The following is a 57671-nucleotide window of genomic DNA, read 5'->3' on the forward strand; positions in this document are numbered from 1 at the left end:
TTCCAGACATCGCTATTCTTAAAGAAACATTTCCTGTTATAAGTTCAGTATGCTTGTGCGTTCCTGCAAAAAATGCTGAATAAAATAAATCGTTGCTTGTGTCAGCTTTAAAAATACCTCCTATTTTTGCTAACTTTCTCCATTGTGTTGTCACATTCCAATTTGTAGGCAAATCAAATTGAACACGGATATTCGTGGTTGGCTTACCTCCAATGAACAAAGCTCTTCCCGCCCACATAACTCCATCATTATTTGCATAAGCAGCTCCATTATCTCCGCCTTTAATTGCTGGAACAAGTAAATCGTGTTTAAGATTTACCTGATAAGAAAGGTTTACAATACCTTCTTTATAATCTGGTAACTCCCACTGACTATTCTCTTTTGCTATAACTTTAAGAGAACGTCCATGGCTATCGCTTACCTGAACATTTTCAACAAAAGTGGCCCAACCATTCTCTAAACCATGTTCATTAAATTCGTTCATTTTAATTAGATTTCCATCTGGATGCAATTTAGCTCTAACTTTTGCTACTCGAGGTTGGTCTTTACTTATAGTTATAACATATGCATTGTTTATGGAATCTTCTTTATTTTGAAGTTGTTTGATGTCAGTTTTGTATCCAATAATAAATAAAGGAAACAGTAAATTGATTAATATTAGTTTTTTCATTTTTAAAAAGGTTATCTATGGAAGATAGCTGCCTTAATATTACAGCTCATTTAAATAAATAGTTTGTGAGAATACTCTTACTTGTTTTAAATCTAGTTAGTACTGTTTATCTTGTAGGTAACGGTTAGTATAAGATCAGTAGCGTGTTTAAACACTAAAGTTAACAATTAGATGACTGTTAGTAAGCTCGCAATAACTTTTTGAAAGTAGACTTATACCAGCAATTAATTATATACAGTATGAGCTTTTCTTATTGCTATGTGTAGGGTGTTCCGATTACGTGAAATACTAAATCAAAAGCAATATGTGATATAATAGCTACCAATAATCCACGCTTCCAAAATATCCACCCAAATGTTGCCCCTGTTATTAAGTTTCCAATCATGGTTACACCAATTGTAAAAGGCGTTAACTCCACAAAGTTTTTAGATAACGGGAGATGCATAATCCCAAAGCATATTGCAGAAATTATAATGCCAGTCCAAATTGTTTTATTCGACGGGTTTTCTACTTTTTTCCAATATTGAATCCCTGCAATAATCAAGGACATTAATCCTAATCTGAACATTATTTCTTCGCTAATACCCGCAGAGAATGATACTAGGGCATAAAATGATTTGGATGGTCTTGAAATTTTACCTGAAATAGGATAAAATTCACTTTGCAGCTCAAAAAGACCTAATAAAAACAGAGCCACTAAAATTGCTAGAAGAATACTTGATATGATTGACGTACCGTTTATTAATTTACTAATTGGTTTTTTTGAAAACATTCTAGCAATCACAGGAGCTCCCAAATTGGCTTTTGAAGAAACCCACACACCAATAAAAACCAATATCAAGCCTAAAATTAAACTGCTTATTAAAACAGGAATTAGGTCGTTAATCGTTGATTCATTCAACTTAATGGAAGTATTTCCCGCCGCGATATTTAATCGCTTTACTTCTCTACTGAAAGGGATATTTAGCAATGAACCAAAAATGAAGATAACCAAAACACTTATGCTGACTTGCCAGCGATATTTTTTCTTTTCTTCTTTGTCTTGTACGACTGATGATGTAAATAATTTTTTCACTTTCTTATTGGTTTTTGTTTGAGCCATTTAATGACTATTATTTGTTGTGTTTTTTTTATAAAAAGATAAAATTCAAAGGAAAACCGGTTGTTAATTTTTAGCCTTATCAAGCTCTGTTAATCTTTTTGTAAGTTCAACGGAATTGGGGTAGAAATGGATGCCAGCTTTCACCGCTATTATTGCAGAGCCTAAGTCATTCAACTTTTCTTTGGCAAACCAACTAAATCCGATTAAATGCTTTTTTCTTGGTTTTATATTATAATTCAATTTTTGAGAAAGAGATTGATAATGAATGATATAATCATTTACACGATACCTTTGCATTTTCGATTCACTAATGTACCAATCTTTATAAACCCAAGCTAAACCATCATAAATGCCTTTATATGCTGATAGTAGATGATCTGTATTATCTAAATAAGAGACTTTCCAGCTTAAGCTATTTGGAGCATTCTTCTGTAAAGATTGAGAGAGATTATTAAACCCTTTTTGGATAATTGAATGCTCATTTTCACCTATCGAAAGAAATAAAAGATTATTTAATTCTTTATGTGTTGATAAAAATTCTGTTAATTCTATTGCTATTGTAGGAGCATAATGAGCAGAGGGACTAAGTACAATATAGGAAGAAAACGATTTTGGGTGTAGCATGAATAATTTTAAAACAAACAACCCAGAAAGTGAATGTCCAATGATAAATCGTCCTCCGTTAGTTCGATAGTTATCTTGAATATAAGTAAGAGCTTCTTCTCTGATAAACTTTGAATATTTTAGAGCTTGTGGGTTTAATCCGCTATTATTATCATTATATGGAAAATTATCTTCTTCATACTTACCCGTATGTGGAAGCCCTACAACAATCATGTCTTCTATGCCAAATCTAGAAGATTGAATGTCAACTATATTACAAGCAAAATAAAAATTGTCATTATCATTCAAGGTAACTAAAATGGGATAGCTTTTCAATATATTTTTAAAGTAGCCTTTAGGAAGGCGAATCATTACATTTCTCGTTTCATTCAATGCTTTTGACTCTAGTTTAATAGTCTTGATATCTTGGATTGCGAATACTTTCAAATTGATAAGTACAAATAGGGTCACAATGAAATTTTTCATCATAATCAATTTTCTTTTAATTCTAACAGGGCTGTTAATTATTTATTTTTCAATATTCGGATTCTGTTCCTATAGGAGTCTTTACCACTTAATTCATACGCTTTTGTTACATATTTAATAGCTTTAGTAAAGTCTCCTTGTGCTTCATAGTAATCAGCCATAGAATCATAAGCATTGGCGCTTTTAGGATAATATTTAGTAGCAAGTTCAAAGTACATTTTTGCTTTTTCAGGTTGTTTCATGTCCATACTCATATAACCTGACACATTTAAAAGTTCTTCTGGATAAGGAGGTTCTGCATATCCAAAATGCTCTTTGAGCTTCTGTTCTCGATGTTTTATTATACTCAAAAGCTCTTGTCTTGGTGTGTCAAATGAATTTATTTTATCCGTATTTTCCATTTGATACCATTTAAAAAGTGAAATTAAACCGTCCATGAGAGAAGGAAGAGGTATTGTACCATGTATTTCTTTGGGATAAAATTTCCATTCAAAAGCTAATTCATTATTAGCATTTTGTTTTACTATGGTTGAAAAGGTAATGTTCGAACGAGCGAATACAGTGAAGTCTGTTGTATCTTGCATTACATTGTCTATTTTTATTTGCGAGTTTTGCATATGTAATTGTCCATTCAATGACATAAATAGAGCTTTGTTTTTATAGTTTTGATTAGCAAGTGTTTTTTCTGCCTTTTTCAATAGTTTTTGGTCGTCCCAATCTAGGCTTGGGTCAATGGCCAAGTAATTTTTAAATAAGTTGGGTTGATTAATTAGCGTTGCAATAGTAAATAAACCTCCATAGGAATGACCAATCAGTGTTCTGTAATTGGTAACTGGATATTTGTTTTCTATATAAGGAATAAGTTCTGTATCAATGAACTTCCTAAAATTATTAGCCTCTCCATTTTTTTCATTAAAAGGCATTCCATATTTAGTGGTAATTGTTGAAATAGTTAGGTCTCTTATTCTATTTTTATTATTTGAGATACCAACTAATACCATTTCGGGGGTATAACCACCACTATAATAATTTTGCACATTATGTACAGTAGGAAGTAAAATCTCTCCATCTAAAATATAAGCTACAGGGTACTTTTGATTTCTTCCAGAACTATAATTGGTAGGTAATTGCACATAAATCTTTCTTGATTCCTTTAGTATTTTGGAGTAGAGACTATCTAAAACGCCTACTTTTTGTAAAAAATACTGATTTTGAATTTCCTGAGCACTTATACATTGTTGAAAGAAAACAATGAGTCCCATTGTTATTATAATTTTTAACTTTTCGGCCATTTTATTATCTTTAATCGTTTGTATTTGGTTTTACTCCCAGTTATTTATGAATACGTTTCTTGTTTCTGTTCACTACTTTTAACTTTCCATCCTTTTAATAGTAGCCAAAATATTAGGACTACCTCTCCAATAAATGTATATAGCGTTATCTTAATCTTATAACCTGAAGAAAGTACCTGTCCAAAACCATCGACTATATATCCAATCGACGCAATTAATAATAAAACGCCTAAAATCTTTTTCATATACCTAGCTTTTAAAAACAGGTATCCAATTAATAGCAAATGAAAGCCAAAAAGAATCATAGCAACATCCCATGATAAAAAGAAATTATTTAATGATAGGGCAACCTGTGATTGTATATATTTTACTTCTAGGTTACCATCAATTATTAGTGGTAATGTATGTATTAAATAAAATAAAGACACAACAAAAAGTATTGAATACACTATTCTGAACCATGCAGCTAGTAGTGCTAAGCTTTTATTTATAGGGCATAGAAAAATAAATAATGCCCACGCAACAATTATGTCAAGAATCACAATTATAAGATTTAGAACAATACTTAGTCGGAGTTGGTTTTCTGAAGCTAATATATTTTCAGGGTTTTTTGATAGGGTATCCGATTTTATCATTTCTTCCAAAATAAAAAAATTTACAATTGGTGCTATGATGGCCATTATTAAAATACCAGCTCCGGCAATGATTGCTGATGTACTCCTCGATAGGCGATTTAATGTTCTTTCTCTAGTATTCAATATTTTAATTTTAGCTTCACGAATAAATTTGGTTGCTACAAATTTAAAGTACCATCAGAACTAGATTCGTTGACTTAAGTTAAGAAAACCCTGTTTTATGTAAAAGCTATTTAAAAATCCGTTTACGTATTCGGCTTAAAGATTCAGGTGTTATGCCTAAACAGCTTGCTATTAAATGCTGTGGTACACGTTGTAATAATTTAGGCCTGTTTTGTAACAAGTCTAAATACCTTTGTTCAGGAGTTAATGTTATAAATTTAGAGAAGGCTTGTAAATTTTCGCCCATCATCACTTCCATTTGAATTCGGGAAAGCTCTTCAAACCGCGGAAACTTTTTATAGTATTCTTCCTCTTTTTTGGAATTGATTATAGCAATTTTAGAATCTTCAAAGCAAACTAGATAATATTTTGATGGAGATTGTTGCGACATGCTCTCAAACTCAACAGCAACTTGCTCTTCTGTGTAAAAGGCTATGGTTTTTTCCGTACCATCTACGATACAATATTTTCTAATACACCCTGATAATACAAGAAAAGAATCTTGTGCAATTTGTCCCTCTTGTAATAATACCTCCCCTTTTTTGTATAATCTAACAGGGTAAAAGTCAATCATTGTTTGGGCTTCCTTTTCAGTAAGTTTTGTAAATTGGGACATAAATTTTATCAACTCATTTTTCATAATGTTCTTTATATAAGAAAGACGAATGGTTTGTATAGGCGTTGTTACTAATCGTAAAGATAGCAATTGGTCGACATCTATAGTTTAGCCGAAAAGACTTTCCGTTGGAAAATGTCTGAAGCGACGATACACAGTATTGGCTGTAGCTTTCAATTTCTTTTCTATTCTTTATAAAAAAATACAAAAGTATTCAGAGAATAAATTCCAATTATTATAACCCACCCTAACAAAATACAACAAACAAACAGCCAAGAAAAAGTACCATTAAGTGCAATTACAATTGGTATAACCATACTTAAGATAGCGATGCATAAAAGCATATAAAAAAAACGTACTTTTTGCATATAAGCTCTTTTTTTTCTACCCTGTTCTGATTCTTCTGTTTTATTTGAATCTTCAATGTTTGTTTCAAAAACTGTGGCTAGAGCCTTTAAAGATTCTAATCCGGCATTTTCTCCATTTTCAATTCTTTGAATGGTTCGTATGCTTAATCCACTCAAATCTGACAGTTGTTCTTGAGACCAATGTCGATCTAATCTCCATTTTTTTATATCTCTTAAATTCATTGTATTTGAATTCATTTATTAATGATTTTTTAATCTTGGCACTAAAGTAAGAGTTGAAAACATATTGGTATTGACAGTAACCTGACAGAAATGTGACAGTAAGATGACCTAGAGTCTAATTTCCTTTATAAAATAAGGTTTCAGCCTTTTTAAAGTTTAGGAATTACATTGGTACGTTTACCTTCTAAAAGAATATATGCATCTTACTAATTGTTGTGTAGGTCGAATTTTTAATACTCAGTTCCATTTTTTGAAGAAATAACACCCATCTTACAGCTAAAATAAGGAGCTTTTTATAGAACGTATAAAAAATAAAAGGCAATACTTAATTTTTTCTAGAAAGAAGAATAAATCTAAGCTACATAACTATAAGGTATATCTATTAATTTTTTCTAAAACATAACTATTTCAAATATAGTTTTGCTAAAAATCAATTAATAATTTAAAAATGAAAAAAATAATTTTAAGTGTAGCAGTAGCTTCTTTACTTTTTTCTTGTAGTGGTAAACAAAACCATGGAGAAGAAAAAGAAAAGGGAGGATGTCCTTTTGGTTTTGATAAGGGGCACAAAAAAGAACAGTTAACAGAAACTAAGTCAAACAAAGACTGGTGGCCTAATAAGTTAGATTTAGATGTACTTGCACAAAACTCGGAATTATCCAATCCGATGGGGGAAAATTTTAAGTATGCTGAAGAGTTTAATAAGCTAGATTATGCAGCGTTAAAGGCAGACCTCACAAAATTAATGACAGAGTCCCAAGATTGGTGGCCTGCTGATTATGGACACTACGGACCTTTATTTATTCGTATGGCGTGGCATAGTGCAGGAACTTATCGTACTGGAGATGGTAGAGGAGGAACTCGTATGGGAATTCAACGTTTTGCGCCACAAAATAGTTGGCCAGACAATGCGAATTTAGATAAGGCAAGAAGATTATTATGGCCAATTAAACAGAAATACGGAAAACAAATTTCTTGGGCAGATTTAATGATTTTAACAGGAAATGTGGCTATAGAATCCATGGGGTTAAAAACCATAGGATTTGCAGGAGGAAGAGAAGATGTTTGGGTACCACAAGAAGATGTGTATTGGGGGTCTGAATCAGGCTGGTTAGAAAGTAGAAGGTTAAATGAAAAAGGGGAATTAGATTTAGAAGTAGAAAATCCTTTAGCAGCCGTACAAATGGGGTTGATTTATGTGAATCCGGAAGGACCAGATGGAAACCCAGACCCAGTAGCATCAGCTAAAAATATACGTATTTCATTTGGTAGAATGGGAATGAATGATGAAGAAACAGTGGCATTGATAGCAGGTGGACATACCTTTGGAAAAACACATGGAGCAGGACCGGCTGATAAGGTAGGGCCTTCTCCAGAGGCTGCAGGCATTGAAGAACAAGGATTAGGATGGAAGAGTAGTTATAAATCAGGCAAAGGGAAAGATGCTATTACTTCTGGATTAGAGGTTATTTGGACACCTACACCTACTCGTTGGAGTCACGCTTTTTTAAACACCTTATTTGATAATGAATGGGAACTAACGAAAAGTCCAGCAGGAGCACATCAATGGGCTGCTAAAGATGCTGGAGAGGTTTTTCCGGATGCTTTTGATAAAAACAAAAGACACAGACCTACGATGCTAACTTCAGATTTAGCTTTAAAATTTGATCCTGCATACAAGAAAGTTTGTGAGAAATTCTTAGAGGACCCTTTATCTTTTGATAAAGCTTTTGCAAAAGCTTGGTTTAAATTAACTCACAGAGATATGGGGCCTAAAACTACGTATATAGGGCCAGAAGTTCCTGAAGAGGAGTTTATATGGCAAGATCCTATACCAACACGTACTCATAAGTTAATTACAGAAGTAGATATTAACTTATTAAAAAAAGAGATTTTAAATTCAGGTATTCCACATAACCAATTGATAGAAACAGCTTGGGCATCAGCTTCTTCTTTTAGAGGTTCAGATAGAAGAGGAGGAGCCAACGGAGCACGTATTCGCTTAGAACCACAGGTTAATTGGGAGAGCAATAATCCTGCACAATTAAAAAAAGTATTGGCAGTTTATGAGGAACTTCAATCTAAGTTTAACAATGGTTCTAACGATAGAAAGGTTTCTATGGCAGACTTAATTGTTTTAGGAGGTTCAGCAGCTGTAGAAGCAGCAGCAAATAAAGCAGGGTTTTCAATAAAAGTTCCTTTTAATCCAGGTAGAATGGATGCAACACAAGAGCAAACAGATGTAAAATCTTTTGTTGTTTTAGAACCAATGGCAGATGGCTTTAGAAATTATCAAGAAAAGAAATACACACTTAAACCAGAAGAATTATTAGTAGATAAGGCACAGTTATTAAGCTTAACAGCTCCAGAAATGACCGCACTAGTTGGAGGTATGCGAGCTTTAAATGCCAATTATAACAATTCAAAAAATGGTGTTTTTACAGCTCAACCAGGAGTATTAACAAACGATTTCTTTGTAAATCTGTTAGACATGAATACATATTGGAAAGCTACATCTGAAGATCAATTAATTTTCGAAGGAAGAGATAGAGTTACGAATAAAGTAAAGTGGACCGCATCTAGAGCTGATTTAATTTTTGGGTCTAATTCTGAATTAAGAGCTCTAGCAGAAGTGTATGCTAGTAACGATGCAAAAGAAAAGTTTGCAAAAGATTTTATTGCTGCTTGGGTAAAAGTAATGAATCTAGATAGGTTTGATTTAAAACAATAGTTTCTGAGAAAAACATTAAATGCCTTCTACAATTCTAAGAAAACTAAAAAAGCTACTGAATTTAATTCAGTAGCTTTATGAGTCTTAAAGTATTTTTTAAGGGGATAGCAGTGGGGGGCTTTTTACTTTAAGCACTATTTTATTAATATCTTTAGTTTGATATGCAATAATAATTGCTATTTTTTAATTTACTGTTTAGTTTTATAAACTGAGACCTTTATTTTTAATAAAAAATAATCTAATTTTATAAAGTTAGATTATCATAAGATGCTCACAACTAATATTTTTCCTAAACTTAGTTTTTTATTAGGGATATTTTTGACAGTATTTATTTTTTTTACCAAAAATAATTTAGGTAAAAGGAAATGTACTCGCTATTCGTTAGCGGCAACAACTTTTATATATTCCCTATTATCGTTAGATACTTTTACTACCGCTAATAAGTTTAAACTACCATTAATTATTTGGTATGCTTCTTATATCCTATTTCCTTTTATAGGTTTTTTGTTTTATAAGTTTTCCTCGTGTTTAACACAAAAATCAATAACTCAAAAAAAATACTTGCTCTTTCTTGTTTTTTACTCATTAGTCAAATCACTATTTTTCTTTTACGCAATTGATAAAATAGATAGAGTTTCTGGAGTCACTACTCCAATAATACTTACTTGCTTTGGTATTGAGTTTATTTTAACAAGTCTTGTAAATATCTTGTTTTTATATAAATCAAATGTTCTTTTTAAACAAGCTTATGTTGTTATTGATTTGGATAGAAATAAAGAGATATACTTTAAGTGGTTGTATTTATTATTAAGAGCCAATGTATTGCTCGTACTTGCTATCTTATTAGAGGCTTTACTTGTTTTAATAGATTATGATTTATTACCAAAACTATTTAAGATAGAACCTGTTTTGTATACCTTATTCTTTTTTGTTTTAGCATATTCATTAATGTATTATCCAGTGTTTGCTTTAACAGGTGATTATAAGGACTTACCCCTGAGTGAAAAATACAAACATTCGAAACTTGGTGATTCCTCAGAACTGTTTGCAAAAATAGATAGGTTAGTAAGAACGGAAAAACTATACCTCTCACCAACGTTGAAATTAAATACTATTTCTAAGAAGTTAGATAGTCCGCTGCCTTATGTATCTCAGGCAATAAACGAGAATAAAAAAATAAGTTTTACTGACTATATCAATACTTTTCGTATCGAAGAGGCTAAAAAAAAGCTACTGCTCGATAAGCCTGATACTATTTTTGCTATTGCAATCGATGTTGGTTTTAATAGTAAAGCAGCTTTTTACTATGCATTTAAGAAATTAACAAAAATGACACCTACAGAGTTTAGGAAGAGAAACTTATAATTTTTCTATACACCTAATAGCTTCTTTAAACTCTTCAGGGGTATTAATGTTTCTAATAAGACTATCGTTAACTTCGATAATTTCTACATCAGAATTAATTAACATTTTACGAGGACAAGAATAACCTTGCGCTAAATAGGCTAGTAGTTTTCCATAAGCTTTAGGTTCGTAAATAGTAATTAAGGGCTCTGGAAAATCTTTATTTTTTCCTTTTATGGCAGTAGCAACTTTACTCGGATTTCTTTTTTCTAAAAGTAATTGAATAAGCTCTTTATTTACAAAAGGAACATCGGTAGCTAACACCAACCAAGCGGTGTTAGGGTTTTTCTGAAAAGCAGAGCAAATACCACCAAAAGGGCCCAAATTTAAAAAGCTATCGTGAATTTCATTCTCTTTTTCTGAGGGGTCTTGAACAGAATAAAAGGTTTTTAAAGAACAGCTTTCTAATAACTCTTTTACATGTTCTTTTTGAGGCTTTTTATAGTACACTAACTCCGATTTGTCACGTCCCATTCGAGTACTTTTCCCGCCTATTAAAACCAATCCTTTAACAGGAGCAATGTTTTCTTTAATGAGATTATGTATATGATTAGATATTTTATCAACCTCATTAATTGTATAAGAGGTACTATTTTTGATGTTTGGAAAGCGTTCTAGTAAACAATCAAAATACCTTGAGTCTTCATTCAACTTAATTATAAACTGGATGTTTGTTAATTGGTCTAACCTTTTTTTTACAGAAGCTTCTTTCTCGTCATCTAAAATCAAAATTTGTTTCGCTCCTTGGTAATGATTTCCATTAATAAAGACAAAATCGTGATTGTAAAACTGTAAACGTTGTTCGTACTTGTTTACAGGTGAAGAAGTGTTTATTTGTAAATTTCCTTCATGATGAAAGGTATATTCAGCTAATGTATTTTGCTCGACATCTTTAGCATGTGAAGCATCAAAATACCCTAAGTTATAGTTCGATAATCTTTTTGAAACTTCATGAACTAAATCAGCAATAACTCCGCATTTGGCTCCTAAGATAGCTACTTCATTAGGCGCAAAATTATCATTATACTTCTTAACTAGATTTGTATGTTTAGTATGTTTTTTATCCATTTTTAATATCCGATTTACCACCAGTTTTCTCTACCAATTTCACTTCTTGAATCACCATTTTTTGACTGATTGCTTTACACATATCGTAAATAGTTAAACAAGTTGCTGAAGCACCTGTAAGCGCTTCCATTTCTACTCCTGTTTTACCTTCGATGGTTACTTTACAAAAAACCTCTACATGCTCATCGTCTACAATATTGATGTCAATATCCACTCCGTTGATTAACAAAGGATGACACATTGGGATGATATCTGAAGTTTTTTTTACGGCTTGAATTCCAGCAATGATAGCGGTTTGAAAAACAGGTCCTTTTTTAGTGATGAGTTCATCATTAGAAAAATGACTCACAATTTCTGAACCTAAAAACATAGTTGCTTTGGCAATAGCGGTACGTTTCGTGATTTTTTTATCAGAAACATTGACCATTTTAGGTTGATTTTGTTCGTTTATGTGGGAAAAGTTGCTCACTTTTTTTAGTTTTTAGTGTTTAATTTTAAGTTTTAAATCTTCGTTAAGTTTTGTTGTGATGTTTTTACAATTGCTGTTAATAGCCTAATTAGCTCGTGAATGTCCGAAAGTATATTTGCTCCTATTGAAGTTCCACTTCTTAAAAGCTGTTTTGAAATTATAAACTCTTTTTCTTGTTGTAGTTTTTTGTACAGAGAAATTATTTTTAAAGAGAATTGAAAACTCTTGCCTTGAACAATACTTTCCTTCATTTTAAATTTTTAACTCAAAACTAAACATTAATAATTAAAAACCCCGATACGTTAGTATCGGAAAAACACTTCCTTTTTTAAATACTACTTCTTCGGTTTTCGGGAGCTCGATAAAACCATCTGTTTCTACTAAGTTAGCCAAATCTCCTGAGCCATTTCCTTGTATTGGAGTTGCGTATACTTGTCCTTTTTCAGAAGTTAATTTTACTTGTAAAAAACAGCTTAGATTAGGTTTAAAAGTAAGGTCTTTTACTAAAATTGCTGTTTTTTCTTCGGAAGAAACTCCAACAGATTTATAATGCCAAGGGTAAAAATAGACCAAACAATTTACAAAGGTTGAAACTGGATTTCCAGGGAATGCAAACACGTTGCAGTTATCTGTAGTGCCGAACCAAAATGGTTTCCCAGGTCGTTGCGAAATTCTGTGAAATAACTTTTGAACACCCAATTCATCTAAAACTTCAGGTAAAAAATCAAACTTCCCCTTACTAACTGCTCCACTAAATAATAGCACATCATATTCTTTTAAGTAAGATTCGATTTTTTCTTTTAAAATTTGTTTTTCATCAGTAATATGGGCTGTTTCTGCTGGAATTTTTAAATCGTTCAATAAGGAAACTAACGTGTATACATTGCTTCTACGAATTTGATGATCTAACGGGTTTTCATTTACATCAACCAATTCATCACCTGTAGAAACAATCATTACTTTAGGTTGTTTAGCTACTTTTACAGTGGCTTTACCTACAGTAGCTAATACGCCTATTTCAGCAGCAGAAATTATAGTGTTTTTTTTTATTAGAACTGTACCTTTACTTTTATCAGAACCTTGTGTGTGAATGTTCTGTCCTTCTTTAATTTCATCAATAGTAATAGTGGCTACTAGCGTATTAATATCAACATCTTCATAGCGAATTACCGTATCAGTATTGTTAGGTAATACAGCTCCTGTCATTACCTCATAACAGTTGGCGGCATTATCTAGTGTTTGTTGTGGCCCTCCAGCAGCTTGAATTCCTTCTATTTTAAAATCACGAACACCGTGCTCAAAAAAACGATGATTAATTGCAATACCATCCATTGCTACTCGGTTGAATGGAGGAAAATCTCTATCGGCAACAATATCTTCCTTTAAAACTCTTCCGACAGCTTCTAAAAAAGGAATTTCTTCAATTCCGAAATCTTGTGTGTTTTCTAAAATTATATGTTTGGCTTCTACTACTGTAATCATATGTTAAAGTGTAACTGTTAAAAAGTTTAATTGTTACATTTTCAAATTATCTAATTGATACATTGAAATTACCCTCCGATGGTACTCATACTTTCGGTTACGTTTCCTTTTCTATTTGCCTCAGCCACAAAACCATTTTCTGGCTTTTCTTTTATCAGCGATAAAAACAAGGCTTTTAAGTCTTCATTGCTTGCACCATTTCTAATAAAATCACGTAGGTTAAAAACGCCATCATCAAACAGGCAGTTTTTAAAAGTTCCTGTTGAGGTAATCCTAATTCGGTTGCAATCATTACAAATAGTACGAGTGAATGCAGGAATAATTCCTATAGTCCCTGTATGATTTTCTATAGAAAAATTTCTAGAAGTAGATGATTTTTTTGAGGGAAGTTCAGTAACAGTAAATTCAGATTGTATGTTGTTTAATATTTTGTTATAGTTCCAAACTTCTTCTGCGTTTCGTTGTCCTTTTCCATTAAAAGGCATTTCTTCAATAAAACGAACTGCAATATCCTTGTCTTTAGTAAGCTGCACAAAATCGTTAATTTCATCAGTATTGAATCCAGATTGTACAACTACATTTAACTTCAAATTCAACGAACTTTTTTCTAATAACTCAAAGGTTTTATATACTTCAGTAAAAACATCTCTACGAGTAATTTTAGCAAACTTTTCAGGGTGTAAGCTATCAATACTCAAATTGATGTTTTTTACCTTTTTAAGGTTTTCTATTGTTTTGATATGTTTAGAAATAAGCGCTCCGTTGGTCGTGATATTGATATCCTCTAACAAATCATTATACGATAACATTTCTAAAAAAGAAACAAAATCTTTTCTTACAAAAGGCTCTCCTCCTGTTAAACGAACTTTGTTTACACCTAATTCAGTAAGTACTCGAATTATTCGGTACATTTCTTTATAAGTAAGTAGCTCTTTACGAGGTACAATGTCAATTCCTTGAGCAGGCATACAATATTGACAACGTAAGTTACAGCGGTCGGTTACTGCTAAACGAACGTAGCTAATTTGTCTTCCAAAATTATCTATGAGTGTGCTCATAGCGTAAAGGTACGGATTAATCAATCAATTTTTCCTGTCATTTGTCATGGTTTTGTTGAAAGAGAAAACAGGCTTTCACAAAAAGAAAGGTTACACAATTTCCATTTTTTTAAGAAGAAAAGAAGCGTTCATGTTTTTACAAGTTCCAGATTTTATGGTGTAATCGAAAAACAATTCATTGTTCACAATTTCAGCATCAAAATAATAATTCAGTATTTGAGGATACTCATTAGCGAGTTCACACAAACTTACATCGTGAGTAGCTATAATTCCAGTAGATTTTGAACGTGTAAGTTTTTCAACAAATTTTCTAGAGCCTGATGCTTTATCCTTACTGTTTGTTCCTTTTAAAATTTCATCAAGAATAATAAAATAGCGATCGGTTTCAATAGTATCAACAATAAATTTTAACCGTTTTAGTTCCGAATAAAAATAAGACTCATCCTCGGTTAATGAGTCAGATGTTCGCATACTGGTAATTAATTTTATAGGAGTGTATTGATAATTAGAGGCGCATACAGGTAGCCCACAATTTGCCATGACTATGGATAGGGAAACGGTACGCAAAAATGTGCTTTTTCCTGCCATGTTAGCACCCGTTATAATAAAAAATTGTCCCTTAGAAATCGTAAAGTCATTGTCAACTCTTTTTGAGGATTTCAAAAGCGGATGTCCAAGGTGTTGAGCAATAATACCGTTGTTTTCATTTTGAAGAGTGGGGAAAGTAAAAGTAGGATGATTAAAAACGAAGTTGGCAAAAGAGTTATAAGCATCGAAAAAATTTACAACGCTAAACCACTCATCGGTAGTTTCTTTATAGGAAAGAATCCATTTTTCTACTCTTATAGCAAGGGCAATATCCCATAAAAACAAGCCATTTCCAATAATAGCAATAATAATATTGTTACGTTGATCGAACGTATCTAAAATTTTAGAAAACTCTTTGAAAATAACAGATGCTTTTTTTGTTTTGGTAGCAATTTTTTGTTGCTTTTCTTTTAGAAGAGCAGAAGTAAAAGTTTCTTTTTCTATTTGTTCCAGAAGCAAATAATACTGTTTAAAAGTATCTTTAACTTTACTTGATGAGGTGTAAATATGCTGTGTTTTTTTAATATGGAGTGCTGAGATTGTTAAACCTATAAAAAACCAAATTAAAACAACTGAAAAAGGAATCGCACTAAAAACCAATAAGACTATTAAAGCTATTGAAATGCTTGAAAAAAACATAGAAATCCACCTTAAAGAAGAAGTTAGTTTTGATTCATAGTTGGTTAACCATTTTGTAATCACTAAGGACTCTTGAGTGGTTGACGAAACCAAATGTGCTAGTGAAGTAAAATGTTGTCGCCAATGAATCTTTTCAGATAATTCTTTAAGTGCTTTTTGTTTTTCTTCAATAAAATGAATTGAATTACTCGTTAATAAGGAGGCCAGAAGTTTTTTACCATTGGTAGTTGCGGTTCTATTGGTGTATTGAAAAAAAGAACCATTTCCGAATAAGTCAATATCATTACTATAATAGTGCGTGGAACTTGTAAATTCTGTTCCTTCAGGAAGGAATTCAAAATGACCATTAAGGACATCAATTTCTAGTTGATTGTTGTCTTTTTTAAGCTGAAGTATAGTGCGTTTTTCTTTTACTTGTTGATGTTGTATAACCAAAAAAGCAAATAGTAAAATACCAATAAAACCAATTATAAAAGGGGTGTAGGGTTGATAGAATGTTAAATATACTCCCAAAGAAAAGCCTAAAAAAACTAGTAGTCTGAGTATTCTTATAAAGGTTATTTTACTATTTATTTTTGAAAGTTGAAGAGCTAAATCTTTCAGCTCTTTGTTATAAAAATCTTGTGGTTGTTGCATTTTTAATTGAAAAGGATAAATGTACAGCATTACAACAAAAATCTTTTAATAAAATCGTATTTTCGTTGTATGCCAACATCACTCGAACTTCAAATAAAAACATTACCAAATTCGCCAGGAGTTTATCAATATTTTGATAAAGATGATACGATTATTTATGTTGGAAAAGCTAAGAATTTAAAAAAACGAGTTTCGTCTTATTTTACTAAGAATCACGAAAATGGTAAAACACGCGTTTTAGTCAAAAAAATTGTTCGAATAGAACATGTGGTGGTTGATACAGAAACAGATGCATTACTCCTTGAAAATAATTTGATAAAAAAATACAAACCACGATATAATGTCTTGTTAAAAGATGATAAGACATATCCATGGATTTGTATTAAAAAAGAGCGATTTCCGCGGATATTTTCTACAAGAAGAGTAATTAAAGACGGATCGGAGTATTTTGGGCCTTATACTAATGTGCGTACAGTACATGCGTTGTTGGATTTAATTAAAGAATTATACCCCCTACGTACTTGTAATTATGACTTAAGTCAAGAAAAGATTGATACTGATAAGTATAAAGTTTGCTTAGAATATCATTTAGGGAATTGTAAAGGACCTTGTGAAGGATATCAAACGGAGGAGGATTACTTAGAGGATATCAGAGCAATTAGAAACATCATTAAAGGAAATTTTAAAGAGAGTTTGCAACAGTTTGAAAAGATAATGCTTGACTTTGCTGCTGATATGCGATTTGAAGAGGCACAAAAAATCAAAGAGAAATTAGCGTCTTTACAAAACTATCAAGCCAAATCAACAATAGTGAATCCATCAATTAATAACGTGGATGTGTTTTCTATCATTTCTGATGAATCGCATGGGTATGCAAACTTTTTCAAAATAATGAATGGCTCAATAGTGCAATCATATACCACAGAGATTAAGAAAAAACTAGAGGAAACAGATAAGGAGCTTTTAGAGTTGTTTATTGTGGAAACTCGTCAGCGTTTTCATTCGTTATCACGAGAAATTTTTGTTCCGTTTAAAGTGAATGTGGGTAAAGATGTTAAAGTTACCATACCAAAATTAGGAGACAAAAAACGTATTGTAGAACTGTCTGAACGCAATGCAAAGTTTTACCGTCAAGAACAGTTTAAGCAGATAAAAATTGTAGATCCTGATCGTCATGTAAAAAGAATCATGGCGCAAATGCAAAAAGATTTACGATTAGGAAAAGAACCTCGTCATATAGAATGTTTTGATAACTCAAATATCCAAGGAACAAATCCTGTTGCCGCCTGTGTGGTTTTTAAAGATGGAAAACCAAGTAAAAAAGACTATCGTCACTTTAATATAAAAACAGTAGAAGGTCCTGACGATTTTGCATCGATGGAAGAGGTGGTATATAGAAGGTATAAGCGGTTATTAGATGAAGCACAACCTTTGCCACAGTTAATAGTAATTGATGGAGGAAAAGGGCAATTATCCTCTGCTTTAAAAAGTTTAGAAGCTTTAGGTTTAAGAGGAAACATAGCTATTATTGGTATTGCAAAAAGATTGGAGGAGATTTTTTACCCAGGAGATCCGGTTCCGTTATATTTAGATAAAAAATCAGAAACGCTTAAAATTATCCAATACTTACGTAATGAAGCACACCGTTTTGGAATTACTTTTCACAGAAACAAACGAAGTAAAAGTGCTATACAATCAGAATTAGAGCAAATTCCAGATGTAGGTAAGCAAACGATAACTAATTTATTACGCAAGTTTAAGTCAGCGAAAAGAGTTAAAGCTGCTACTTTAGAAGAGTTAAAAGAAGTCGTAGGCAATGCCAGAGCTCAAAAAATATACAAACACTATCAAAAAAAAGAAGAATGAAAAAGTTGTTAATTTTATTATTTATTCCAGTACTTATGTTGGCACAAGATCAACCTAAGGTAGGTTTGGTACTTAGTGGTGGTGGAGCCAAAGGAATTGCCCATATAGGTATTTTAAAAGAGCTAGAAAGAGCAGGAGTACAAATAGATTATATTGGAGGGACAAGTATGGGGGCTATTGTTGGTGGGCTCTATGCTTCTGGATATACTGCGGATCAAATTGAAGAGGCTGTTGTTAAAACAGACTTTATGGATTTATTACAGGATAAGGTTTCTAGAAGAGAAAAACCTTTTTTTAGAAAAGAACACGGAGAAAAATACGCGATTTCTTTACCGATAAAAAAAGGCAACTTAGGGTTGCCTTTAGGATTGTCTAAAGGGCAAAACGTATTGAATTTTTTAACAGAACTGCTAGCTCCTGTTGACGAAATCACCGATTTTTCAAAACTACCGATTCCTTTCTATTGTATAGGAACAAATATAGAAACAGGAGAAGAAGAAGTTTTAGAAAGCGGGTCGTTACCTTTAGCTTTAAGAGCAAGTGCTGCATTTCCTTCATTATTAAACCCTGTGGATATTGAGGGGAAATTATTGGTAGATGGGGGAGTTGTAAACAATTTTCCTGTGGACGTTATGAAAAAGAAAGGTGTAGACATAGTTATTGGTGTTAGTGTGCAAGGTGAGTTGTTAAAAAGAGAAGAGTTAGTATCTATAGCATCATTGCTGTTGCAAATTGTTAATTTTCAGATGTATAAAAAGTCTGATGAACAAGTTGAATTATTAGATATTTATATAAGACCCAATGTAATTGATTACAGTGTTATCTCATTCGATGTAAAGAATGAGATTTTAGCAGAAGGAGAAAAAACAGCTAAAATGTATAGGGTAGTTTTTGATAGCATAGCAAAAATGCAACCTCAAAAAAGGAAAATTTCAAAAATAACTCCTAAAGGAAAAAGGTTTTTGGTTGATAGAATCATTATAAAAGGAAATAAAAACTACACAAACAATTATATTTTAGGGAAACTACAGTTACGTGAAGGTGACAGTGTTTCATATAAAGAAGTGTCTAAAAAAATAAATACGCTAACTGCATCAAAAAACTTTAAAAGAATAGATTATCATTTTGAAAAATCTTTTCAAGGAAAAAAGCTTGAACTAACCGTTAAAGAAGAAAAAGTACAATCGTTTTTAAGGTTAGGATTGCATTACGATTTACTATACAAATCAGCCGTACTACTAAATTACAACCACAAAAAAATGCTTTTCCAAAATGATGAGTTTTCATTAGATGTTGGTGTGGGAGATAAAATAAGGTATAACGTAGAATATTTTATTGATAATGGTTTATTACCAAGCTATGGGTTTAGTACGCGGTATAATACTTTTAATAGTGATTTTATATATGATATTGGACTTATAAACGGGAAATATAGAGACTTTTCAACCTCATTGTATTTACAAACAACTTTTGATAAGAAATTTGCTATAGGTATTGGAACAGAACATAAAAATATAAATGCAAGTACAAGAAATATTTCAACAGAAGGAAAAGAAGATTTTTTTGATAAAAGCAACTACATAAACACCTTTGCGTTTTTAAAATTAGATACCTATAATAAAGAAATGTTTCCTACAAAAGGGTTTTATGCAGATATTGGGTTTAAATGGTTTTTATGGTCGGATAGAAACCATAGATTAAATGAGATGATAGAAAATAGCGAGCCTTTTCATCAATTTTCTCAACTGGGAGGAACACTAGGGTTTGCAACCACTTTTTTTGATAAATTAACATTTCAGTACACTTCACAAGCAGGGTACACGTTAGGAAAAAAATCGTTTGAAATATTTGATTATCGCTTGGGTGGATACAACCAAAACTATATTAACAATTTCATTCCTATGTATGGTTATGATACAGGAGGTTTAAATAATCAGTCTTATTTAAGATCAGAATTTAACTTACGTTATGAGGTTTATAAAAAGCATTATGCAATGTTCATAGCCAATTATGCACGTGTGGAGGAAGATATATTTGAGGGTGGAAATTTGTTTAAAGATACTAAGTCTGGATACGCAGTAGGATATAGTGTAGAAACGTTTTTAGGTCCTATAGAATTAAAATATACATGGTCTCCAGACCATTCAGATCACTATTGGTTATTTAACCTTGGTTTTTGGTTTTAGAAACAAAAAAATCCCGTATCAAACGATACGGGATTTTTATTTCATAATAAGATTGCCTTACTTACTTTTTTTATTCTTTTTTAAATAGAACTTATATTGTAAGTACTGGTAAGCATCTCTAGGTAATATTTTAATCCACTTTTTGTGTTGAACAAACCATTTAAAACGGATTGAATTGACGCCTTTTGTTAAATAAGCAGCGATAAACGGATGCACATTTAATGTGATTTCTTTATATTTCTTACCGCTATTTAGTATGCGTTCTAATTCAGCTTCTATTATGTCTAATAAGACAATAGGAGCTTCTACCTCTCCATTTTTATTTGGGTTTGGTTCACGTGTCTTTATCTCTAATTCAGGTCGTACACGTTGTCTTGTAATTTGAACTAAACCAAATTTACTTGGAGGTAAAATTTTATGTTTAGTACGGTCTAAAGACATTGCGTCTTTTAAATGTTGATATAATTTTTGTCTGTTTTCAGCAGATTTCATATCAATAAAGTCAACAACAATAATTCCACCCATATCTCGTAATTGTAACTGACGAGCAATTTCACTGGCGGCAATTAAATTGACTTCTAAAGCAGTTTCTTCTTGGTTTAAGGACTTGTTAGAACGGTTACCACTATTTACATCTATAACATGTAAAGCTTCGGTGTGTTCAATAACTAAATAGGCTCCCTTACTCATAGAAACTGTTTTACCAAACGATGTTTTTATTTGTCGTTCAATACCATATTTTTCAAAAATAGGTACGTCAGAACGATGATGTCTTACAATGTTTTCCTTCTCAGGATATATTTCTTGTAAGTACTCTTTAATTTCAACCTTAAGAGTTTCATCGTTGGTAACTATACTTGTAAAAGAATCGTTCATAACATCTCTCAAGATAGAAGATGCTCTGTTTAACTCACTTAATATTTTTGTTGGGGTGTTGTTATTGGATATACGTTTACACATAGTTTTCCAACGGTCAAGAGAGTTTTGTAAGTCTTTGTCAAGTTCTGCAACCTTTTTGCCTTCGGCAACAGTACGTAAAATAAGTCCAAACCCTTTAGGCTTGATACTTTTTGCTAATTTTTTTAAACGCTCCTTTTCTTTTGGATCTGCAATTTTTTGCGATACCGATATGCGGTTAGAAAAAGGAACTAAAACTAAAAATCTACCTGCAATAGAAAGTTCCGAACTAATACGCGGACCTTTGGTAGATATAGGTTCTTTTACAATTTGTACTAATAAATTTTGACCTGATTTTAGTACATCATTAATACTTCCATCTTTGTTGATGTCTTCTTCAAATCGGAAGTTTTTAAAAGTGAATTCTTTGTAATTACCTGTGCTTACTTTCTTAATGAATTTATTTAAAGATTGTACCTGTGGACCTAAATCGTGGTAGTGTAAAAAACCATCTTTAGGATATCCAACATTCACAAAAGCGGCATTTAAACCAGTCATTACTTTTCCTATTTTAGCAAGAAAAATATCACCGACTGAAAAATTATTGTCGCTTGTTTCTTTGTTTAACTCAATAAGTTTACCATCTCTTAGTAAGGCGAAATCAATATCAGAAGAATTGGAACGAATTATTAATTCTGTTTTCATTCTGAACATGGTTTTGTGCCAACGTAAAATTTACGAAGACGGATTAAAATTTGTAAACAGGTATATTGTTTATACCATTTTTAAGGTGTTAAAACCTTAATGTCAATGAACGTAGCTTATAAAAGCAACGAAAAAGTAAGCTATTGCTTACTTTTTCTTATGACGATTTGCTCTTGCTCTTTTCTTTCTTTTGTGCGTAGAGATCTTAGCTCTCTTTCTTTTTTTACCACTTGGCATAGTTAAAATGTTTTGTAAAACCTTAAGGATAAAGGTTTTGGGTTAATACTTTTTTAATTACTTTACAGCTACTTTTGTTTTTACCCCTTCAGTAAATACTTTTGAAGGCTTAAAAGCAGGTATGTTGTGTGCAGGAATCTTGATAGTCGTATTTTTAGAAATATTTCTACCTGTTTTTTCTGCTCTAGTTTTAATAATGAAGCTACCAAAACCTCTTAAATATACATTATCACCATTCTCTAATGCATCTTTTACTTCTTCCATAAATGCTTCAACAGTCGCTAAAACATCCGCTTTTTCAATTCCGCTCTTATCTGAAATCTTAGATACGATATCTGCTTTTGTCATTATAAATATATTTTGTTTGTTTTCTTTTAAAAATTGAGGGTGCAAATATATGATAATTAATTCATTCCGGAAAAAATAAGAATAAAAAACCCAAAAAACAATTGTTTTTTGGGTAAGTTTAATGAAAACAAGGTTTTTACTTAATAATAATAAACCAAAAATTTGGATCACTTTCACTAGTTAACCTAGCCACATCAGGGTTTATTGATTGTACTTTATATGGCGCTTTTCCAACTATTAGATCTACCATAGGGTTGATATGTGGTACGAAACTCCAATTTAAACCAGGCGTTTGTTTACCTATGGTTAATAGAGTTTCATCTCCGAGTACTCCTGAATACGACATGTTATGAATAGCTACAAAGCGTCCTCCTAAATCATAAACAATCTCTCCGTCTCCAAAGGCAATTATGTCACCTAAGGGTAAAGTAGGAAAAACAGCATCGTGTGCAGTTTTTACATCATTAAATGATTGAATAAAAGAGGCTGAGTTAAGAGTAGGATTAATTTGAGTTCTCCATACAACTGACATATCTAGTGGACTTGTTACAATTGTAATAGAAAAGTTTCCATCTAAAGAAACATATTTACTTTCTGCTTCATTCAATGTAAATTCAGCATACTTTGTACCATTTACATCAATAGCTGGTGAAACAATTATTCCATCTGAAGAAAATCCAACACCAAAGTTTAAACTAGCATCCCCTTCTAAGTTAGTAGCAAACCTTATGGCGTTTTTACCGTTATAAGAAAAATTGTATACTTTACTATCTATTTGGTACGCTAAGTGACCTGAAGAATCGTTTAAGAAATTCTTCATATTTTGATAGTTCTGGAAGTTAGTCCAGTCATTTTCAGAAGCTTTTTTAAATCGAACTTCAGTAAAATCTTTTACTGTTCTAAAAATTATCTCATCATTTTCTGTACCGTAGTACAAAAACTCAAAGCTTCCTTTGTATCCTTGACCTGATAAGTCACTAGTAGGTGCATTGTTTGAGTCTGAAAGCGAATGAATTTTATTTCTAGTAGTAAAAGATAGTTTTACAGTGGCTCCTAGTAAAATATCCCATTCACTGGTTTCTGTAGTAACTTCATCATTAAAATCTGATGCCATTTCTACTTGATTGTCGGTAAACTTCATCAAAAAAGTATAGCCTCCTAACTGACTGTCATCTGTAAAATAAGTAGTTTTCCATCCTTGATCTGAAGATTTTAGAAGGGCTTTTAGTTCTTCTTTTCTTTTGTTTAACCTTTCTGTTGGTGTGTCATTAAATATATTATCAACTTCATTGTCGTTACAAGACCATAGAGTTGTAAATAATATAAATAATGCTATATATTTAAAATTATTCATGTTATTTTTAATTTAAAACTTTTAAAATATTTTCAGCAGCTACTTTTTGTAGTTCATAAATGTCAATATCAAATTCAGATTTGAAATAGTTTGCTATAATAGCTTCTTTAGCTCGTATACTTTCTTTTGCCTCATCGCTTGATATGGCATCTATAATAGCATTGTATTCTGTGTTGTCGTAAGATAATAAAGCGGTTACCATTTCTGCAAAATCTTCTGTAACATTCGATCTAGCATAGTCTGATATAAAACCTAATTCTCTTGCTTCTGAAATTGAACTATTAAACCATTGTGCGGTATATCCAGTAGGTGTAATTTTACCAAAAGCATCTTCATCAAAAGGTACTGTTTGATTAATAATATGACAATACTCGTGTTGAATAGTAGATACAAATCTAATTAATTGATCTTTGTCCTTAAGGTCAACTAAGTCGGTATTGAAGAAAGTAATACGTTTTCCACCCTCAGCTAAACCTAAAGTAATAGTACCAGAAGGGTTTCTGTTAATACCTCCAACTAAAAGAATTTCTCTTGGAGCTATTTTTTTTACAAAGTCTTCTCCAGCTACTTTCGAGTATGTGTCTAGCCAAATTGTTTTAACCGCTTCCATAGCAGGTTTTACCTTGTCTATTGTTGGAGGGTATAGGTACCTGTTAAAGTCTACCTTATTAATACTCCACTTATACAAAACTTCTATGTTAAAAGGAGTCGTGTAATTTGATCTCAACCAGGTATCGGTATCGTTTAATTGCGGTTGAGAAATATCGATAGCACTATTTTCTAATGAATCTTCAACGTTGTTACAATTATATAACATTGAAAGAGAAAATAAACTGATTAATACATATGCTTTTTTCATAATAAATTATCTTGGATTAGGTTCAACTCCGAAATTTCTTGCCGTTAAAGGAATTTGAATTTCTCTTCGATTGTCATTTTTTGTTAAAGTGATTGGTTGATTGTCAAAGTTTCTCGTTACTTCTATATGAAACCTTTTTATATCAAACCATCTTAAACCTTCATGGTAATATTCTCTTCTTTTATATTCTGAAATAGCCTTAACATGTGAAAATTGCTTTTCTGTTAAAGAATAAAAAGGGGTGTATTCGTTCGCTACAAAAGGATACTTGTCTTCTACAATATCAGATGTTAAAATGTCTGTAGAAGGATCATAGCTACGTGTTTTTTTACTTAAAAAAGTAGTTAAATCGTTCAATGCAGCATTGTAGTTTTCTTTCATTACATAGGCTTCTGCTCTATTTAATAAAACTTCGTCTTTATCAAATAATACAATAGCTACAAAAGGAAGCCCTATTCCTGCACTCTGATTTGTGAATCTAAAGTATTCGCTATATTTAGGAAGGTTATAAACTACGTCAGTTCCAAAAACAGCATAACTCCAACTCTTGTTAAAAGGGTTTCCAGCACCACTAAAAAATAATTCATTTGCCTTGTCGATGCTTAAACCATACCTAGATGAAGCAAAGGTTCTTTGCCAAATAGAAGATGTTGAAGCAACTAAAATATTTGTTTTTTCGTTCGCATTAGCATAAGCTCTACCGTTTTCAGAATAAGAAAGCGCTCTGTACGCTTCCATATCTCTAATTTCTTCAGCAGGATTTAGAAGAACCTTTGAACTGTATTTTATAACGTTATCCCAATCTCCTTTTTGTAAATAAAACCTTGCGGCAAAAGCATAGGCAGCATCTTTAGTAAAATGAAATTTTGGTTCGTCATAACTAATGTTTGTAGCTTCTAAGCTGGCTATACCAGAAAGTAAATCTTCCTCTATTAAATCATATACTTCTTGCACCGTATTTCTTTTGTATTTAACAATAAGAGAAGTTTCTGGTTTTAGAATGTATGGAATTCCTAAATCAGAGTTAGCGGTAGCTGGGTCGTAAGCTTTTCCCCATAAACTTACTAACATAAAGTGAGCATAAGCTCTTGTTAGGCGGCCTTCACCAAGTTGTTGATCTAAATCTAATTTTGAGTCTTGACTTATTAAATCGTTACTAGATTGAATTGCTTGGTTGGCTTGTGAAATAGCTTCATAACAACTGTTCCAATAAAAATTAGGAGCATCTCTATCATCAAGGTTAGAGTCTTCCCACTTATACATTTCAGTGTCTAGTTGACCCCCTCCATTAATGTTCTTTTCACTGACGTTATCGGACATTATTTCCGTAATTAACTGAAAATTACCGCTAGGATAAGCACCTGTTAATAGTTGAGATATTTTTTCTTTAGAATCAATAACGGTTCTATTGTCTGGTAATTCAGAAAGGTAGTCATTACACCCAACCAGAAATGAGGCTGCAGTAATTACTAATATTTTTATTTTATTTCTTAACATATGATTGTTTTTTTATATACCTAAGTTAACTGACATCGTAAATTGCCTTCTAATAGGAAGGGCTACACCACCTACGCTATAAAATTCAGGATCTTGACCGCGTAGTTTTGAGTCTGAATAAAGTAAGAATAAATTAGTTCCTTGGAATTTTAAACTAAAATTAGACAGTCCTAATTTGTCTGTAAAATCTTTATTAAAATTATAACCTAAAGAAATACTCTTCATTCGTAAGAAGTCACCATCAGCAACGCGTTCTGTTGAATAGTTATAGGCGTTGTATGCTCTTTCAATTCTATCAATACTTTCAACCATACTTGTGCTTGCAATAACAGGAACGTTTGTAAGGTTTTCATCACCTGGGTTTTGCCATCTTGAAAGCATTTGTCTTGAAAATACATTTAAATCTGAGTATCGGCTAGAAAAAGAAGGGTTTAGTCTTATTTTGTTGCCACCAGCTCCTGTTATCAAAACATTTAAATTCCAATTTTTATATTTAAAAGTATTAGATAAACCAACAGAGATATTAGGGTCTACAGAGCCTTCATATACTAAATAATCGGTTAAATTTTCTGTGTCTTGAAAATCAGCACCCGTACTAGGGTTTGAGCCTTCAGGTAGTTTAAATGTTGGTAAACCTCTATTGTCTAATCCTTCAAACTTATATGAAAACAACGAATTGATAGGATACCCTTCTATATTAGCTCCTGTAGCATCTACTAAGTCTAAAGCAATAGGTTTGTTTTCAAGATTTGTAATTTTTTGATTTATGTATGAGACGTTGAAGGTGGTAGACCAACTAAAGTTGTCGGTAACAATGTTTTTAGTGTTTAAACTAAGTTCAAAACCTTTCGACTCAACATCGGCGTTGTTACCTTGCTTAATAAATTGCCCTCCGATACCAGAAGTTCTTACAAAATCAACATTGTCAAAAATATCTCTTTTGTACACATCGGCACTCAATGATACCTTGTTGTTAAACATAGATAAATCAACACCAAAGTTTAATTCGTATTGTTTTTCCCATGTTAACTCTGAGTTTTGCAACGCAGCAATATTTAAATAGGTTTCTCTATCTTGCGGTGATAATCTGTCTGTTATTATACTTCTAAAAATAGCGGAAGCATTAGTCGCACTACCAGGAGTTGCTACTAAACCATAAGATGTTCTAAAGCTTAAATTGCTTATTACATCAGAATCTTTTAAAAAATTTTCTTCTTTTGCATTCCATTTTGCACTTACAGAACCTGTTGGTAACCATCTTGAACTTGAGCTTTTTCCTTGTCTGTTAGATCCATCATATCTTCCTGTTAAAGAGAAAATATACTTGTCGTCATATGAGTAAGTTGCTTTACCAAAGAAAGCGACTGTTCTTTCTCTTTCTTGAGAAATAGAATAATAATCGTCTCCTTGAGTAATAATTTTCTCTAGTATTCTTGGGTCAGTAAAAGGAGTGTAACCATTGCCAAACTGTAAGCCATAGCCTGTAAAGCTATTTCTATCTCTATCAACGTATCTTAATTCCTGACCAATAAAAGCATCAAGCCCGTGTTTCTCGTTGTAAACATCTTTATAGGTTAAGCTGTTTCTCAAGTAGTACGAAGTTAAGGTATTGTCTGTTTTTATGTATATACCCCCATTTGGAAGTACAGATATTGGTAATGCATCTGGATTGTTAGGATCTGTATATAAAAAGATGTTTGCGTCTCTAACAATAGTAGTTTCGTCAGCATTGTAAGCTCCTACTACGTTAGAATTTTCCTTTATATTGTGCTCTATTGTACTGTTTACATATCTAGCGGCTGAATTAAAGTCGTATGTAAGTTTATCTGTCAACTTATAAGAAGCATCAATTTGAAACCTTACATCTTTAACATCAATATCCATGTAGTTGTTTTCCGTTTCTTCTAGAATGTTGAAATTAGCCCAGTTGTTTCTGTAGTATTCTAAGTTTCCATTGTTGTCTCTAGGTCTTAATGTTCTTGAGGTATTCAATGCATAACTAAATGGGTTAATGTCAAAGTCTCTTGATACATCTCCGTTAAAAGAATCTGTTTGTCTAGAAAATGTACCCGGGGCTTTTTGTTTTCTAATAGAAGCATTTGAGGCAAAAGTTAGGTTAAACTTATCAGATAAATAGAAAGTGTTTTTCAAATTAAAAGTGAGTCTGTTAACCTTTTCAGCAATGGTCCATCCTGGATCATTGAAAAAACTGATAGAGGAATAAAAAGCATTGTTATCTCCACCACCAGTAATATTTAAAGAGTGGTTTTGACTAATAGATCTTCTGAATAAAGTTTTAAACCAGTTTGTATTTGCTAGTTCGTATTGTTGGAAAAATTTATTTCTAGCTTCGGGAGTGTTCTCTAAAGCAAATTCCCCTGTTAAAGGATCGTAAGTGTTAGTTTTGTCTGCTGCTATGTAGTACACACCTCCGTATCTTGCTTGAGCTACATTAGGTAATTCTAAAAAGCCTTTAGATTCTAGCTCTTTTAAAATACTAAAATTCTCTTTTGAATTTAGAATGTCAAATTGTGAGTAATTTGGAATATCACTTACCGTTTGTTCTAAGCTGTAATTAATTTTTATAGGAGATGATTTTCTACCATTTTTTGTAGTAATAACTACTACTCCATTACGCGCTCTAGCACCGTATAAAGAGGTAGCGGAAGCATCTTTTAAAATATCAATTTTTTTAATATCATTAGCATTTATACCAGCTATTGATGAGCTTAATAGGGTTTCAGCATTCCCTGAAGCTAATTGATCTAAATCGGTTTCAATTATATCTTCCTGAACAACACCGTCTATTACGTATAAAGGCGTGTTGTTACCAAAAATAGAAGAGTTACCCCTAATTGTAATTTTTGGTGCTGCACCAAAAGTACCAGAAATATTTTGAATATTAACACCTGCAACCCTACCTTCTAACATGCGTGTAACATCTACAACTCCATCGAGTTTTAAATCGTCTATACCTACAGACACCGCAGAACCGGCAAATGATTTTTTATTGATTTTGTCATATCCAGTAGCAATGACTTCTACTTCGTTAAGAATGTTAGAATCATCTTCTAATACCAAATTGATGACGGATTGGTTTTGTACTTTTACTTCAGTCGTTTTTTTACCAATAAAACTGAAAACAAGTACATCTCCTTGGTTTACTTTTATGGTGTAATTCCCATCAAAATCTGTCTCAGTTCCTTTGGTTGTGTTTTTAATCAAAACAGTAACACCTGGGAGAGGGCCAGTAGTGTCGGAAACTGTACCAGAAATACTTTTTTCTTGAGCATACGTTATTCGCCCAAGTAACACTATAAATAGCGTTAGCATGAATTTAGATTTCATTAATTAAATTATTTAAATTAGTACCCGGAAAAAAAGAAATTTTTCCCCTTCATTGTTATGAAGTAATAACAGTTTAAAGTGTTTGTTCCCTACTTTTTTTTAAAAAAAAACTCATTATGTTGTATTTTTTATTGGTTTGGGTTGGTTTTTATGGTAATAATGTAAGTGTGTTTTTAGAGTTTGTGTTTTTTTTAATTTAAAGGATGTTTTTTTGTGGTTTTAGAATTGATTTATTGGTATAGTAAAAATAAAAGGAGTCTTCCTTGGAGAAAAACAAAAGATCCGTATCGTGTTTGGTTGAGTGAAATAATGTTGCAACAAACCCGTGTAGCACAAGGGTTGCCTTATTTTTTAAAGTTTACAGAAGCTTTTCCAACCGTATTTGCTTTGGCTAAAGCAAATGAAAGCGAAGTGTTGAAGTTATGGCAAGGACTTGGCTATTATTCTCGAGCAAGAAACTTACATTTTACTGCTAAGTTTGTAGCAAACGAATTAAAAGGAGAGTTTCCTAAAACATATAAAGAGTTGCTTACGTTAAAAGGAGTAGGAGATTACACAGCTTCTGCTATTGCTTCGATTTGTTATGACGAGCCCGTAGCTGTAGTAGACGGTAATGTTTATAGAGTTCTCTCGCGTTATTTTGGTATAGCTACTCCAATTAATTCTACCAAAGGAGTTAAAGAGTTTAAAGAATTAGCACAAACATTAATAGATGTGTCTCAACCAGGAGTATATAACCAAGCTATAATGGATTTTGGAGCATTGCATTGTAAGCCTCAAAATCCCCTGTGTAGCGAATGCCCGCTTGCAAATAGTTGTGTAGCATTCGCTAAGAATAGGGTGAAAGAACTTCCTGTGAAGGAAAAAAAGATAAAGGTAAAAAAGAGATACTTTAATTACTTGGTTCCAATAACTGAAAACAACGAAACCGTTTTAGAGGAAAGAAAAGGGAAGGGTATTTGGCAAGGGTTATATCAGTTTCCTTTGGTAGAAACACAAAAGAAAACAGCCGAAGATGAGTTGATGGAAAGTGAGCAGTTTAAGAAACTTTTTCCAAAAGAAACGACCGTGTCTCTTTTCAATACTGATGATATTATCCACAAGCTATCACACCAACATTTAATTACCAAGTTTTGGGTAGTAAAAACGACGGATGTAAATACGGAAACTACAGACTGGACAACAGTTAAAGAACGTCCTGTACCTGTGTTAATTGATAAGTTTTTAGAGGAATTTTTAAACAAAGAATCTTAAAATTTGTATATTTGATTTTACACTAAACTATAATGCTATGGCAGGAACAATTAATAAGGTAATTTTAATAGGACATTTAGGAGATGAGGTTAAAATGCATTATTTTGAGGGAGGAAATTCTATAGGCCGCTTTCCTCTGGCAACTAATGAAACCTATACGAATCGTCAAACAGGAGAAAGAATAACAAATGTTGAATGGCATAATGTAGTTGTGCGTAATAAATTGGCAGAAATTTGTGAAAAATACTTAACTAAAGGAGATCGAGTGTATTGTGAAGGACGTATAAAAACACGCCAGTATGAGGTTGATGGACAAAAAAGATATACAACCGAAATTCATGTACAAGACATGACGTTTTTATCAACTAAAAAAGACCCAAATAACACGCAATCGAGTGTAGAACCTATGCAAGGAAGTCCTAATACGACACCGCCAACTATGAGTAATGAAGAAGATGATGATTTACCGTTTTAGTTTAATTAAATTTTAAAAATTGGATCCAGAACCCGACCCTTTACTTTTAGTTTTATCAAGTTTTGATTGGTTAACCGCCATCAACTGTTTGTTGTTACTTTTATTGTTAATTTGTTCTGCGTTAGTTTCAGGAACTGAAGTTGCTTTCTTTTCAATATCACAAACAGAATTAGATGAGTTATCAGCAAACTCTAAAGAAGAAAATACTGTAGTAAAACTACTTAAAGATCCTAAAAAGTTATTAGGAACCATTTTAATCACCAATAATTTTATTAATATTCTTATTGTATTGCTTTTTGCAAATATTGGTAAAGTGTTATTTGCAGGGTTAGATTATGAATTGAACTTCTATTTTTTCAATGTATCTGTCCTTTTTTTAATAGAAATAGTACTCATTACCTTTTTAATTTTATTGTTTGGTGAAGTGTTACCTAAAGTGTATGCTAGTAGAAAATCATTACAATTTGCTGAGTTTATGGCAAAACCGATTCAAGCATTAAATACCTTACTAACGCCTTTGAGTTTACCGCTTATCAAATTAACAAGTGTTGTTGAAAATAAGCTCGGTAATAAGAATAATAACCTTTCTGTAGAACGGTTGTCGCAAGCGTTGGAGTTAACATCAGATGATGCAACAACCAAAGAGGAACAAAAAATTTTAGAAGGAATTGTTAGTTTTGGGAATACTGAAACGGTACAAATTATGAAACCTCGAACCGATGTGTGCGCAATAACTGATGAAGCTAGTTATGAAGAAGTGCTGCAAACTATTTTAAAGAACGGGTACTCGAGAAACCCAGTATATCATGAAAGTATTGATAATATTACAGGGGTTTTATATGCTAAGGATTTATTAGAACACCTGAATAAGAAAACATTCAAGTGGCAAAAACTGTTGAGAGAACCATTTTTTGTTCCAGAAAATAAAAAGTTAGATGATTTGCTAGTTGAATTTCAAGAGAAGAAAAAGCACTTGGCAGTTGTAGTTGATGAGTATGGAGGTACTAGTGGAATTGTAACGTTAGAGGATGTGATAGAAGAGATTGTAGGTGATATAAATGATGAATTTGACGATGAAGACCTCACTTATTCGAAACTTGATGAAAATAACTATATTTTTGAAGGAAAAATAACTATTAAAGATTTTTGCCGTGTCTTAGAAGATGAAGATGAGGAAAAGTTTGAAGAGGCTAAAGGAGAAAGTGAAACCATTGCAGGTTTTATTTTAGAGGTCTCAGGAAAGTTTCCTAAAAAAGGCGAAAAAATAAACTTCAGTAATTATACGTTTACTATTGAAGCATTGGCTAAAAAACGTATAAAACAAGTAAAAGTTACCCGAAATGCGTAAACTCTTTTTGCTGACATCAGCAATATTTTTAATAAGTTGTGGTGAGGAAACCTTGCCTAAACCAAAGGGATATTTAAGTTTAGAATATCCTGAAAAAACTTACAAGAAAACAAATTTAAATAAACCTTATGCGTTTGAAATAGCTCAAATAGCTCAAACTAAAGATTTGCCAAAAAACTGGATAAAAGTTGAGTACCCAAGTTTAAAAGCCTCGGTAGATATTACCTATCGCCCTATTGAAGGAAATTTAAGAGAGTTGCTAATAGAATCTGAAAAATTAGTATTTGAACATGCTATTAAGGCAGATCAAATTACGGCACCAGTAGAATATGTAAATCCAAATACGAAAGTATACGGGAGTTTATATCAAATTTTAGGGAATGCTGCTTCACAAGTGCAGTTTCATGCAACAGATAGCTCTAAACACTTTTTAAAAGGGTCTTTATTCTTTTATACCAAACCAAATTATGATTCTATTTTACCAGCAGTGGAATATATTAAAAAAGATATGATTCATATGATGGAAACGTTGGAGTGGAAAAATAGTCAATGAGCTAATTAGTCAATGAGCGAATGATTTAATTAGCTCATTAAATCACTAGTTCATTATCTCTTTATAATCATTTTTTTTCTCTTCGATTGCAACCACAAATAAAACTGCAATCCAAATAAAATAGCACCCGATAACAAGTGTACCGCTTGTGTTCCTAAAGGAAATTCAGCATAGTACATTAAAATACCCGTAATCGTTTCTAAAAAGATTAAGAAAACAATCCAGTTTACCAGTTTATACCCTAAATTCTTTACTTGATTTAAGTAAAATAACCCAAGGTTTACCAATACAATAGCTATAGTAAATGAACGGTGGATGTAGAATTTTATATTTGGATCCATCAAGCTATAATGTTTGTTTTCAAATCCATGTAGTTTTACTTGTTCGTCAATAAATTGGCGTACCTGAGTTCCTAAAGCAATTTGAATTAGAGAAAATACAGCTGAAAGAATTACTAATTTACTAAATAATGAATTGTATTTATAAGATGTTTTCTTTCGGTCGGAAACGATGTAAAGCAACCATAACAACAAAGCAACAATAACTAAACCACCAACCATATGAATGGTGATAATTGTTGGTTTTAGGTTTGAATCTACTACGGTTTTACCAAGCCACGCTTCAAATAACATCAAAAAGAAAGCACCAAATGATAGAAGCGTAATTTGTTTGTTTTCTTTCCAAAACCTAACAGAAACAAAAATTAAAAACAAAAAAGGAATTCCTGCCAAAGCAGAACTTAAACGGTTAATATACTCTGTCCAAGTATGAAATTTGTTGAATTTAGCGTAATCGTGTTTGGTGTACTTTTCCCAGTTATTAGCATTAAATTCATCAGAGGTTTTAATATTGTGACCTGCTACAAATAAGGCTTCATCTTTTACGATAATCATCCCTTTTTTATACTCAGAATTAGGTTGCCAAGTAATTTGCTCTTCAGAAGTTGGAGGAATGTAATAACCAAAACACTTTGGCCAATCAGGACATCCCATTCCTGAACCTGTCATACGAACAATAGAGCCAGCTAAAAAAATAACATATACAGCAATCAACGAGATTTTTACAATGAGAGGAAAATGTTTCTTCATTAGATGAAAAGTTTTAGCAAAGATACTTAAAAGGTATAAAAAAAGCTCCTGAATTAGGAGCTTTCGGTATTGTTTAAATTACAATTATGCTTTTTTTGCTTCAGCACAACATGCCATAGTACAATCCTCTTTACATGCCTTTTTTTCAGCTTCAGTTTTTGTAGAGCATTCTTTTTTACAATCAGCGTCACAAGATTTCTTACCAGCTTTTTTAGTCGTTTCAGAAGCTTTATACATGTCGCCGCTACCGATTCCTTCTACAAAAGCAATTAAATCTGCTTTGTTTGTTTTATTAGCATCGTATTTTATAGTTGCAATACTGTCGTTAAAAACAACGTTTGCTTCTAAAACACCATCTTTTTTACTTAAATCAGAAGCTATTTTTCTAGCGCAACCTATTTCACAAGTCATTCCTGAAATATTTAAAGAAAGCTCTTTAGCATCAGCAGCTACCGCTGTTTTTTGCTCTTGATTTGATTCCTCTTTTTTAGCCTCATTTTTACATCCAACAGCTAAAAAGCTAACAAAAACCAAAGCAAATAATATTTTCTGAATTTTCATCATTTTTATTTATTGAGTTATTCAGCAAATTTATCAATAAAATCAAAATTAAAAATAGAAATAAACGACTTTTGTACTTAAATTAATTGAGAATGAATAGTCAACAACAAAAATGGTTATTTTTAATAGTGCTTTCACTGGTTTGGGGAAGCTCTTTTATTTTAATGAAAAAGGCATTGATTGGGTTAACTCCAATTCAAGTAGGAGCTTTACGTATGTTAATTACAGCTGTTTTTTTGTTGTTGGTTGGGTTTAAAAGTTTAAAGAGAATAGAAAAGAGGCATTGGAAGTATGTTGCCTATACGGCAATTTTAGGTACTTTTTTTCCAGTGTTTTTATTTGCCTTTGCTGTAAGTAAAATAGACAGTTCTATCCCAGCCATTTTAAACTCGTTAACACCTTTTAATACATTTATTTTTGGGGCACTGGTATTTGGGTTTACTTTTAAAAGAAAACAGTTTTACGGAGTTTTAATTGGATTAGCAGGAACTTTAATTCTTATTTTGAAAGGAGCTGAATTAAATCCGAATCAAAACTATTGGTATGCTGTTTTAATACTAATAGCTTCAATAGGGTATGCTTTTAATGTAAATATGATTAAAAAGTATTTAGATGATTTAGATGCCTTGGCAATTACAACAGGAAATTTTTTGTTGTTAATAATACCTGCATTTATAGTGTTGGTATTTTCTGGATTCTTTTCCACTTTTGAAGCAACAACAGCAACTACTTCAGCACTAGGTTATATTACAATTTTAGCCGTAGTGGGAACAGGAATAGCAAAAGTATTGTTTAATAAAATGGTGCATTTATCATCCCCTGTTTTTGCAGCTTCTGTAACGTATTTAATTCCTGCTGTTGCTGTAATGTGGGGAATTATAGATGGAGAAAAATTAAGTTTAATTCAGTTGTTAGCAGGAGGCATTATTCTGTTTGGAGTTTGGTTAGTAAATAAAGCAAGATAATTTTAAAAACTACTTAAAATAAAAAGAGCCAAAATATTGCATTTTGGCTCTTTTAGTTTTTATAAATCTAAGTTTAATATCTATTTAAAATCAGCGTCAGATACCCCTTCGTTGATTTTGATTTCTTTTGTGATGAACTCAAAAGTCATTGGTCCATTCTTTTGAATCATTTTATGAGGGAATTTAATTCCATTTACCTCTTTGTAATCTGAAAAAACAACAGGTACTTTCATTTCTCCTTGTGGTCCTTTAGCGGTTTTTACTTCTTTGACCTTTAATCCAGATTTTACATCATAAAAAATTTCTTTTTTACCGTGTTTAATCACATAAGCATTGTTTCCATCTATAGGCTCAATTCTATCTAAAGTTCCAGCTTTATAAGCTTTGTCAGCAAAAGGAGCAGCAGTATTTTTAATTTCTTCTAATTCATCACCTGTCATTTCTTTTTTCTGACCATTTACTTCTTGATACCCATTAGTTCCATCAAAAACTACTTTTTGCATCACATTACCCATCATAGAAACGATAACTGCAGATTTATTTGGAGCAGCATTTTTTTGAACTAAACTTAATTGCATTCCTTGAACTGCAGCATTAGAAGTAATCATTACCGATTTTACGTTTGCTACTTTGTCTTTTCCTCCAATAGCTTTAAAATAATCATCCACTACACTAGAAGCTGTAACACCGCTCGGTATAGGTAAACTCATGGCAGGTTTTTCAGTAGGATTTCCGTTTGTATCAAAATAGTTGATTTTATAATCAGCTGTTTTTTCTAAGTTCTTTAAAACATCAATTCCTTTCCCTGTAATGATAATACGAGCTCTGTCTCCTTTGAAGTACTTAATTGCTGCATTTTGAACATCGTTTAATGTTACAGCATTTATGTTTTTTAAGTAGTTCTTGTAGTAGTCAGCAGGTAAGTTGTTTGTTAAAATGTTTAATGCATAAGAAGCTACAGTTTGAGGTTTTTCAACGTTACGAACAAAGTTTCCAATGTATTTTGCTTTTGCGATGTCTAACTCTTCTTGAGTTGCTTTTTGGTAACGAATTTTGTTGATTTCTTTCATTGCTTCAACCATTGCACTATCAGTAACCATGTTTCTTACCGATGCCGTTGTTTTAAAACGAGAAGCGTATCTGCTTGATCCGATTCCTGAGTAAGCGCCATACGTATATCCTTTGTCTTCACGAAGATTTTTGTACAGTCTACCAGTACCACCCCCACCAAGAATTTGGTTGGCTAATAAAGCAGCGTAGTAATCTTTATCGTCCATTTTTAAATCTACTGCATTGATAATAGATAATTCAGATTGAACAGCATTTGGCATATCAATAAAATTAATCTCAGTAGTTGAAGGGTTTTCAACTTTTGGTAATTTTTGAGTAACTAAATCACCTTTTTTCCAAGTACCGAATAAGTCTTTAACTTGAGACTTAATTTCATTAAAGTTTACATCACCAATTATAATTAAGTAGGCATTGTTTGGTTTATACGTTGTGTTGTATAAGTCTTTAACATCTTGTAACGTAACATTTTTTAAGGTCTCTTCAGAGGTAAACTCACCAAAAGGATGGTTTTTACCATAGGTTAAAGCGTCTTCTACTCTACTAGCAATAGCTTTAACACTCTTTGCACTGTTTTTAATTCCGTCAAGAGATTGTTTCATTTGTTTGTCAAACTCTTCTTCAGTAAATACGGGGTTAAAAGCAGCATCGGCCATTAATCCTAATACCTTTGGGAAATACTTTGATAAAGAGCTAGCTCTAGCTCCTTCATTCCAAAAAGAGATGTTAGCTCCTAAAAAGTCAACTTCTTCATCAAACTTTGCTTTTGGAGTATTGGTTGATCCTGTTCCTAACATTCCACTTAACAATCCTTCAACTCCTTTTTTATTTCCAAAAGACATTGGTGGATTATCAATGGTTAATGTAGCAGACACTCTTGGTAATTTATGATTTTCAACCACTAAAACTTGCAATCCGTTAGGTAAAGCAAATTTTTTAGGGCTTCCTAAGTTAATTTTAGGAGCTGGGCCTGGTTTTGGTTGTTGGGTTCTATCAATCTGTGCTGAAACAGTTAATGATAGAAATAATATTGTGACAATTGAAAATATTTTCGTTTTCATTAAAATTCAGTTTAGATGATTATTTCTTTTTTGGTAAATATTCGATAACAACACGACGATTTTTAGCTAAGTACTTTTTAGCAACGTCTCTAATTTCTTCTTTTGTAATAGAATTGATAACTTCTAACTCTTTGTTAATTTGGTTTGTATTCCCAACTAACATATAATTTCTTGCTAAAGAGTTAGCAATGCCCTGTACACTAGAGTTTGAAGCAACAAACTGGTTTTCAAATTTGTTGCGAACTTTTTGTAAATCTCTGTCAGAAATTAATTCAGTTTGCAATTTCTCAATTTCTTCATCCATTTCTTTAATTAAATCATCTAAAGACGTTTTTCCTAAAGGAATAGCTCCAATATTGTATACACTGTAATCCTCTAGGTTACGAGCAAAAGAAAATACTTGAAGTGCTTTTTTCTTATCATCAACTAATTTTTTATACAACCTAGAGCTTTTTCCGTCGCTTAAAATAGTTGAAATTACGTCCAATACTTTAGCGTCTCTTTCTTTCATTGAAGGAGTTTTGTGTGCTAATAAAATAGCAGGCAATTGAATGTTAGAATCGTATTCTTTTACACGTTTTTCTTGAGTTCTCTCTGGTTCAACTACGTTGTTTCTTTTTGGAAGTGTACGTGCTGGGATTGGCTCAAAATAATCTTTAATTAATTTTTTAGTGGTAGCTTTTTCAAAATCACCAGCTACTACTAATACGGCATTGTTTGGCATGTACCATTTCGTATAAAAATCTTGAAACTCACTTAGTTTTGCGGCATCTAAATCTTTAATGTAACCAATCATTGGTCTGCCATAATTGTGCTTGTTAAAAATATGACTGTACACATCTCCGTATATAATTTTTCCATAAGGAGCATTATCCATACGTTGACGTTTCTCTTCTTTAACTACTTCGTTTTGAGTGTCTACAGCTTTTTGGTCAATAATTGGATGTAATAATCGTTCTGATTCCATCCATAAACCTAGTTGTAAGTTGTTTGAAGGGAATGTTTCGTAATAATAGGTTCTATCCCAGTTCGTGTTCGCATTACCTGTTCCACCATTGGCAGCTTCAATTTTATTCCACTCACCACGACCAATGTTTTTAGTTCCAGTAAATAATAAGTGCTCATAAAAATGCGCCATCCCTGTTTTCCCATCCTCTTCATCCTTTGATCCTACATGGTACATTACTCCAACAGTAACAACAGGAGCAGAATTGTCTTGATGCAAAATAACGTGCATTCCGTTGCTTAAATCGTACTCTTCAAACTCAACTTTTTGTGCATTAGCCGATAAGCCTAACAACAAAGCTGAAGCTAGAGTGATAACTCTTTTTCTCATTGATTGAAATTTAATTTTTAATGATTTTCGTGTATTTGACGTGAAATTAGAGTTATTGTTACAGTTAAAATAATAAAAACAATTTTTTTTTATGGTAAAAGAGTAATTTTCTGAGTAATACATTTTTTTTTGAAGTAAAAAATGTATATTTGCACCCGCATTTTTATTAAGAAAGTGTGAATAAAGTATAAACGCAAAACAAATAGTATGTACGCAATCGTAGAGATAGCAGGGCAGCAATTTAAAGTAGCAAAAGACCAAAAAGTATACGTACACCGTTTACCAGAAGCAGAAGGATCAAAAGTAACTTTTGATAATGTAATGCTTATTGAAGATAAAGGAAACGTAACTATTGGCGCCCCAGCTATAGAAGGTGCAGGAGTAACTGCAAAGATTTTAGGTCACTTAAAAGGTGATAAAGTAATCGTTTTCAAGAAAAAAAGAAGAAAAGGTTACAAGAAGAAAAATGGACACAGACAGTATTTAACTGAAATCCAAATCGAAGGAATTTCTGCATCAGGAGTTAAAAAGGCAGCTGCTAAAAAAGAAGCTCCTAAAGCTGAAGCAAAAACAGAAGAGTCGAAGGATTTAAGTTCAATGACTGTAGCAGAATTAAAAGCTTTAGCTAAAGAGCAAGGTATTACAGGATACACTTCTTTAAAGAAAGCTGAATTAATTGAAGCATTAAGTAAATAATTAACTTTAAAAACTTACAAAGATGGCTCATAAGAAAGGTGTCGGTAGTTCGAAGAACGGTCGTGAATCAGAATCGAAACGATTAGGAGTAAAGATTTTTGGAGGACAAGCTGCTATTGCAGGTAACATTATTGTTCGTCAAAGAGGAACTCAACACAATCCAGGTGAAAATGTTTACATGGGAAAAGATCATACTTTACATGCTAAAGTTGATGGTGTTGTAAAATTCCAAAAGAAAAGAGATAATAAATCATACGTTTCTGTAACTCCATTCGAGGCTTAAGAAACTAACTGATTAGGATACAATAAAAGCTCAACTAAATTTAGTTGAGCTTTTTTGCGTATATAAATAAAACGAACATTAAAATTTATATATAAAAAAACACCACTCTAGAGTGGTGTTTTATAACTTAATATCATTATTGATTAATCCCCCAATTTATCAATATGATTCCCCTTGTGTATTACACTGCAAATATCTCATGAAAAAACATTTTTTCCAGTAAAGGATGTATAAATGGTTTGTTTTTTTGTGTAAATGGTAAAAAACTTGTGCTTATTACCTGGTTTTAGCGTGTTTTTTTGCTAAAATCGCATTGCTTACATTTTATTTTTAAGATATTATCTGTTACATTTGATGTAAATGTACATGCAATGTTAAGAGCAGTTATAGTAGATGATGAGCCAAAGGCCATACAAGGACTTTCTTGGGAGTTATCAACCTTTGGAAATGATATAGAAATTATAGAAACATTTACAGTAGCAGAAAAAGCTATAAAATTTATAAATGAGAATAGTATTGATTGTCTTTTTTTAGATATTGAAATGCCTACAATGGATGGGTTTCAATTATTAGAAAAATTAGAACAGAAAGAGTTCGCTATAATTATTACCACAGCTTATAATGAATATGCTATAAAAGCATTAAAAAATCAGGCAATAGATTACCTTCTTAAACCCATAGATTCTGATGATTTGGAAGAAACCATAGGAAGAATTAAACAGCACTACAAGAAGAATAGTAATACCGAAAAGGTTGAAAAGATACTATCGAGTTTTAATGAAAAATTTAACAGAAGAAAAATAACCATTAATACCGATGGGAAATTAGTTTTTTTATCTCAAGATGAAATTTTATTTGTTGAGTCAGACGGCAATTATTCAACTATATATACCACAGGAGCCAACAAAAAAATAGTCGTAACGAAAAAATTAAAAGAAATAAATTTACTGCTTCCTGAAGATCATTTTTTTAGAATACACAATTCATATATTATCAATTTGAATAAAATTAAAGAGTTTTTAAAATCAGATGGTTATGTTGTGTTGGAGAATAATCACAAAATCCCTGTTTCTAGACAAAGAAAGTCTGATTTTTTAGAAAAATTTTAAATGAAGAAATTAATAACAATTACCTTTCTATTTTCTATCGTGTTTTCCTGTTTTTCACAAGAAAAGAGGGAGGCTATAGATAGCCTAATACAGCTATCAATAGAAAAAAAGATAGATAATTATTACGATTTACACCGTTTCTTCAGGCGTGAGCGATTTAATAAAGAAGAAATAGACTTTCTTTTACAAAAGAGTCAGCAAAGTGAATATACATTAGGAGAGATTTACGCTTATAATTCATTAGGAAGGCACTATCGAAACAATTCGTTTTTTGATAGCTCAATAGAGAGTTATTTAAAAGCTCTTGAATTGTCAAGAAAACTAAACAATGTAAATGCAGAAATTGTTACCCTAAATCAAATAGGGGTTGTTTATAGAAGGCAAGATAAGATTAGAAACGCTTTGAATTATCATCAAATGGCACTTGAGTTGGCTGATAAAATTGAAATTCCTGATGTTGATACTAAAATAAGCATAAGCATATCCAACAATAGTATTGGTAACATATACTTGGCTCTTAAACAATACCAATTAGCATTAGAAAAATTTAAAAAAGCGATTTTAATTCAAGAAAAAACGGAAGACAAAAGAGGGTTGGCCATTAACCATCAAAATATGGGAATCGCTTTTCAAAATTTAGGGGATATAGATGCAGCGTTAGAACACTACAATAAATCATTACAATACAATATTGAAAATAATTCAAGCATCGGAAAGATTATTTGTCACAATAGCATAAGCAATGTACTGCTACTACAAGGGAAATACGATGAAGCCTATAAATATATAAGAGAAGTAGTGTCGCTTTCAGAAGAGATAGGAAATCAATACTATACCTCGGATGTCTATACTACTTTTGGAAAAGTACAATTAAAATTAGATAGTTTAGATCAGGCAAAAACATACTTAGAAAAAGGACTGGAGGTCGCCAACAAGCATAAAATACCTTCAGGAATAAACCAGTCTAACTTGTACTTGTCTGAGTTGTACGAGGAAAAAAAAGATTACGAAAAAGCATATATTTTTTATAAGAAAGCCATCGAGGGAGAGCGTAAAACATTTAATGATAAGAATATATTATACGTAAATAACCTTATTAACAAGTACGATAATGAGGTAAGCAGAAATAAGATAAAGAACTTAGCAAAAGAGAATGAAATAGCAAAGTTAAAACTATTACGAAACAGAAATGTTTTAATAATAGCATTAGTTTCTATTGCTTTGTTGGGGTTGTTGCTGTATTCTATGTACCGACAACGATTGCTGAATAATGATAAAAAAATACTAATGCTTGAACAGGAAGCATTAAGAATTCAGATGAACCCGCATTTTGTATTCAATGCTCTAAATTCGATCAAGTTATATGTGATAAATAACGAACAGAAGAACGCGGTATATTATTTGAATAAATTTTCAAAATTAATTCGAAGTATTTTAGAATCTTCATCTGTAAAAGAAGTAACATTGAGTGAAGAGCTAAAAACAATGAACTTGTACATGAGTATTGAAAATATTCGATTGTCAAATGAAGTAAATTATGTAGAAAAGGTAGATGTAGATGTAAACATAGAAAGAATAAAGGTTCCGCCATTAATATTGCAACCTTTTTTAGAAAACTCTATTTGGCATGGGCTATCATCTAAAAAAGGAAAAAAAGAAGTTTTATTGTCGGTTGCAAAATTATCAGATGAGTTCATACAAATTGACATAGTAGATAATGGTATTGGTAGAGAAGCAGCGATGAAAATTAGAAAAAACAAGTCACTAAATCGTAGGTCGATAGGTATAGATTTAACTAAAGAACGATTGCGAAACTTTGCCAACGAGTATGCAAATAACTATTCATTAATTTATACAGATATAATTGATGAAGACGGAAATCCGAAAGGAACCAAGGTCTCGTTAAAAATACCAATACTTTAAAAGTCAAATCGCAATTGAACCCAAACGGGGTCTTTTTTCTCAGTATTCAAATTACTAAATGAAATCCCCAGTAATCGAACAGAATTGTTAAGAGTATCTTGATACAGTAGCTCTTTTACGATAGGGTAGAACTCTTTTTTTAATTGTAGGTAATGGTTTGTGGTTTTACTACGTGTTTGTTGCGTAAAATCGCTGTATTTAATTTTTAAAGTTACTGTTTTTCCTTTAGTGTTCGATTTTTTCATGCGACGTTCCAGCTCGTTAGCAATTTTATCCAGCCGCTCTAACATGAAAACTTCTGAAGATAGATTTTCTCTAAAAGTGGTTTCGGCAGCAATTGATTTTCGAATACGATTAGGTTTTACTGCTGAATTGTGAATGCCTCGAACAATGTTGTAATAATGCACTCCAGACTTTCCAAATAATTTAGAAAGTTCTTCCAATGGTTTTTGTTTTAAGTCCAATCCAGTAAAAATACCAAGGTTATGCATTTTAGCAGCAGTTACTTTGCCGATTCCATAAAATTTATTTACTGGAAGTTGTTCTAGAAACTCAAGAACCTCTTCTGGATTAATCGTTTTTTGTCCATTAGGTTTATTAATGTCTGAAGCTACTTTGGCTATAAATTTATTAATAGAGATGCCTGCTGACGCTCGTAGCTCTAATTCCTCCCAAATACGCTGACGAATTTCCTGAGCAATTATACTTGCAGAAGGATTCCCTTTTTTGTTTTCAGTAACATCTAAATAAGCTTCATCTAACGATAGAGGCTCTACCAAATCGGTATAATCGTAAAAAATCTTTCTAATCTTAGCAGAAATTTCTTGGTAACGATCAAATCTTGGAGAAACAAAAATGACATGCGGGCATTTTTGTTTTGCTAACACACCACTCATGGCCGAACGAACCCCAAATTTTCTAGCTTCGTAACTAGCAGCAGAAACCACGCCTCGCACTTCACTACCACCAACAGCAACGGGTTTTCCTCGCAATTCAGGATTATCCAATTGCTCTACAGATGCATAAAAAGCATCCATATCTACATGAATAATTTTACGAAAAGGAGGTTGTAATTCCATGAATACAAGCTAAACAGATTTCGATAGATTGGTTAAAACATCCATAGTTTTTGCCTCGTCTTTTTTGTCTACAAAAAGATGATCATGGTAAAAACTAGCAACCACATTACAACTTATATTATGTTTTGCTAATTCTGAAGAAAAAGTAGCTGTTAAGCCAACCGCATCTAAAGCAGAATGAATTTTTAAAGTAATCCAAGATGCTTTAAAACTGTAATCTAGATTTAAGTTATCTGCAACTTCCTTTTCCAAAATTAAAGTCATTCCTTCCGATTCTTTAAACATCCCAATTATATCTTTTGTATGAATACCAGATGTGTCTTGTACCGAAGTAAAAACATATGTTCCTTTATTTACAAAAGGTTTCATTTCTCTAATAAGAACTGATAAATTCTTTTCTCCAGACATGCTATCTATTTTAGATAAAATTACGGCTTTTTTTAAAATAATTAAAGCCCTCGTAAGAGAGCTTTAGCTTAGAGTTTGTATGTGGAATTACACTTGTTTTACTTCAATAATATTCACAGGACAGGCCTTTTTGGCCTCATGAGAGGCTTCAAAAATACTGTCGTCGTGTGATTTTATGGTAAAGAATCCCTTTTTCTCAGTTGAGTGTAATAAAACAGATTTTCCGTCTTTTTTCGACATTTGAAATTGGGCTGGAGCTAACTCCACGCAATAATTACAACCAATACATTTATTTCTTTGTAAGGTAATTACAACCATTAGTTTTTAGCAAATTCAGTTTTTACAATTTTGTATAATTTGTCGGAAGGGCGAATCCTGAAATCTAGTTTCATGGTAACTTCATCTCCTTTGGTAGCAGTTTGTGCTTCTTTATCATTTACAAACATGCTTTTTAATTCCATTTCTTGGGCTCCTGTGGTGGGGCCTGTAATTAAAATGGTATCTCCTACAGCTAGATCGTAGGCTTCAATTTTAAACTCACCTATTTCGGCTTTAGGGAAGTAATGCATTCCTTTACCTAAATACACTTTCTTTTGAGTCGCATGCGAACCAGGTTCTTTACTCCACTCACCTAACTTCTGCCCTAAATAATATCCATTCCAAAAACCACGATTGTATACTTTCTCCAGTTCTTGCATCCAGCTAATTACTTTCTCTTTGTCGTAAGTTCCACTGTATAAACTGTCAATGGCATCACGGTAACACTTAATTACTTTAGCGACATATTCTGGTGCTCGACCACGACCTTCAATTTTCAATACTTTAATACCAGCATCGGCAACTTGATCTAAGAAATCGATGGTACATAAATCTTTAGGAGACATGATGTACTCATTGTCTAGTTCCATTTCAAAACCAGATTCCTGATCGATTACCGTATATTTTTTACGGCAATTTTGTTTGCAGGCTCCTCTGTTTGCCGATGAATTATGCGAGTGTAAACTCATATAGCATTTTCCAGAAACGGCCATACACAAGGCACCGTGACCAAAAATTTCAATTTCTAACAAACGACCAGACGGTCCTTTGATTTCTTCTTTTTCAATTTGCTCAGTAATCTTTTTTACCTGACGTAAGCTTAGTTCTCTACTCAATACTACAGTATCAGCAAATAGGGCATAAAACTTAACCGTTTCTATGTTTGTAATGTTAATTTGTGTAGAAATATGGACTTCCATCCCCTCCGCTCTTGCCATGGCAATTACGGCTTGATCCATTGCAATTACAGCAGTAATGTTGGCTTCTTTAGCTCTTTTAATCAAGGTTTTTACAATAGATAAATCATGATCGTACACAATCGTATTTAAGGTTAAATACGTACGAACATTTTTTTCAGAGCATCTACGAGAGATTTCTTCTAAATCATCTAAGGTAAAATTGATAGACGCGCGAGCACGCATATTTAATTGCTCTACACCAAAATATATCGAATCACACCCATTATCTAAAGCTGCTTGTAATGATTCAAAATTACCAGCAGGAGCCATTAATTCAATTTGTTGCATTACTTTTTAAATTTTAAAGCTTCTGAACGTCCTTTTTTAAATATTTTATTACTTGCGTGTTTTCCTTTGCGCAATTCTTTTTGCTCTTCGTAAGACAAGTGAATGATGTCTTGACACTCAGGAGAACAAGTGTTTTCCATTGTTGAGGCACAGTCATCACATTGAATAAATAGTAAGTGACAACCTTCGTTAGCACAATTGGTATGTGTGTCACAAGGTTTTCCACATTGGTGGCAATTGGCAATTACATCATCAGAAATTTTTTCAGCTCTTCGGTGGTCAAAAACAAAATTTTTTCCTAAAAATTTGTTTTCTAAACCTTCATCTTTTACCTGACGTGTATATTCAATAATCCCTCCTTCTAACTGAAAAACATTTTTAAAACCTTTGTGTTTGTAATAGGCAGAGGCTTTTTCACATCGAATTCCACCGGTACAATACATTAATAAGTTTTTGTCTTCTTTATGGTCTTTTAAATCTTCTTCAATAATATCTAACGAATCTCTAAATGTATCAACATCTGGAGTTACAGCACCGTTAAAATGCCCAATTTCACTTTCGTAATGGTTACGCATATCTACACAAACCGTATTGGGATCTGCAAGCATTTCATTAAACTCTTTTGCGTTTAGGTGTACTCCTTTGTTAGTAACATCAAAAGTATCGTCGTTTAACCCGTCAGCAACAATTTTGTTGCGAACTTTTACTTTTAATTTTAAAAACGATTTATTGTCGTGCTCAATAGCTACGTTTAAGCGAATACCATTTAAAAAAGAAATACTATCTAGTTGTTTTTTTAAAGCTAGAAAGTTTTCTGAGGGAACAGATATTTGAGCGTTGATTCCTTCGTAGGAAACGTAGGTTCTTCCTAAAACATCTAGTTCATTCCATTCAAGAAATAATTTATTTCTAAATAAAGTTGGGTTTTCTATCTTATGATATTGATAGAATGAGATAGTAATACGGTCTTTACCCGCGTCGTCAATTAATTTAGCGCGTTCTTCTGCGCTTAACTTGTTGTACAGTTGCATGCTATACTTTTTTAAGTTAAACAAATATGTTGTGGTTTTTTTAGAAAACCGCTGCAAATGTACTGATTTTTTGAGTTTTACTGTTTAAAACAATACGATTTAGGCTAAAATGGTATATTTTTTAAATTTTAACGTATTTTTTCTAACAAAAGAGATACAACCAATTTGTTTTTTTTAAACCTTTGTGGCATACAAACAATAAATTTTATACTCAAAAATCAAAAAAATGAGAGTTGCAGTGGTAGGAGCTACCGGTATGGTAGGTAATGTAATGTTACAAGTATTGGCAGAACGTAATTTTCCAGTAACAGAATTAATTCCTGTTGCGTCGGAGCGTTCAGTAGGAAATCAAATTGAATTTCAAGGAACAAATTATACAGTAGTAGATTTAGAAACTGCAGTAGCTATGCAACCAGATATTGCATTGTTTTCAGCTGGAGGAGATACCTCTTTAGAATGGGCTCCTAAATTTGCTGAGGTTGGAACAACCGTTATTGATAATTCATCGGCTTGGAGAATGGATCCAACGAAGAAGTTGGTAGTTCCAGAAATTAACGGAGATGTATTAACCAGTGAAGATAAAATCATAGCAAATCCAAACTGTTCTACGATTCAATTAGTAATGGCATTGGCTCCGTTGCACAAAGAGTATAAAATGAAGCGTGTGGTAATTTCAACCTATCAATCTGTTTCTGGAACCGGTGTTAAAGCGGTTCGTCAATTAGATAATGAAGAAGCAGGAATTGAAGGAGAAATGGCATATCCGCATAAAATAGGAAGAAATGCATTACCTCATTGTGATGTGTTTTTAGAAAATGGATATACCAAGGAAGAAATGAAGTTGGTAAAAGAGCCTAAAAAGATTTTACGAGACAATTCTTTTAATGTAACAGCTACGGCAGTTAGAATACCGACTGCTGGTGGACACTCAGAAGCTGTAAATGTTCAATTTGAAAGTGATTTTGAATTAGATAAAGTACGCGAGTTGCTTATACAAACTGAGGGTGTTATTGTACAAGATGATGTGCAAAATAATGTATACCCAATGCCTATTTTAGCCAATAATAAGGATGAGGTTTTTGTAGGTAGAATTAGAAGAGATGAGTCTCAAGAAAACACCTTAAATATGTGGATTGTTGCAGATAACTTACGTAAAGGAGCTGCAACAAATACGATTCAGATAGCAGAATATTTAGTAGCAAATAATTTGGTCAAGCCATCGGTTACTGCATAATAAAAGCTTAAATAATATTTTAAAATCCTGTGCTTCTAAGTGCAGGATTTTTATTTTTGGATTATGAACAAAGAACAGATAATACAAAACACGATAGCGTTTGTGAAAGAAACGCTACAAGGAGCAGAAGGAGGACATGATTTTTTTCATGTTGAACGCGTGTATAAAAATGCTTTATTAATTGCTAAAAATGAGTGTGTTGATGAGTTTTTGGTTTCTTTGGGTGCATTGTTACACGACATAGCCGATAGTAAATTTTATAATGGAGATGAAATGATTGGACCCAAAAAAGCTAGGGCATTTTTAACGAGTCAACAAGTTTCTGAAGAAATCATTTTACATATAGAAAACATTATTACTAATATTTCTTTTAAAGGAGGAAATTTTGAACAAAAGTTTACCTCTCTAGAGTTGGATGTAATTCAAGATGCAGACCGGTTAGATGCTATAGGAGCTGTTGGAATAGCTCGTTGTTTTAATTATGGTGGCTTTAAAAATAGAGAATTGTACAATCCGGAGATTCCTCCAAATTTAAAGATGACAAAAGAAGAATATAAAAAATCAACAGCTCCTACAATTAATCATTTTTATGAGAAACTATTGCTGTTAAAAGATAAGATGAATACTCAAACAGGAAAAGCAATTGCAGAGCAAAGGCATGCTTATATGGAAGGTTTTTTAGAACAATTCTATAAAGAATGGAATGGAGCGAATTAGTGATTATTGTGTTAATAATGTAAACTTTATGTTACTTTAATAAAAAATTTACGTTAAAATTTGGATATTATTGAATTTAGTATATATTTGCTTCAGTTAATAACCCCCATTTTATTAATGTAATCCCCTTATTGTAAAAATAGCATCTAAATTTTATTTAGATGCTATTTTTTTTATAGTTGTTTTTTGTGATGAAAAACTACTTTCCTGGAAATTCAGGTTTGCGTTTTTCTAAAAAAGCAGTAGTTCCTTCTTTAAAATCTTCAGTTCCAAAACAGTTTCCAAACTCTGTAATTTCACTTTTAAAACCATTTACACCATCTCTAAAATTATCATTTACAGCTTTAATAGCTGCGCCTATGGCAACAGATGAATTGCGCATAATTTTAGAAGCTATTTTTTCAGCTAAAGGAAACAGTTCTTCTTGTGAAGTTACATGGTTTACCAATCCCGCTTCTTTAGCTTCGTCAGCAGAAATCATACCTGCTGTCATAATTAATTCCATGGCTTTTCCTTTACCTACTAATTGAGGTAAGCGTTGGGTACCTCCGTAGCCAGGAATTACACCTAATGAAACTTCAGGCAACCCCATTTTAGCATTGTCTGAAGCTATTCTAAAGTGACAAGCCATAGCTAATTCTAAACCACCACCTAAAGCAAAACCATTTACGGCAGCAATTACTGGAGTTGATAGGTTTTCAACAAAATCAAATAAAATTTCCTGTCCTTTTTTAGCTAACATGCCACCTTCTTCAACAGAGAAATGTGCAAATTCAGAGATGTCTGCTCCAGCAACAAATGCTTTTTCTCCACTACCTGTGATAATAATTACTTTAATACTAGCATCTTTTTCCAAGGCTTTAAAAGCATTATGAAGCTCTTCAATAGTAGCTTTGTTTAAAGCGTTTAATTTTTTAGGTCGGTTAATGGTAATAGTTGCCAATGCGTTAGTTTGTTCAACTAAAATATTTTCAAAATTCATACTGTGTTTATGTTTTAGGTAATATTACGGTAAAAACAGTTCCAACTCCTTTAGTTGAAGTAAAGGATATTGTACCGTCATACGCTTCAATTATATTTTTTATAATAGATAGTCCTAAGCCCATACCACTTGTTTTGGTTGTAAACTTAGGTTCGAAAATAAGTTCTTTATTTTCTTCACTAATACCTTTTCCGTTGTCGGAAACAGTTATTTTAACACGATTCCCTTCAGAAGCAACTTTAACTTCTATTTTCGGATTCTTATCGGTGTCTTTTATTGCTTGAATTGAGTTTTTAACTAAGTTGGTAACAATTCGTATCAACTGTGTTTTGTCTAAACTGGCATACAACTCTTTTTCTTGAGGGAAATAATGTATGTAATCTTCAGTAAAAATATCTAACGAGTGTTTAACGATATCAACTACATTTAGCTTTTCTCTACGTTGGGTAGGCATCTTTGCGAAATCAGAAAAAGCAGAAGCAATAGAACTCATTACATCAATTTGTTGAATAAGCGTTTCGCTGTATTCAGACATTTTTTCTTTGATATTAGGATCTTCAGGATTGAATTTTCTTTCAAAGCTTTGTACTGATAAACGCATAGGCGTTAACGGATTTTTAATCTCATGAGCCACCTGTTTTGCCATTTCTCTCCAAGCTTGTTCACGCTCGCTTTGAGCTAGTTTTACAGCACTTTCTTCTAACTGGTCAATCATGTTGTTATAAGCGGCAACCAGCGAATTGATTTCTGAGCTAGCAGAGTTTAGTGTAATTTTTTCGTTACGCTTATTTAAACGAGTCTCATTTATTTTTTGAGAGATGGTTTGAATGGATCGAGTAATATAAGTTGATAAAAAGTAAGCTAATACAATTGCAATAATGAGCATTAGCAAATAAACTAATGATAAGCGAGAAATAAACTCTCGTAGTTCTTGTTTTTGCTCTTCATTGTCTTGAGCTATTTGGAGTTCTAGAATACCAATTCTTTTAAAACGTGGGTCGTTTAAATAGGCGTATGAAGACTGGTAAGTAATTCCTTTTTCGGTTCTACTTTTTAAAATCTTATGGTTTGAATTGTTGGCTAAATCTCGAACGGTTTCGTTGGCTAAGTCTTGCCCTTCTTTTTTGTCAAAATTATATGGAATGGACGATTTTAAAAGTTTACCATCCATGTCATACATTGAGATAGTAAGTTTATGAACATAAGCGATATCATAAATCCTATCTTGAAAAATTTTTGATAAATTCTCTGTAGTAACAGGGTAGGTGGTTCTTCGTTTAAGTTCTATTTCAATATCTTGTATTGTTGAGAACTCTTTGCGTTCAAAACGTGAAGTGTTGTAGTCTTTTGTTTGTTCGTCGTACTGATAAATAGTAACAATTACAATTAAGATAGATGCCAATAGTACTAAAAGTATCATTGACAAGAAAATCCTAATTCGAAGTGATATGTTGTTGAAAATACGCAATTTTATAATTCAATTTTTTTAGTTTTCATAAGCAAAGTATCATCTGTTTCTCCATCATTATCCCAGTCATAAGTAGAGGTAGCGCTAAAACTATCGTTAGTAGTTTGTGTAATTTTATACCAAGCCTGTACTTGCTTTCCTAAATACGGATAATCAACAAATAAACTGTCTCCAATAGTTTTCCACTTGCCATTAGTTTCACCAACTTTTTTTCCATCAGCTTGCACAAACCACGCAGAAAAAGTGCCATCGTTGTTATAGGTAGATTGAGCTTTTCCTGAATTGGCTTTGCTAAAATCATCTTCAAAAACAGCAGTGCTATCGGTTTCGTTAGCGCTTGCATATTCAATTTTTAAATAGGTTGTTTCCCAATTACCAACTAAATATTCTTGTAATAACGGTTCTTTTTTCTCTTGTTTACAAGTAGCAAAAAGTATTCCGAAAATAAGCGCGGTAATTATGTGTTTTGTTTTCATAGTTACGATTGGATTTTTTCTTCTTTGGTGTGTAGAAGACGCGTTAATTTAATAGATAAATCTAATAAAATAATCTTAGCATTTCCGTTTCTCTCAATATGATACTGTGCGTCACTTACTTCTTTTTCTATGATTAAGATATTTGCACTATGAACAAACGGTGCAAATTTTGCGAGTTCGAAGTTTGCAGACTGGGTTTCTAAAAATACCAAATCTGGTGTTCCGTAATTGAGGAGTAAAGCCTGTCTGAAAAACTGTAAGCAATATTGTAAAAACTGTTTTTGAGTTTCTCTACCAGATTTAGCGATTTCTTCCGACCAGCCAATTAAGTCTTGAATAACTGCTGCATTTCCTTTAGCTCTAAAGGCAGCTCGAATCCACGTAATAAACCATTGTTCAAAAACTAAGTCGTTTGAATTGTTGTTTAAAATATGCAGTGCCTTGTTGTAATTCCCCTCAGATTGGTGAGCAATTTTTATCGCTTCGCTTTCAGGTGTTCCTTTTTGTTGGGTAAGCGCATTGGCTATATCACTTTCACTTAACACAGGGAAGTGTAATGCTTGACATCGAGATTTTATGGTGTTAATAATCTGTTCTTCATCTTCAGTGACAAGGATGAAAATAGTTTTACTTGGTGGTTCTTCAATCAGTTTTAACAATTTGTTAGAAGCAGCAACGTTCATCTTTTCTGCCATCCAAATAACCATTACTTTAAAACCACCTTCGTACGATTTTAATTGTAATTTTTTTACAATGTCTTCCGCTTCATCAACGCCAATTTGTCCTTGTTTGTTTTCTACGCCAATGTGTTGTAGCCAATTAAACAAACCTCCATAAGGTTGTTCTTCTATAAAAGAGCGCCAATCTTCTAAAAACAAATTACTAACAGGGTGTTTTTTAACGGAATCATTTGTAGTTACAGGAAAAGCAAAATGCAAGTCAGGATGCTGTAGTTTGCTACATTTAATGTTGCAAGCTTCTACATTCTCGGAGAAGTTACATAATAAGAATTGAGCATAGGCAATAGCCATGGGTAAAGTTCCGCTTCCTTCTTTACCAACAAAGAGTTGTGCATGCGGAATTCTATTATTTTCAGCCGATTGCTGTAAGTGTTTTTTGATGTGTTCTTGCCCAATAATATCGTCGAAAGTCATACCACAAATATAAGACATCAAATAAAGAGAACAACCTATTGTAAATAAATGATATATTGTTTTAATATGCTGTTTAGAATGATTCTATTTTAGTATATTTGCAAGCTAAAAATATATCTTTTGAGTACTATCGCATCGTTACATTTAGGGGAAAAAGGAATTATATCAGAAGAGTGCTTAGATAAGATTCCGTTGAAATTATTAGAAATGGGGTGTTTACCAGGAAGTGAAGTAGAGTTACTTCAAATAGCTCCGTTAAAAGATCCTATGTACATATGCGTAAACGGAAGTCATTTAGCGATTCGAAAAGAAACAGCTTGTCAAATTTCAATTATAAAACTATAGCTGATGAGTAATCGTATTAACGTAGCATTAATTGGAAATCCTAATACAGGTAAAACATCCTTATTTAATCAGTTAACAGGTTTAAACCAAAAAGTAGGAAATTATCCTGGAGTTACGGTTGATAAAAAACAAGGAGTTTGTAAGTTGCCTAACGGTAAACAGGCAACAATTACGGATTTACCAGGGACTTATAGCATCAACCCTACGTCTATAGATGAAAGTATTGTTTTAAAAGCTTTGATGACGACTCATCAAGAAGAAAAACCAGATGTAATTGTAGTCGTTGCCGATATTGAAAACCTAAAAAGAAACTTATTACTGTTTTCGCAGATTCAGGATTTAGAAGTTCCGACGATTTTAGCATTAAACATGGCAGATCAGTTAAAGCGGAAAGGAATTTCTATAGATGTCCCTGCTTTAGAAAAAGAACTGCATACCAAAGTAGTGTTGATGTCGGCAAGAACCAACGAAGGAGTTGATGATTTAAAAGAGGTAGTAGCGGATTATGAATCGTTAAAAGTACACTCAAATTTTAACGAACTATCTCAGAAGATAGATGCTACTTACTTTGACCGATTGGCTACGGTGAGTAAAGAGTTTACTTCGTATGAGTTGTGGATGATGTTAACTAAAAACCACACTCCATTACTTTCTTCTTCAGAAAAAGAAGCAATAAAAGAGTTTGAAGGTGAAATTACTAAGCAGAAAAAATATCAGCATAAAGAAACGATATATAGATATCAGCAAATAAATGCTGTTTTAAATAAAACGTATAAAATAGATGCATCCAAAGCTACAGATGTTCGTAGTAAACTAGACAGCGTTTTTACTCATAAAATATTTGGGTATGTTATTTTCTTCGGATTGTTATTGTTAATATTTCAATCTATTTTTGATTGGGCGTCTACACCTATGGATTTCATAGATGGGTTGTTTGCTAATATTGCAGAGTTTACAAAAGCACAATTACCAGCAGGAATGTTTACTGATTTACTAACTGATGGAATTATTCCTGGAGTAGGTGGGGTTGTGATTTTTATTCCTCAAATAGCTATTTTGTTTCTTTTTATATCCATTCTTGAAGAAACGGGTTATATGAGTCGGGTCGTATTTTTGATGGATAAAATTATGCGTCGCTTTGGAATGAGTGGTAAAAGTGTTATTCCTTTAATCTCAGGAACAGCATGTGCTATTCCAGCAATTATGGCAACTAGAACTATTGGTAGTTGGAAAGAACGATTAATTACCATATTGGTAACACCATTTACAACCTGTTCTGCACGATTACCTGTGTATGCTATTTTAATAGCTTTAATTATTCCTGATACTAAGCTGTTTGGTTTTTTTAGTTTACAAGGTTTTACCCTGTTGGCTTTATACATTTTAGGATTTGCAGCTGCAATCATAGCAGCATATGTGTTACATAAGACATTGAAGATAAAAAACAACTCGCTTTTTGTAGTTGAGATGCCTAACTACAAGATACCATCAGTTAAAAATGTGTTTTATGATGTGTTAGATAAAACAAAAGCATTTGTTTTTGGTGCAGGAAAAATCATTTTAGCAATATCAATAGTACTATGGTTTTTAGCATCTCACGGGCCATCATCGTTTGAAAATGCAGAGAAAAATGTAATTGAAAATGTAGCAAATCAACAATTATCAGAAGAAGAGCTAGCGAAAAAAGTCGCTTCAGCTAAACTTGCAAACTCATATATAGGAATAGCCGGAAAAACAATAGAGCCAGTTGTTAAGCCTTTAGGTTATGACTGGAAAATAGGTATTGGGCTAATTAGTTCTTTTGCCGCGAGAGAGGTGTTTATTGGTACGTTAGCAACTATTTATAGTGTAGAAGACGACGGAGAAGATACGACTACTATCAAACAAAAAATGGCATCAGAGATAAATCCTGACACAGGAGAGAAGAGATTTAATTTTGCTACAGGAATTTCTTTATTGTTGTTTTATGCGTTTGCAATGCAATGTATGGCAACGTTGGCAATTGTAAAAAGAGAAACAAAAAGTTGGAAGTGGCCAACGGTTCAACTAGTAAGTATGGGAATTTTGGCATATTTATCAGCATTTATAGCCTATCAAATTTTGAGTTAATGCAGGAAATTTTAACATATGTAGTCGTTTGTGGAGCAGTTATTTTTTTAGTGAAAAAGTTCTTTTTTAAACCTAAAAAAAATAACAGTTGTAATACAAATTGTAACTGTTCCTAAGCGAAAAAGGATATGTAATCAAACTGTTTTTACAAAAGATGTACCTTTATGGTATTATACTTGTGTAAGTATTAGATAAATGATAATTAGTAAAAAATTAAAATGAAAAAAATAGTATTAGCAGCTGTGGTTTTTGTCAGTTCTCTCACGTATGCACAGCAAGAGGTAAAAGTAGATTTACTAGACGCATTGGCCTTTAAAACGTTAGAAGTATCTTACGAGTATTATACTACGGATCGTTCTTCAATAGGTATCTCGGCGTTGTTCAACTTTGAAAAAAGATCAGCAGATTTTAGATACAACGAAGAACGAATGTTTACTCCTTTTTTCCGTCATTATTTTACGAACAATAGCAATTGGAACTATTTTGGTGAAGTTTTTATGGGGATTAATACAGGAGAAAGAGAAATTGAGCTTGATGGTTCGCCTAATACTTTTAAGGAATATACTGATGGAGCTTTAGGCTTGGCTTTTGGATCAAAATATGTGTCCTCAGGTGGTTTTGTTCTTGACATCTACGGAGGTTTGGGTAGAAACTTGTTTACTTCAGAGGCCCGTTCAATTGTACCTAGAGTAGGAATAAATTTAGGATATCGTTTTTAAGATATTCAATTTATATACAACTAAAAAGTGCGCAATTGCGCACTTTTTAGTTGTATATAATATATCATTAAGTAACTTATTCGGTTGGAACTTGCTTTTTGCTTTTAATCAAATTAGCAAAAACAAAACTCAATATAGCAGGCAATACCCACCCTAAATTATCATTAGCAAGAGGAATGTTGTTTTTTATCTCAATTAAGTAGTTAGGATTGATAATGAAACCTAAAAAATCTGGAATGCTAAATAAAAAGGTTACTGCTACTACACTTTTAAAAACTAAAGTTGAGGTGTGTTTTTCAGGAAGCACATTTAGTACAATTAAAACAATAGTAATCGGATAAATAAACATCAAAGCAGGTAGTGCAATATTGATAATATATTTCACATCAAACTGCCCCACAGCAATTCCTAGTAAACAGCTAATAATAGCAGTAATTGTAAAGACCTTTTGAGAATTATTGTTAATTCCTTTAAAATAATCGGCAGTTCCAGTAATAATTCCAACCGCTGTTGTAAAACAAGCCAAAGCAACTAAAACACTAAGAAAAACACTTCCAATATTCCCTAAAGTTTGATTGCTCAAAGAGTTTAAGATTTCTGTTCTATTAGCACTTTCAGAAAAGGTAGAACTAAATAAAACCCCATTATAAATAAGGCCAGCATAAATAATTAACAAGCCTATACCAGCAATAAAACCTGCTTTGGTAATAAGCTCTTTTTTCTCTTCAAAAGTTGTATTTGTGTTAAAATTCATTGAAATAACTAAAACACCTCCAACAACGATAGAAGCAATGGCATCAAAAGTTTGATACCCTTCTAGCAAACCATCAACAAACGGAGCTTTAAGAATAGTTGGAGTAATTGTATCAGGAGCTGTAAAAAAACCAACGAAAATAATAGCTAATAGAATAAGGATGATAAGTGGTGTTAAAAATTTACCGAGTAGGTTTAGTACTTTTGATCGGTTCATGGTAAAAATAAAAACAAGTCCAAAATAAACTGTACTGGTAACTAGAGAACTACTGTTGCTAAAGTAAGGAGCAATGGCCATTTCATGAGTAACTGATGCCGTTCTAGGTGCAGGTAAAGCAATGCAAATAGTGTACACAATAAAACAATATATAAGGCTAAAAGTA

General features: G+C 32.3%; 51 protein-coding genes (2 of these 51 cut by a window edge). 18 read left to right on the forward strand and 33 right to left on the reverse strand.

Translation table 11 applies throughout. The features are described from left to right. The 7 genes from V1T75_RS12390 to V1T75_RS12420 form a co-directional block, all read right to left on the reverse strand. Positions 1 to 670: the 5' portion of a M61 family metallopeptidase gene (locus V1T75_RS12390; RefSeq protein WP_330488841.1), read on the reverse strand. Its footprint begins 836 nt before the window's first position; the window shows 670 of its 1506 coding nt (coding positions 1-670); its start codon is at positions 668 to 670; its stop codon lies off the left edge, out of view. A 256-nt stretch (positions 671 to 926) separates the two neighbouring features. Beyond that, entirely contained in the window at positions 927 to 1772 is an 846-nt protein-coding gene (locus V1T75_RS12395; RefSeq protein WP_330488842.1) for a CPBP family intramembrane glutamic endopeptidase, read from the reverse strand. Positions 1773 to 1835: 63 nt separating this feature from the next. Continuing rightward, positions 1836 to 2864, reverse strand: coding sequence for an alpha/beta hydrolase (locus V1T75_RS12400; protein WP_330488843.1), 1029 nt, complete (start codon positions 2862 to 2864; stop codon positions 1836 to 1838). A 35-nt stretch (positions 2865 to 2899) separates the two neighbouring features. Continuing rightward, complete coding sequence (locus V1T75_RS12405; protein WP_330488844.1) at positions 2900 to 4123, reverse strand: alpha/beta hydrolase-fold protein; 1224 nt, start codon at positions 4121 to 4123, stop codon at positions 2900 to 2902. 74 nt (positions 4124 to 4197) lie between these two features. Further along, positions 4198 to 4911: a DUF4386 domain-containing protein gene (locus tag V1T75_RS12410; protein WP_330488845.1), complete on the reverse strand. Its 714-nt coding sequence runs from the start codon at positions 4909 to 4911 to the stop codon at positions 4198 to 4200. 106 nt (positions 4912 to 5017) lie between these two features. Continuing rightward, the gene (locus V1T75_RS12415; RefSeq protein WP_330488846.1) at positions 5018 to 5566 is read right to left on the reverse strand and encodes a Crp/Fnr family transcriptional regulator; all 549 of its coding nucleotides are present in this window, start codon (positions 5564 to 5566) and stop codon (positions 5018 to 5020) included. Between the two features lie 185 nt (positions 5567 to 5751). Next, the gene (locus V1T75_RS12420; protein WP_330488847.1) at positions 5752 to 6171 is read right to left on the reverse strand and encodes a helix-turn-helix domain-containing protein; all 420 of its coding nucleotides are present in this window, start codon (positions 6169 to 6171) and stop codon (positions 5752 to 5754) included. 433 nt (positions 6172 to 6604) lie between these two features. On the opposite strand from V1T75_RS12420, the gene katG reads away from it, so the two are divergent. Together katG and V1T75_RS12430 are read left to right on the forward strand one after the other, a co-directional pair. Then, positions 6605 to 8887 carry a catalase/peroxidase HPI gene (katG, locus tag V1T75_RS12425; RefSeq protein WP_330488848.1) on the forward strand — a complete coding sequence of 761 codons (2283 nt, stop codon included), beginning with the start codon at positions 6605 to 6607 and terminating at the stop codon, positions 8885 to 8887. Positions 8888 to 9205: 318 nt separating this feature from the next. Next, positions 9206 to 10252, forward strand: a complete 1047-nt coding sequence (locus V1T75_RS12430) for a helix-turn-helix domain-containing protein (protein ID WP_330488849.1) — start codon at positions 9206 to 9208, stop codon at positions 10250 to 10252. Here V1T75_RS12430 and V1T75_RS12435 read toward each other — a convergent pair. The 6 genes from V1T75_RS12435 to V1T75_RS12460 all read right to left on the reverse strand — a co-directional run bounded on the left by V1T75_RS12435 (position 10247) and on the right by V1T75_RS12460 (position 16231). After that, the gene (locus tag V1T75_RS12435; protein WP_330488850.1) at positions 10247 to 11359 is read right to left on the reverse strand and encodes an NTP transferase domain-containing protein; all 1113 of its coding nucleotides are present in this window, start codon (positions 11357 to 11359) and stop codon (positions 10247 to 10249) included. The two genes, V1T75_RS12430 and V1T75_RS12435, sit on opposite strands and share 6 nt — an antisense overlap. Continuing rightward, positions 11352 to 11828: a cyclic pyranopterin monophosphate synthase MoaC gene (gene moaC / locus V1T75_RS12440; RefSeq protein WP_330488851.1), complete on the reverse strand. Its 477-nt coding sequence runs from the start codon at positions 11826 to 11828 to the stop codon at positions 11352 to 11354. Before moaC ends, V1T75_RS12435 begins: the two co-directional genes overlap by 8 nt. Positions 11829 to 11860: 32 nt before the next feature. After that, positions 11861 to 12079: a four helix bundle protein gene (locus tag V1T75_RS12445; RefSeq protein WP_330488852.1), complete on the reverse strand. Its 219-nt coding sequence runs from the start codon at positions 12077 to 12079 to the stop codon at positions 11861 to 11863. 34 nt (positions 12080 to 12113) lie between these two features. Then, positions 12114 to 13310, reverse strand: coding sequence for a molybdopterin molybdotransferase MoeA (locus V1T75_RS12450; protein WP_330488853.1), 1197 nt, complete (start codon positions 13308 to 13310; stop codon positions 12114 to 12116). Between the two features lie 68 nt (positions 13311 to 13378). Continuing rightward, entirely contained in the window at positions 13379 to 14368 is a 990-nt protein-coding gene (gene moaA / locus V1T75_RS12455; protein WP_330488854.1) for a GTP 3',8-cyclase MoaA, read from the reverse strand. Between the two features lie 90 nt (positions 14369 to 14458). After that, positions 14459 to 16231: a MutS-related protein gene (locus V1T75_RS12460; RefSeq protein WP_330488855.1), complete on the reverse strand. Its 1773-nt coding sequence runs from the start codon at positions 16229 to 16231 to the stop codon at positions 14459 to 14461. 69 nt (positions 16232 to 16300) lie between these two features. Between V1T75_RS12460 and uvrC the strand changes: the two genes are divergently transcribed. After that, positions 16301 to 18097 (forward strand): excinuclease ABC subunit UvrC, encoded by a 1797-nt coding sequence (gene uvrC / locus V1T75_RS12465; RefSeq protein ID WP_330488856.1) that lies wholly within the window; start codon positions 16301 to 16303, stop codon positions 18095 to 18097. Further along, positions 18094 to 20283 (forward strand): patatin-like phospholipase family protein, encoded by a 2190-nt coding sequence (locus V1T75_RS12470; protein ID WP_330488857.1) that lies wholly within the window; start codon positions 18094 to 18096, stop codon positions 20281 to 20283. The genes uvrC and V1T75_RS12470 overlap by 4 nt, the downstream gene beginning before the upstream one ends. Positions 20284 to 20340: 57 nt before the next feature. Here the strand turns inward: V1T75_RS12470 and V1T75_RS12475 are convergent, their stop codons facing one another. From V1T75_RS12475 to V1T75_RS12500, 6 genes are all read right to left on the reverse strand, one after another. Then, entirely contained in the window at positions 20341 to 21885 is a 1545-nt protein-coding gene (locus tag V1T75_RS12475; RefSeq protein ID WP_330488858.1) for a ribonuclease E/G, read from the reverse strand. 294 nt (positions 21886 to 22179) lie between these two features. Next, on the reverse strand, positions 22180 to 22470 hold the full coding sequence (locus V1T75_RS12480) for an HU family DNA-binding protein (protein ID WP_047787990.1): 291 nt from the start codon (positions 22468 to 22470) through the stop codon (positions 22180 to 22182). 136 nt (positions 22471 to 22606) lie between these two features. Continuing rightward, a complete protein-coding gene (locus V1T75_RS12485) occupies positions 22607 to 23824 on the reverse strand; it encodes a DUF4302 domain-containing protein (protein ID WP_330488859.1) in 1218 nt (405 codons plus the stop codon). A gap of 7 nt (positions 23825 to 23831) precedes the next feature. Beyond that, positions 23832 to 24683, reverse strand: coding sequence for a substrate import-associated zinc metallohydrolase lipoprotein (locus V1T75_RS12490; protein WP_330488860.1), 852 nt, complete (start codon positions 24681 to 24683; stop codon positions 23832 to 23834). Between the two features lie 6 nt (positions 24684 to 24689). Further along, positions 24690 to 26180, reverse strand: coding sequence for a RagB/SusD family nutrient uptake outer membrane protein (locus V1T75_RS12495; RefSeq protein ID WP_330488861.1), 1491 nt, complete (start codon positions 26178 to 26180; stop codon positions 24690 to 24692). Positions 26181 to 26192: 12 nt separating this feature from the next. Beyond that, entirely contained in the window at positions 26193 to 29528 is a 3336-nt protein-coding gene (locus V1T75_RS12500; protein ID WP_330488862.1) for a SusC/RagA family TonB-linked outer membrane protein, read from the reverse strand. A 213-nt stretch (positions 29529 to 29741) separates the two neighbouring features. On the opposite strand from V1T75_RS12500, the gene mutY reads away from it, so the two are divergent. From mutY to gldD, 4 genes are read left to right on the forward strand one after another with little or no spacing between them, the layout of a single operon-like run. Beyond that, a complete protein-coding gene (gene mutY, locus V1T75_RS12505) occupies positions 29742 to 30782 on the forward strand; it encodes an A/G-specific adenine glycosylase (RefSeq protein ID WP_330488863.1) in 1041 nt (346 codons plus the stop codon). Positions 30783 to 30819: 37 nt separating this feature from the next. Beyond that, positions 30820 to 31257 carry a single-stranded DNA-binding protein gene (locus V1T75_RS12510; RefSeq protein WP_330488864.1) on the forward strand — a complete coding sequence of 146 codons (438 nt, stop codon included), beginning with the start codon at positions 30820 to 30822 and terminating at the stop codon, positions 31255 to 31257. A 19-nt stretch (positions 31258 to 31276) separates the two neighbouring features. Next, positions 31277 to 32605, forward strand: a complete 1329-nt coding sequence (gene gldE / locus V1T75_RS12515) for a gliding motility-associated protein GldE (RefSeq protein WP_330488865.1) — start codon at positions 31277 to 31279, stop codon at positions 32603 to 32605. Beyond that, entirely contained in the window at positions 32598 to 33158 is a 561-nt protein-coding gene (gene gldD / locus V1T75_RS12520) for a gliding motility lipoprotein GldD (RefSeq protein WP_330488866.1), read from the forward strand. Before gldE ends, gldD begins: the two co-directional genes overlap by 8 nt. Before the next feature lie 53 nt (positions 33159 to 33211). Here gldD and V1T75_RS12525 read toward each other — a convergent pair whose 3' ends face one another. After that, positions 33212 to 34246, reverse strand: a complete 1035-nt coding sequence (locus tag V1T75_RS12525) for a COX15/CtaA family protein (protein WP_330488867.1) — start codon at positions 34244 to 34246, stop codon at positions 33212 to 33214. Between the two features lie 84 nt (positions 34247 to 34330). Next, positions 34331 to 34810, reverse strand: coding sequence for a heavy-metal-associated domain-containing protein (locus tag V1T75_RS12530; RefSeq protein WP_330488868.1), 480 nt, complete (start codon positions 34808 to 34810; stop codon positions 34331 to 34333). 89 nt (positions 34811 to 34899) lie between these two features. Between V1T75_RS12530 and V1T75_RS12535 the strand changes: the two genes are divergently transcribed. Next, a complete protein-coding gene (locus V1T75_RS12535; protein WP_330488869.1) occupies positions 34900 to 35772 on the forward strand; it encodes a DMT family transporter in 873 nt (290 codons plus the stop codon). A gap of 80 nt (positions 35773 to 35852) precedes the next feature. Here V1T75_RS12535 and V1T75_RS12540 read toward each other — a convergent pair whose 3' ends face one another. Both V1T75_RS12540 and V1T75_RS12545 read right to left on the reverse strand, forming a co-directional pair. Continuing rightward, entirely contained in the window at positions 35853 to 37901 is a 2049-nt protein-coding gene (locus V1T75_RS12540) for an insulinase family protein (RefSeq protein WP_330488870.1), read from the reverse strand. A 19-nt stretch (positions 37902 to 37920) separates the two neighbouring features. Beyond that, entirely contained in the window at positions 37921 to 39237 is a 1317-nt protein-coding gene (locus V1T75_RS12545; RefSeq protein ID WP_330488871.1) for a M16 family metallopeptidase, read from the reverse strand. A 207-nt stretch (positions 39238 to 39444) separates the two neighbouring features. Between V1T75_RS12545 and rplU the strand changes: the two genes are divergently transcribed. The 4 genes from rplU (at position 39445) to V1T75_RS12565 (ending at position 43248) form a co-directional block, all read left to right on the forward strand. After that, a complete protein-coding gene (gene rplU / locus V1T75_RS12550; RefSeq protein WP_330488872.1) occupies positions 39445 to 39933 on the forward strand; it encodes a 50S ribosomal protein L21 in 489 nt (162 codons plus the stop codon). A gap of 22 nt (positions 39934 to 39955) precedes the next feature. Further along, entirely contained in the window at positions 39956 to 40216 is a 261-nt protein-coding gene (rpmA, locus tag V1T75_RS12555; RefSeq protein ID WP_028891690.1) for a 50S ribosomal protein L27, read from the forward strand. A 371-nt stretch (positions 40217 to 40587) separates the two neighbouring features. Next, on the forward strand, positions 40588 to 41325 hold the full coding sequence (locus tag V1T75_RS12560; RefSeq protein ID WP_330488873.1) for a LytR/AlgR family response regulator transcription factor: 738 nt from the start codon (positions 40588 to 40590) through the stop codon (positions 41323 to 41325). Beyond that, positions 41326 to 43248: a tetratricopeptide repeat protein gene (locus V1T75_RS12565; RefSeq protein WP_330488874.1), complete on the forward strand. Its 1923-nt coding sequence runs from the start codon at positions 41326 to 41328 to the stop codon at positions 43246 to 43248. Here V1T75_RS12565 and dinB read toward each other — a convergent pair. The 5 genes from dinB to trhO all read right to left on the reverse strand — a co-directional run bounded on the left by dinB (position 43245) and on the right by trhO (position 47331). Beyond that, positions 43245 to 44327, reverse strand: a complete 1083-nt coding sequence (gene dinB / locus V1T75_RS12570; protein WP_330488875.1) for a DNA polymerase IV — start codon at positions 44325 to 44327, stop codon at positions 43245 to 43247. The genes V1T75_RS12565 and dinB overlap by 4 nt on opposite strands. Before the next feature lie 9 nt (positions 44328 to 44336). Then, complete coding sequence (locus tag V1T75_RS12575; protein ID WP_330488876.1) at positions 44337 to 44735, reverse strand: ACT domain-containing protein; 399 nt, start codon at positions 44733 to 44735, stop codon at positions 44337 to 44339. A gap of 87 nt (positions 44736 to 44822) precedes the next feature. Next, positions 44823 to 45053 (reverse strand): ferredoxin, encoded by a 231-nt coding sequence (locus tag V1T75_RS12580; protein WP_330488877.1) that lies wholly within the window; start codon positions 45051 to 45053, stop codon positions 44823 to 44825. After that, complete coding sequence (locus tag V1T75_RS12585) at positions 45053 to 46300, reverse strand: peptidase U32 family protein (protein WP_330488878.1); 1248 nt, start codon at positions 46298 to 46300, stop codon at positions 45053 to 45055. The genes V1T75_RS12580 and V1T75_RS12585 overlap by 1 nt, the downstream gene beginning before the upstream one ends. Continuing rightward, a complete protein-coding gene (trhO, locus tag V1T75_RS12590; protein ID WP_330488879.1) occupies positions 46300 to 47331 on the reverse strand; it encodes an oxygen-dependent tRNA uridine(34) hydroxylase TrhO in 1032 nt (343 codons plus the stop codon). The genes V1T75_RS12585 and trhO overlap by 1 nt, the downstream gene beginning before the upstream one ends. Positions 47332 to 47557: 226 nt before the next feature. Here trhO and V1T75_RS12595 point away from each other — a divergent pair, with 226 nt between their 5' ends. After that, positions 47558 to 48565 (forward strand): aspartate-semialdehyde dehydrogenase, encoded by a 1008-nt coding sequence (locus V1T75_RS12595; RefSeq protein WP_330488880.1) that lies wholly within the window; start codon positions 47558 to 47560, stop codon positions 48563 to 48565. 63 nt (positions 48566 to 48628) lie between these two features. Then, positions 48629 to 49282, forward strand: coding sequence for an HD domain-containing protein (locus V1T75_RS12600; RefSeq protein WP_330488881.1), 654 nt, complete (start codon positions 48629 to 48631; stop codon positions 49280 to 49282). Positions 49283 to 49481: 199 nt separating this feature from the next. Here V1T75_RS12600 and V1T75_RS12605 read toward each other — a convergent pair whose 3' ends face one another. Genes V1T75_RS12605 through V1T75_RS12620 form a run of 4 tightly spaced genes read right to left on the reverse strand, consistent with a single transcriptional unit; the run spans position 49482 to position 53362 of the window. Continuing rightward, entirely contained in the window at positions 49482 to 50264 is a 783-nt protein-coding gene (locus V1T75_RS12605; protein WP_330488882.1) for an enoyl-CoA hydratase/isomerase family protein, read from the reverse strand. 7 nt (positions 50265 to 50271) lie between these two features. Next, entirely contained in the window at positions 50272 to 51684 is a 1413-nt protein-coding gene (locus tag V1T75_RS12610; RefSeq protein WP_330488883.1) for a sensor histidine kinase, read from the reverse strand. Positions 51685 to 51734: 50 nt separating this feature from the next. Continuing rightward, on the reverse strand, positions 51735 to 52208 hold the full coding sequence (locus V1T75_RS12615) for a hypothetical protein (protein WP_330488884.1): 474 nt from the start codon (positions 52206 to 52208) through the stop codon (positions 51735 to 51737). A gap of 2 nt (positions 52209 to 52210) precedes the next feature. After that, the gene (locus V1T75_RS12620; protein WP_330488885.1) at positions 52211 to 53362 is read right to left on the reverse strand and encodes a DNA polymerase III subunit; all 1152 of its coding nucleotides are present in this window, start codon (positions 53360 to 53362) and stop codon (positions 52211 to 52213) included. A gap of 120 nt (positions 53363 to 53482) precedes the next feature. Between V1T75_RS12620 and V1T75_RS12625 the strand changes: the two genes are divergently transcribed. From V1T75_RS12625 to V1T75_RS12635, 3 genes are all read left to right on the forward strand, one after another. Next, positions 53483 to 53707: a FeoA family protein gene (locus V1T75_RS12625; RefSeq protein ID WP_047787963.1), complete on the forward strand. Its 225-nt coding sequence runs from the start codon at positions 53483 to 53485 to the stop codon at positions 53705 to 53707. Positions 53708 to 53710: 3 nt separating this feature from the next. Next, on the forward strand, positions 53711 to 55816 hold the full coding sequence (feoB, locus tag V1T75_RS12630; RefSeq protein WP_330488886.1) for a ferrous iron transport protein B: 2106 nt from the start codon (positions 53711 to 53713) through the stop codon (positions 55814 to 55816). Between the two features lie 218 nt (positions 55817 to 56034). Next, the gene (locus V1T75_RS12635; RefSeq protein ID WP_330488887.1) at positions 56035 to 56535 is read left to right on the forward strand and encodes a DUF3575 domain-containing protein; all 501 of its coding nucleotides are present in this window, start codon (positions 56035 to 56037) and stop codon (positions 56533 to 56535) included. A gap of 76 nt (positions 56536 to 56611) precedes the next feature. Here V1T75_RS12635 and brnQ read toward each other — a convergent pair whose 3' ends face one another. Next, a protein-coding gene (gene brnQ / locus V1T75_RS12640; RefSeq protein WP_330488888.1) for a branched-chain amino acid transport system II carrier protein crosses the window boundary here: on the reverse strand, positions 56612 to 57671 show its 3' portion. It continues 227 nt past the right edge of the window; the window shows 1060 of its 1287 coding nt (coding positions 228-1287); its start codon lies beyond the right edge, outside the window; its stop codon occupies positions 56612 to 56614.

This window comes from Tenacibaculum sp. FZY0031, from assembly GCF_036350695.1.
Lineage (GTDB): Bacteria > Bacteroidota > Bacteroidia > Flavobacteriales > Flavobacteriaceae > Polaribacter.

Excerpts from the sequence above, each read along its gene's own strand:
- V1T75_RS12395 (WP_330488842.1), bottom strand. The coding sequence starts at position 1,772 with ATGGCTCAAACAAAAACCAATAAGAAAGTGAAAAAATTATTTACATCA.
- V1T75_RS12400 (WP_330488843.1), bottom strand. The coding sequence starts at position 2,864 with ATGATGAAAAATTTCATTGTGACCCTATTTGTACTTATCAATTTGAAA.
- V1T75_RS12405 (WP_330488844.1), bottom strand. The coding sequence starts at position 4,123 with ATGGGACTCATTGTTTTCTTTCAACAATGTATAAGTGCTCAGGAAATT.
- V1T75_RS12415 (WP_330488846.1), bottom strand. The coding sequence starts at position 5,566 with ATGTCCCAATTTACAAAACTTACTGAAAAGGAAGCCCAAACAATGATT.
- V1T75_RS12420 (WP_330488847.1), bottom strand. The coding sequence starts at position 6,171 with ATGAATTCAAATACAATGAATTTAAGAGATATAAAAAAATGGAGATTA.
- katG (WP_330488848.1), top strand. The coding sequence starts at position 6,605 with ATGAAAAAAATAATTTTAAGTGTAGCAGTAGCTTCTTTACTTTTTTCT.
- V1T75_RS12435 (WP_330488850.1), bottom strand. The coding sequence starts at position 11,359 with ATGGATAAAAAACATACTAAACATACAAATCTAGTTAAGAAGTATAAT.
- V1T75_RS12445 (WP_330488852.1), bottom strand. The coding sequence starts at position 12,079 with ATGAAGGAAAGTATTGTTCAAGGCAAGAGTTTTCAATTCTCTTTAAAA.
- V1T75_RS12450 (WP_330488853.1), bottom strand. The coding sequence starts at position 13,310 with ATGATTACAGTAGTAGAAGCCAAACATATAATTTTAGAAAACACACAA.
- moaA (WP_330488854.1), bottom strand. The coding sequence starts at position 14,368 with ATGAGCACACTCATAGATAATTTTGGAAGACAAATTAGCTACGTTCGT.
- V1T75_RS12460 (WP_330488855.1), bottom strand. The coding sequence starts at position 16,231 with ATGCAACAACCACAAGATTTTTATAACAAAGAGCTGAAAGATTTAGCT.
- uvrC (WP_330488856.1), top strand. The coding sequence starts at position 16,301 with ATGCCAACATCACTCGAACTTCAAATAAAAACATTACCAAATTCGCCA.
- V1T75_RS12470 (WP_330488857.1), top strand. The coding sequence starts at position 18,094 with ATGAAAAAGTTGTTAATTTTATTATTTATTCCAGTACTTATGTTGGCA.
- V1T75_RS12475 (WP_330488858.1), bottom strand. The coding sequence starts at position 21,885 with ATGAAAACAGAATTAATAATTCGTTCCAATTCTTCTGATATTGATTTC.
- V1T75_RS12480 (WP_047787990.1), bottom strand. The coding sequence starts at position 22,470 with ATGACAAAAGCAGATATCGTATCTAAGATTTCAGATAAGAGCGGAATT.
- V1T75_RS12485 (WP_330488859.1), bottom strand. The coding sequence starts at position 23,824 with ATGAATAATTTTAAATATATAGCATTATTTATATTATTTACAACTCTA.
- V1T75_RS12490 (WP_330488860.1), bottom strand. The coding sequence starts at position 24,683 with ATGAAAAAAGCATATGTATTAATCAGTTTATTTTCTCTTTCAATGTTA.
- V1T75_RS12495 (WP_330488861.1), bottom strand. The coding sequence starts at position 26,180 with ATGTTAAGAAATAAAATAAAAATATTAGTAATTACTGCAGCCTCATTT.
- V1T75_RS12500 (WP_330488862.1), bottom strand. The coding sequence starts at position 29,528 with ATGAAATCTAAATTCATGCTAACGCTATTTATAGTGTTACTTGGGCGA.
- V1T75_RS12510 (WP_330488864.1), top strand. The coding sequence starts at position 30,820 with ATGGCAGGAACAATTAATAAGGTAATTTTAATAGGACATTTAGGAGAT.
- gldD (WP_330488866.1), top strand. The coding sequence starts at position 32,598 with ATGCGTAAACTCTTTTTGCTGACATCAGCAATATTTTTAATAAGTTGT.
- V1T75_RS12525 (WP_330488867.1), bottom strand. The coding sequence starts at position 34,246 with ATGAAGAAACATTTTCCTCTCATTGTAAAAATCTCGTTGATTGCTGTA.
- V1T75_RS12530 (WP_330488868.1), bottom strand. The coding sequence starts at position 34,810 with ATGATGAAAATTCAGAAAATATTATTTGCTTTGGTTTTTGTTAGCTTT.
- V1T75_RS12535 (WP_330488869.1), top strand. The coding sequence starts at position 34,900 with ATGAATAGTCAACAACAAAAATGGTTATTTTTAATAGTGCTTTCACTG.
- V1T75_RS12540 (WP_330488870.1), bottom strand. The coding sequence starts at position 37,901 with ATGAAAACGAAAATATTTTCAATTGTCACAATATTATTTCTATCATTA.
- V1T75_RS12545 (WP_330488871.1), bottom strand. The coding sequence starts at position 39,237 with ATGAGAAAAAGAGTTATCACTCTAGCTTCAGCTTTGTTGTTAGGCTTA.
- rplU (WP_330488872.1), top strand. The coding sequence starts at position 39,445 with ATGTACGCAATCGTAGAGATAGCAGGGCAGCAATTTAAAGTAGCAAAA.
- rpmA (WP_028891690.1), top strand. The coding sequence starts at position 39,956 with ATGGCTCATAAGAAAGGTGTCGGTAGTTCGAAGAACGGTCGTGAATCA.
- V1T75_RS12560 (WP_330488873.1), top strand. The coding sequence starts at position 40,588 with ATGTTAAGAGCAGTTATAGTAGATGATGAGCCAAAGGCCATACAAGGA.
- V1T75_RS12565 (WP_330488874.1), top strand. The coding sequence starts at position 41,326 with ATGAAGAAATTAATAACAATTACCTTTCTATTTTCTATCGTGTTTTCC.
- dinB (WP_330488875.1), bottom strand. The coding sequence starts at position 44,327 with ATGGAATTACAACCTCCTTTTCGTAAAATTATTCATGTAGATATGGAT.
- V1T75_RS12575 (WP_330488876.1), bottom strand. The coding sequence starts at position 44,735 with ATGTCTGGAGAAAAGAATTTATCAGTTCTTATTAGAGAAATGAAACCT.
- V1T75_RS12580 (WP_330488877.1), bottom strand. The coding sequence starts at position 45,053 with ATGGTTGTAATTACCTTACAAAGAAATAAATGTATTGGTTGTAATTAT.
- V1T75_RS12585 (WP_330488878.1), bottom strand. The coding sequence starts at position 46,300 with ATGCAACAAATTGAATTAATGGCTCCTGCTGGTAATTTTGAATCATTA.
- trhO (WP_330488879.1), bottom strand. The coding sequence starts at position 47,331 with ATGCAACTGTACAACAAGTTAAGCGCAGAAGAACGCGCTAAATTAATT.
- V1T75_RS12595 (WP_330488880.1), top strand. The coding sequence starts at position 47,558 with ATGAGAGTTGCAGTGGTAGGAGCTACCGGTATGGTAGGTAATGTAATG.
- V1T75_RS12600 (WP_330488881.1), top strand. The coding sequence starts at position 48,629 with ATGAACAAAGAACAGATAATACAAAACACGATAGCGTTTGTGAAAGAA.
- V1T75_RS12605 (WP_330488882.1), bottom strand. The coding sequence starts at position 50,264 with ATGAATTTTGAAAATATTTTAGTTGAACAAACTAACGCATTGGCAACT.
- V1T75_RS12610 (WP_330488883.1), bottom strand. The coding sequence starts at position 51,684 with ATGATACTTTTAGTACTATTGGCATCTATCTTAATTGTAATTGTTACT.
- V1T75_RS12615 (WP_330488884.1), bottom strand. The coding sequence starts at position 52,208 with ATGAAAACAAAACACATAATTACCGCGCTTATTTTCGGAATACTTTTT.
- V1T75_RS12620 (WP_330488885.1), bottom strand. The coding sequence starts at position 53,362 with ATGACTTTCGACGATATTATTGGGCAAGAACACATCAAAAAACACTTA.
- feoB (WP_330488886.1), top strand. The coding sequence starts at position 53,711 with ATGAGTAATCGTATTAACGTAGCATTAATTGGAAATCCTAATACAGGT.
- V1T75_RS12635 (WP_330488887.1), top strand. The coding sequence starts at position 56,035 with ATGAAAAAAATAGTATTAGCAGCTGTGGTTTTTGTCAGTTCTCTCACG.